Source organism: Streptomyces aureocirculatus (assembly GCF_000720475.1).
Classification (GTDB): Bacteria; Actinomycetota; Actinomycetes; order Streptomycetales; family Streptomycetaceae; genus Streptomyces; species Streptomyces aureocirculatus.
Genome location: NZ_JOAP01000031.1, coordinates 1 through 55,391 on the forward strand (window position 1 = coordinate 1; position 55,391 = coordinate 55,391).

At 72.2% G+C, this 55,391-nt stretch carries 54 protein-coding genes (1 of these 54 running past the window's edge); 27 read left to right on the forward strand and 27 right to left on the reverse strand.

The annotated features are described in order from the left end of the window. A partial coding sequence (locus tag IG78_RS46315; RefSeq protein WP_157855876.1) for a tetratricopeptide repeat protein occupies positions 1 to 259 on the reverse strand: 259 nt, incomplete at its 3' end. 201 nt (positions 260 to 460) lie between these two features. Here IG78_RS46315 and IG78_RS0126490 point away from each other — a divergent pair. Continuing rightward, complete coding sequence (locus IG78_RS0126490; protein ID WP_030567503.1) at positions 461 to 2,251, forward strand: thiamine pyrophosphate-requiring protein; 1,791 nt, start codon at positions 461 to 463, stop codon at positions 2,249 to 2,251. A 2-nt stretch (positions 2,252 to 2,253) separates the two neighbouring features. Here IG78_RS0126490 and IG78_RS0126495 read toward each other — a convergent pair whose 3' ends face one another. The 5 genes from IG78_RS0126495 to IG78_RS0126515 form a co-directional block, all read right to left on the reverse strand. After that, entirely contained in the window at positions 2,254 to 2,823 is a 570-nt protein-coding gene (locus tag IG78_RS0126495) for a PucR family transcriptional regulator (protein WP_030567505.1), read from the reverse strand. Between the two features lie 84 nt (positions 2,824 to 2,907). Continuing rightward, entirely contained in the window at positions 2,908 to 3,921 is a 1,014-nt protein-coding gene (locus IG78_RS0126500; protein WP_030567507.1) for a dipeptidase, read from the reverse strand. A 258-nt stretch (positions 3,922 to 4,179) separates the two neighbouring features. Further along, complete coding sequence (locus IG78_RS0126505; RefSeq protein ID WP_051852966.1) at positions 4,180 to 5,007, reverse strand: cytochrome c oxidase assembly protein; 828 nt, start codon at positions 5,005 to 5,007, stop codon at positions 4,180 to 4,182. Beyond that, positions 5,004 to 5,408: a DUF2243 domain-containing protein gene (locus IG78_RS0126510; RefSeq protein WP_249926141.1), complete on the reverse strand. Its 405-nt coding sequence runs from the start codon at positions 5,406 to 5,408 to the stop codon at positions 5,004 to 5,006. Before IG78_RS0126510 ends, IG78_RS0126505 begins: the two co-directional genes overlap by 4 nt. A gap of 277 nt (positions 5,409 to 5,685) precedes the next feature. Beyond that, entirely contained in the window at positions 5,686 to 5,919 is a 234-nt protein-coding gene (locus IG78_RS0126515; protein ID WP_030567512.1) for a hypothetical protein, read from the reverse strand. 225 nt (positions 5,920 to 6,144) lie between these two features. Here IG78_RS0126515 and IG78_RS0126520 point away from each other — a divergent pair, with 225 nt between their 5' ends. Then, positions 6,145 to 6,786 carry a GNAT family N-acetyltransferase gene (locus tag IG78_RS0126520; RefSeq protein ID WP_078964851.1) on the forward strand — a complete coding sequence of 214 codons (642 nt, stop codon included), beginning with the start codon at positions 6,145 to 6,147 and terminating at the stop codon, positions 6,784 to 6,786. 38 nt (positions 6,787 to 6,824) lie between these two features. Here IG78_RS0126520 and IG78_RS0126525 read toward each other — a convergent pair whose 3' ends face one another. Both IG78_RS0126525 and IG78_RS0126530 read right to left on the reverse strand, forming a co-directional pair. Beyond that, a complete protein-coding gene (locus tag IG78_RS0126525; RefSeq protein ID WP_030567516.1) occupies positions 6,825 to 8,237 on the reverse strand; it encodes a condensation domain-containing protein in 1,413 nt (470 codons plus the stop codon). 190 nt (positions 8,238 to 8,427) lie between these two features. After that, positions 8,428 to 8,958, reverse strand: a complete 531-nt coding sequence (locus IG78_RS0126530; protein WP_030567520.1) for a DoxX family protein — start codon at positions 8,956 to 8,958, stop codon at positions 8,428 to 8,430. A 255-nt stretch (positions 8,959 to 9,213) separates the two neighbouring features. Here IG78_RS0126530 and IG78_RS0126535 point away from each other — a divergent pair, with 255 nt between their 5' ends. Both IG78_RS0126535 and IG78_RS42695 read left to right on the forward strand, forming a co-directional pair. After that, complete coding sequence (locus IG78_RS0126535) at positions 9,214 to 10,101, forward strand: RNA polymerase sigma-70 factor (RefSeq protein WP_030567523.1); 888 nt, start codon at positions 9,214 to 9,216, stop codon at positions 10,099 to 10,101. Positions 10,102 to 10,115: 14 nt separating this feature from the next. After that, the gene (locus IG78_RS42695) at positions 10,116 to 10,514 is read left to right on the forward strand and encodes an SRPBCC family protein (RefSeq protein WP_318657842.1); all 399 of its coding nucleotides are present in this window, start codon (positions 10,116 to 10,118) and stop codon (positions 10,512 to 10,514) included. 118 nt (positions 10,515 to 10,632) lie between these two features. Here the strand turns inward: IG78_RS42695 and IG78_RS0126545 are convergent, their stop codons facing one another. The 3 genes from IG78_RS0126545 to IG78_RS0126555 all read right to left on the reverse strand — a co-directional run bounded on the left by IG78_RS0126545 (position 10,633) and on the right by IG78_RS0126555 (position 13,381). Further along, a complete protein-coding gene (locus IG78_RS0126545) occupies positions 10,633 to 11,214 on the reverse strand; it encodes a snapalysin family zinc-dependent metalloprotease (protein ID WP_030567525.1) in 582 nt (193 codons plus the stop codon). A gap of 88 nt (positions 11,215 to 11,302) precedes the next feature. Beyond that, complete coding sequence (locus IG78_RS0126550; RefSeq protein ID WP_030567527.1) at positions 11,303 to 12,103, reverse strand: SAM-dependent methyltransferase; 801 nt, start codon at positions 12,101 to 12,103, stop codon at positions 11,303 to 11,305. 234 nt (positions 12,104 to 12,337) lie between these two features. Continuing rightward, positions 12,338 to 13,381, reverse strand: coding sequence for a glycoside hydrolase family 19 protein (locus IG78_RS0126555; RefSeq protein WP_225881991.1), 1,044 nt, complete (start codon positions 13,379 to 13,381; stop codon positions 12,338 to 12,340). A gap of 219 nt (positions 13,382 to 13,600) precedes the next feature. Between IG78_RS0126555 and IG78_RS0126560 the strand changes: the two genes are divergently transcribed. After that, positions 13,601 to 14,092 carry a hypothetical protein gene (locus tag IG78_RS0126560; protein WP_157855877.1) on the forward strand — a complete coding sequence of 164 codons (492 nt, stop codon included), beginning with the start codon at positions 13,601 to 13,603 and terminating at the stop codon, positions 14,090 to 14,092. A gap of 115 nt (positions 14,093 to 14,207) precedes the next feature. Next, entirely contained in the window at positions 14,208 to 14,903 is a 696-nt protein-coding gene (locus IG78_RS0126565) for a ribonuclease H family protein (protein ID WP_037685165.1), read from the forward strand. Between the two features lie 83 nt (positions 14,904 to 14,986). Here IG78_RS0126565 and IG78_RS0126570 read toward each other — a convergent pair whose 3' ends face one another. Beyond that, entirely contained in the window at positions 14,987 to 16,000 is a 1,014-nt protein-coding gene (locus IG78_RS0126570; RefSeq protein ID WP_030567536.1) for a GlxA family transcriptional regulator, read from the reverse strand. Positions 16,001 to 16,098: 98 nt separating this feature from the next. Between IG78_RS0126570 and IG78_RS0126575 the strand changes: the two genes are divergently transcribed. Together IG78_RS0126575 and IG78_RS0126580 are read left to right on the forward strand one after the other, a co-directional pair. Further along, complete coding sequence (locus IG78_RS0126575) at positions 16,099 to 16,968, forward strand: dienelactone hydrolase family protein (RefSeq protein ID WP_107055006.1); 870 nt, start codon at positions 16,099 to 16,101, stop codon at positions 16,966 to 16,968. Positions 16,969 to 17,182: 214 nt separating this feature from the next. Next, positions 17,183 to 18,253 (forward strand): S1 family peptidase, encoded by a 1,071-nt coding sequence (locus tag IG78_RS0126580; protein WP_030567540.1) that lies wholly within the window; start codon positions 17,183 to 17,185, stop codon positions 18,251 to 18,253. An 86-nt stretch (positions 18,254 to 18,339) separates the two neighbouring features. On the opposite strand, the gene IG78_RS0126585 is transcribed toward IG78_RS0126580, so the two are convergent. Together IG78_RS0126585 and IG78_RS0126590 are read right to left on the reverse strand one after the other, a co-directional pair. Beyond that, a complete protein-coding gene (locus tag IG78_RS0126585; protein ID WP_030567542.1) occupies positions 18,340 to 20,067 on the reverse strand; it encodes an acyl-CoA dehydrogenase family protein in 1,728 nt (575 codons plus the stop codon). A gap of 129 nt (positions 20,068 to 20,196) precedes the next feature. Next, positions 20,197 to 20,766, reverse strand: coding sequence for a PadR family transcriptional regulator (locus tag IG78_RS0126590; protein WP_030567544.1), 570 nt, complete (start codon positions 20,764 to 20,766; stop codon positions 20,197 to 20,199). A gap of 191 nt (positions 20,767 to 20,957) precedes the next feature. Between IG78_RS0126590 and IG78_RS0126595 the strand changes: the two genes are divergently transcribed. Continuing rightward, the gene (locus tag IG78_RS0126595; protein WP_030567546.1) at positions 20,958 to 21,536 is read left to right on the forward strand and encodes a carboxymuconolactone decarboxylase family protein; all 579 of its coding nucleotides are present in this window, start codon (positions 20,958 to 20,960) and stop codon (positions 21,534 to 21,536) included. Then, the gene (locus IG78_RS0126600) at positions 21,533 to 22,387 is read left to right on the forward strand and encodes an RNA polymerase sigma-70 factor (RefSeq protein WP_030567547.1); all 855 of its coding nucleotides are present in this window, start codon (positions 21,533 to 21,535) and stop codon (positions 22,385 to 22,387) included. The genes IG78_RS0126595 and IG78_RS0126600 overlap by 4 nt, the downstream gene beginning before the upstream one ends. Positions 22,388 to 22,557: 170 nt before the next feature. Here the strand turns inward: IG78_RS0126600 and IG78_RS0126605 are convergent, their stop codons facing one another. The 4 genes from IG78_RS0126605 to IG78_RS0126620 form a co-directional block, all read right to left on the reverse strand. Continuing rightward, positions 22,558 to 23,688: a hypothetical protein gene (locus tag IG78_RS0126605; protein ID WP_225881992.1), complete on the reverse strand. Its 1,131-nt coding sequence runs from the start codon at positions 23,686 to 23,688 to the stop codon at positions 22,558 to 22,560. Between the two features lie 102 nt (positions 23,689 to 23,790). Next, on the reverse strand, positions 23,791 to 24,936 hold the full coding sequence (locus IG78_RS0126610; protein ID WP_078964853.1) for a HAMP domain-containing sensor histidine kinase: 1,146 nt from the start codon (positions 24,934 to 24,936) through the stop codon (positions 23,791 to 23,793). Then, on the reverse strand, positions 24,933 to 25,604 hold the full coding sequence (locus IG78_RS0126615) for a response regulator transcription factor (RefSeq protein WP_030567550.1): 672 nt from the start codon (positions 25,602 to 25,604) through the stop codon (positions 24,933 to 24,935). The genes IG78_RS0126610 and IG78_RS0126615 overlap by 4 nt, the downstream gene beginning before the upstream one ends. Before the next feature lie 15 nt (positions 25,605 to 25,619). Beyond that, positions 25,620 to 27,374, reverse strand: a complete 1,755-nt coding sequence (locus IG78_RS0126620) for a serine hydrolase domain-containing protein (protein ID WP_030567551.1) — start codon at positions 27,372 to 27,374, stop codon at positions 25,620 to 25,622. A 205-nt stretch (positions 27,375 to 27,579) separates the two neighbouring features. Here IG78_RS0126620 and IG78_RS0126625 point away from each other — a divergent pair, with 205 nt between their 5' ends. Beyond that, a complete protein-coding gene (locus IG78_RS0126625; protein WP_037685127.1) occupies positions 27,580 to 28,215 on the forward strand; it encodes a hypothetical protein in 636 nt (211 codons plus the stop codon). A gap of 22 nt (positions 28,216 to 28,237) precedes the next feature. On the opposite strand, the gene IG78_RS0126630 is transcribed toward IG78_RS0126625, so the two are convergent. Both IG78_RS0126630 and IG78_RS0126635 read right to left on the reverse strand, forming a co-directional pair. Beyond that, positions 28,238 to 29,863, reverse strand: coding sequence for an amidohydrolase (locus tag IG78_RS0126630; RefSeq protein WP_030567553.1), 1,626 nt, complete (start codon positions 29,861 to 29,863; stop codon positions 28,238 to 28,240). A gap of 136 nt (positions 29,864 to 29,999) precedes the next feature. Then, a complete protein-coding gene (locus IG78_RS0126635; RefSeq protein ID WP_051852968.1) occupies positions 30,000 to 30,689 on the reverse strand; it encodes a TetR/AcrR family transcriptional regulator in 690 nt (229 codons plus the stop codon). 68 nt (positions 30,690 to 30,757) lie between these two features. Here IG78_RS0126635 and IG78_RS0126640 point away from each other — a divergent pair, with 68 nt between their 5' ends. Further along, the gene (locus tag IG78_RS0126640) at positions 30,758 to 32,200 is read left to right on the forward strand and encodes a purine-cytosine permease family protein (RefSeq protein WP_030567556.1); all 1,443 of its coding nucleotides are present in this window, start codon (positions 30,758 to 30,760) and stop codon (positions 32,198 to 32,200) included. Here the strand turns inward: IG78_RS0126640 and IG78_RS0126645 are convergent. Next, positions 32,197 to 34,467, reverse strand: a complete 2,271-nt coding sequence (locus tag IG78_RS0126645) for a catalase (RefSeq protein ID WP_030567558.1) — start codon at positions 34,465 to 34,467, stop codon at positions 32,197 to 32,199. The genes IG78_RS0126640 and IG78_RS0126645 overlap by 4 nt on opposite strands. Before the next feature lie 240 nt (positions 34,468 to 34,707). Between IG78_RS0126645 and IG78_RS46320 the strand changes: the two genes are divergently transcribed. The 6 genes from IG78_RS46320 (at position 34,708) to IG78_RS0126675 (ending at position 41,641) form a co-directional block, all read left to right on the forward strand. Beyond that, positions 34,708 to 34,917, forward strand: coding sequence for a hypothetical protein (locus tag IG78_RS46320; RefSeq protein WP_078964854.1), 210 nt, complete (start codon positions 34,708 to 34,710; stop codon positions 34,915 to 34,917). Between the two features lie 144 nt (positions 34,918 to 35,061). Beyond that, positions 35,062 to 35,415 (forward strand): DUF6479 family protein, encoded by a 354-nt coding sequence (locus IG78_RS42700; protein WP_037685167.1) that lies wholly within the window; start codon positions 35,062 to 35,064, stop codon positions 35,413 to 35,415. 102 nt (positions 35,416 to 35,517) lie between these two features. Then, positions 35,518 to 35,931, forward strand: a complete 414-nt coding sequence (locus IG78_RS0126655) for an SRPBCC family protein (RefSeq protein WP_030567568.1) — start codon at positions 35,518 to 35,520, stop codon at positions 35,929 to 35,931. Positions 35,932 to 36,198: 267 nt separating this feature from the next. After that, positions 36,199 to 36,510, forward strand: coding sequence for a CU044_2847 family protein (locus IG78_RS0126660; RefSeq protein WP_030567570.1), 312 nt, complete (start codon positions 36,199 to 36,201; stop codon positions 36,508 to 36,510). Beyond that, positions 36,507 to 37,403 carry a S1 family peptidase gene (locus IG78_RS0126665; protein WP_030567572.1) on the forward strand — a complete coding sequence of 299 codons (897 nt, stop codon included), beginning with the start codon at positions 36,507 to 36,509 and terminating at the stop codon, positions 37,401 to 37,403. The genes IG78_RS0126660 and IG78_RS0126665 overlap by 4 nt, the downstream gene beginning before the upstream one ends. Next, positions 37,400 to 41,641 (forward strand): CHAT domain-containing protein, encoded by a 4,242-nt coding sequence (locus IG78_RS0126675; protein WP_051852970.1) that lies wholly within the window; start codon positions 37,400 to 37,402, stop codon positions 41,639 to 41,641. Before IG78_RS0126665 ends, IG78_RS0126675 begins: the two co-directional genes overlap by 4 nt. Positions 41,642 to 41,653: 12 nt before the next feature. Here the strand turns inward: IG78_RS0126675 and IG78_RS0126680 are convergent, their stop codons facing one another. Then, positions 41,654 to 42,388 (reverse strand): SDR family oxidoreductase, encoded by a 735-nt coding sequence (locus tag IG78_RS0126680; protein ID WP_030567576.1) that lies wholly within the window; start codon positions 42,386 to 42,388, stop codon positions 41,654 to 41,656. Between the two features lie 164 nt (positions 42,389 to 42,552). Further along, the gene (locus IG78_RS0126685) at positions 42,553 to 42,969 is read right to left on the reverse strand and encodes a hypothetical protein (RefSeq protein WP_030567578.1); all 417 of its coding nucleotides are present in this window, start codon (positions 42,967 to 42,969) and stop codon (positions 42,553 to 42,555) included. Positions 42,970 to 43,153: 184 nt separating this feature from the next. Between IG78_RS0126685 and IG78_RS51640 the strand changes: the two genes are divergently transcribed. After that, positions 43,154 to 44,185, forward strand: a complete 1,032-nt coding sequence (locus IG78_RS51640; protein WP_030567580.1) for a helix-turn-helix transcriptional regulator — start codon at positions 43,154 to 43,156, stop codon at positions 44,183 to 44,185. Here IG78_RS51640 and IG78_RS42710 read toward each other — a convergent pair. Next, on the reverse strand, positions 44,128 to 44,580 hold the full coding sequence (locus tag IG78_RS42710; protein WP_063760802.1) for an ANTAR domain-containing protein: 453 nt from the start codon (positions 44,578 to 44,580) through the stop codon (positions 44,128 to 44,130). The genes IG78_RS51640 and IG78_RS42710 overlap by 58 nt on opposite strands. Positions 44,581 to 44,901: 321 nt before the next feature. Here IG78_RS42710 and IG78_RS0126700 point away from each other — a divergent pair, with 321 nt between their 5' ends. After that, positions 44,902 to 45,375 (forward strand): GNAT family N-acetyltransferase, encoded by a 474-nt coding sequence (locus IG78_RS0126700; protein WP_030567582.1) that lies wholly within the window; start codon positions 44,902 to 44,904, stop codon positions 45,373 to 45,375. A gap of 563 nt (positions 45,376 to 45,938) precedes the next feature. On the opposite strand, the gene IG78_RS0126705 is transcribed toward IG78_RS0126700, so the two are convergent. From IG78_RS0126705 to IG78_RS0126720, 3 genes are all read right to left on the reverse strand, one after another. Then, complete coding sequence (locus tag IG78_RS0126705) at positions 45,939 to 46,667, reverse strand: GAF and ANTAR domain-containing protein (RefSeq protein WP_030567583.1); 729 nt, start codon at positions 46,665 to 46,667, stop codon at positions 45,939 to 45,941. 4 nt (positions 46,668 to 46,671) lie between these two features. After that, positions 46,672 to 46,959 (reverse strand): ANTAR domain-containing protein, encoded by a 288-nt coding sequence (locus IG78_RS42715; protein ID WP_030567584.1) that lies wholly within the window; start codon positions 46,957 to 46,959, stop codon positions 46,672 to 46,674. 260 nt (positions 46,960 to 47,219) lie between these two features. Continuing rightward, positions 47,220 to 48,257 (reverse strand): YihY/virulence factor BrkB family protein, encoded by a 1,038-nt coding sequence (locus IG78_RS0126720; RefSeq protein ID WP_078964867.1) that lies wholly within the window; start codon positions 48,255 to 48,257, stop codon positions 47,220 to 47,222. A 166-nt stretch (positions 48,258 to 48,423) separates the two neighbouring features. Here IG78_RS0126720 and IG78_RS0126725 point away from each other — a divergent pair, with 166 nt between their 5' ends. The 7 genes in view from IG78_RS0126725 to IG78_RS0126755 are tightly spaced (at most 51 nt apart) and all read left to right on the forward strand, a layout consistent with a single transcriptional unit that may run on beyond the window. Beyond that, complete coding sequence (locus IG78_RS0126725) at positions 48,424 to 49,542, forward strand: glycosyltransferase (RefSeq protein ID WP_078964856.1); 1,119 nt, start codon at positions 48,424 to 48,426, stop codon at positions 49,540 to 49,542. Beyond that, a complete protein-coding gene (locus IG78_RS0126730; RefSeq protein ID WP_030567588.1) occupies positions 49,539 to 50,612 on the forward strand; it encodes a glycosyltransferase in 1,074 nt (357 codons plus the stop codon). Before IG78_RS0126725 ends, IG78_RS0126730 begins: the two co-directional genes overlap by 4 nt. After that, on the forward strand, positions 50,609 to 51,739 hold the full coding sequence (locus IG78_RS0126735; RefSeq protein WP_051852971.1) for a glycosyltransferase: 1,131 nt from the start codon (positions 50,609 to 50,611) through the stop codon (positions 51,737 to 51,739). The genes IG78_RS0126730 and IG78_RS0126735 overlap by 4 nt, the downstream gene beginning before the upstream one ends. Then, positions 51,724 to 52,608, forward strand: a complete 885-nt coding sequence (locus IG78_RS0126740; RefSeq protein ID WP_030567590.1) for a glycosyltransferase family 2 protein — start codon at positions 51,724 to 51,726, stop codon at positions 52,606 to 52,608. Before IG78_RS0126735 ends, IG78_RS0126740 begins: the two co-directional genes overlap by 16 nt. 51 nt (positions 52,609 to 52,659) lie before the next feature. Then, a complete protein-coding gene (locus IG78_RS0126745; RefSeq protein ID WP_037685131.1) occupies positions 52,660 to 53,169 on the forward strand; it encodes an SRPBCC family protein in 510 nt (169 codons plus the stop codon). Further along, the gene (locus tag IG78_RS0126750) at positions 53,162 to 54,781 is read left to right on the forward strand and encodes a phytoene desaturase family protein (RefSeq protein ID WP_030567592.1); all 1,620 of its coding nucleotides are present in this window, start codon (positions 53,162 to 53,164) and stop codon (positions 54,779 to 54,781) included. Before IG78_RS0126745 ends, IG78_RS0126750 begins: the two co-directional genes overlap by 8 nt. 38 nt (positions 54,782 to 54,819) lie before the next feature. Continuing rightward, on the forward strand, positions 54,820 to 55,391 hold the 5' portion of the coding sequence (locus IG78_RS0126755) for an SDR family oxidoreductase (RefSeq protein ID WP_030567594.1). The gene runs 304 nt beyond the window's last position; 572 of the gene's 876 nt are visible here — the first part of the coding sequence; it begins with the start codon at positions 54,820 to 54,822; its stop codon lies beyond the right edge, outside the window.

Here is a 55,391-nt window from a genome sequence, read left to right on the forward strand (position 1 = left end):
GTGCTGAGGTGGGGGTGGCTACTGAGGTGGGGGCGGGTGCTGAGGCCGGGGCGGGTGCGCCCATGGCCCGGGCCATCAGTGCCCGGGCCTGACCGTCCCCCGGTGCGTGCTGCAGCGCGACGGCCACCTCCGCGACCGAGGCGTCGTGCCGCCCGGCGTCAAGGAGCAGCTCGGCCAGGTGCAGACGCAGCGGCACATCGGCGGGAGCCGCCTCAACGGCCGCGCGCAGGCTTCGTATCAGGGGTGAGTCGTCGGACATGCGGCTACTTTACGTAACCCCTTCCCCAGCACTTTCGCGGGCTCCTGCTCCCCCACCTCGCCGCCGGACCCCGTACCCCGAACCCCAGGTCTCAGGTACCGGGTCCCCCAAAAGGAGCCCTTGGACGCCGCGAGCACGGGTACTCGTGCGACCGGGCGCCCTGACCGACGGCCCCGCGTACGACCCGAAGGAGCTCAGCACATGTCGATGAAGGTCTCCGACCACGTCCTTGAACGTCTGCGCGCATGGGAGGTGGAGTACGTCTTCGCCTACCCCGGCGACGGCATCAACGGACTGCTCGCCGCGTGGGGCCGAGCCGACAACGAACCGCGGTTCATCCAGTCCCGGCACGAGGAGATGTCCGCCTTCGAAGCGGTGGGCTACGCCAAGTTCTCCGGCAGGGTCGGCGTGTGCGCGGCCACATCCGGCCCGGGGGCCATCCATCTGCTGAACGGTCTGTACGACGCCAAGCTCGACCACGTACCGGTCGTCGCGATCGTCGGGCAGACCGCCCGCAGCGCCATGGGCGGCTCCTACCAGCAGGAAGTCGACCTGGTGAGCCTGTACAAGGACGTCGCGTCCGACTTCTGCGAGATGGTCACGGTTCCCGAGCAACTGCCGAACGTGCTCGACCGGGCCATGCGCACCGCCATGGCCCGCCGGACGGTGACGGCCGTGATCATCCCCGGCGATGTGCAGGAACTCGACTACTCCGCCCCCGAGCACGCGTTCAAGATGGTCCCGTCCAGCCTGGGCATGGCCCGGTACGCGCCGGTGCCCGCCGACCCCGACATCGAGCGCGCCGCCGACCTCCTCAACGCCGGTGAGAAGGTGGCCGTCCTCATCGGGCAGGGGGCGCGCGGTGCCCGCCAGGAAGTCATGGAGGTCGCGGAGCTGCTCGGCGCGGGCGTGGCCAAGGCACTGCTCGGCAAGGACGTGCTCGACGACGACCTGCCCTATGTCACCGGCTCCATCGGCCTCCTCGGCACCCGGCCGTCGTACGAGCTGATGCGGGACTGCGACACCCTTCTGGTGGTCGGGTCCAGTTTTCCGTACACCCAGTTCCTGCCCGAGTTCGGCCAGGCGCGCGCGGTGCAGATCGACATCGATCCGCACATGGTGGGGCTGCGCTACCCCTTCGAGATCAACCTGGTCGGTGACGCGCGCGAGACGCTGCGCCGGCTGCTGCCGCAGTTGCGTCCGGCCAAGAACGACAACTGGCGCAGGACGATCGAGAAGAACACGGCCCACTGGTGGCAGGTCATGGAGCGGCGTGCCGCCGTGGACGCCGACCCGGTCAACCCCGAGCATGTCGTCCATGCCCTGAACGACCTGCTCCCCGACGATGTGATCCTGGCCGCGGACTCCGGTTCTGCCGCCAACTGGTACGCGCGTCATCTGCGGCTGCGCGGTGCGATGCGCGGCTCGCTCTCCGGCACGCTCGCCACCATGGGGCCGGGTGTGCCGTATGTGATCGGTGCCAAGTTCGCGCACGGCGACCGTCCGGCGATCGCACTCGTCGGTGACGGGGCCATGCAGATGAACGGCATGGCCGAGCTGATCACGGTGGCCAAGTACTGGAAGGAGTGGGCCGATCCGCGTCTGGTGGTGGCGGTCCTCAACAACCAGGACCTCAACCAGGTCACCTGGGAGATGCGCGCGATGTCCGGTGCCCCGCAGTTCCTGCCCTCGCAGTCCCTGCCGGACGTGGCCTACGCGGAGTTCGCGCGCTCGCTCGGCCTGGACGGGATGCGGGTGGAGACGCCGGAGGCCGTCCGGGGTGCCTGGGAGGCGGCGCTGACCGCCGACCGGCCCTTCGTCCTCGACTTCCGCACCGACCCGGCCGTGCCGCCCATCCCCCCGCACGCCTCACTCGACCAGATCGAGGCCGCGGCGGCCGCCGTCCTCAAGGGCGACAGCGACCGCGCGGCCATGGTGCGCCAGGGCATCAAGGCCAAGGTCCAGGAGTTCCTTCCGGGGCACGGTCGGTGAGCTCACCAGTTGAGCTGTTCGCCGAGCCGCAACCGCAGCCACAGCACCAGGCGCTCGTCCGGCTCCGCGAAGTCGAAGCCGAAGATCTCCTCTGCGCGGGAGAGGCGGTACCGGATCGTGTTGGGGTGCACGGAAAGGCGGTGGGACGCGGCCACCACGTCGCCGTTCGCGTCCAGGTAGGCGAGGAGGGTGGGCGCGTAGGTGGTGCCGTGCTTGAGGTCGTGGGCGCGGACCGCGGGCCCGATCTCGCGGGGCAGCACGTCGTGCGTGGCCAGGATGCGGGCGAGCGCGCAGAGGGTCGCGCTCGCCCACACCTCGTCGATCGTGGCCACCTGGCACGGTCCGGGGTCGCCCTGCCGGTCGGCGAGGGTACGCAGCACGAGGTCCGCGTCGGCGCGTGAGCCCGCGATCGAGCGCAGTCCCTGGACGGGCGAGCCGAGCCCGGCCCGGACCGGCACCCGCAGGGCGCCGTGCGCCCGCCGGGCGATGTCGGCGACGAGTTCGCGGTGGGTGTTCGGCGCGGACCCGCCGTGGTCCGCTCGCGCGGGCGGGGGTACGGCGTCGTGCGACACGGGTGGTCCTCCGTGGAGTGTCGGGTGGGGCTGAGGGGCCGGTGTGACGGACACGGCTGATGTGTGTCAGGGCCTGACTGGCCGTCAGCCCGTGTGCCGCCCCATGTGCAGGCTCATGAGCCGTCGCGTGTTTCCGCCGAGTACCTTCAGGATGTCCTCCTCCGGCAGGCCCCGGCGTACCAACGACTCGGTGACCAGGGGCATGTCGGCCGGGCCCGCCAGGCCGGGGAAGTCGAACAGGGGGTCCTCGTCGTCGACGTTCTCGCAGCAGGGCGGGGTGATGTCCGCCACCACCTCGCGGAGGAAGTCCGCCCCGATGCCTACGTGGTCGACCCCGGCCACGGAGATGACATGGGCGATGTGGTCGACGACCAGGTCGACGCTCACCTTCGCCTCGTCGTCGGTGAGGAAGTCCGGGACGAAGTTCACGCACACCACTCCGCCGGTGGCGGCCACCCCGCGGATCTGGTCGTCGGTGAGGTTGCGGTGGTGGTCCCGCAGGGCGCGGGCACAGGAGTAGGTGGCGAGCAGCGGGCGGGTGGCGAGCTCCAGGACGTGGCTGACGCCGCCGGCCCCCAGGCGGGAGATGTCGAAGAGCATGCCAAGGCGCTCCATCTCCCGCAGCGCCCGCACGCCGGGGGCGGTGAGGCGGCTGCCGGTGGCGTCCTCCCTGCCGGCGTCCGCGAGCGGGGTGCGTCCCCAGTGGGCGATCGAGGCGATCCGTACGCCAAGGCGGAACAGGGTGGAGAACAGCTCGACGGACGCGTCGACGCCCGGTGCGCTCTCCAGGGCCAGTACGAGGGCCTTGTCGATGTCGGCGCCGTCGAGGCACAGGGCGACGTGTTCGGCGTTGGCCTCGGCGAGGACGTGAGCGCACTCGATCATGCGGAGGGTCTGCCTGGGGGCTCCCTCGGGGCGGTACTGGTCGTCGATGAACACCGGCAGGACCTGGATGTCGATGCCGCCCTCGCGCAGTTGTGGCAGCCACCGGTCCCGGAAGAAGCTCCCCCAGCGCTCCGGGGGGCGGGCGGCGACGGCCATGAGGAGGTCGTTGTGGGCATCGGTGACGACGGCACGGTGGTGCAGGTCCAAAGACACAACGAAGCCTTTCGCGTCGGAGGGAGCGGAGGGAGCGGAGGGATCAGAGGGAGCGGAGGGATCAGAGGAGGGGATGTGGCCAGGTCGCCGTCCGCGTGATGTGTCGCCGTGATGCCCGGACAGGTGCGGGCGCGGGGCCGGACGCGGAACGGCGACCAGCGGGATGCGGGTGTACTCGTGCCGGGGGCGCGAGGAACTCAGTCGCAGCGTATGCACGGCGAACCCCGGAATCTTGGTCCCAGGGAACGAACCGGCAGGTCACTCCTTGGCCGTCTGGACAACACCACGACGCGGCAGGGCGAGCCCCCGGCCCGCGGCCAGGCGGTTCCCCGCGACGTACCACCGCACGGCCAGGGTGAGGGCGAGGCCGACCTCCACGAGGTCACCGCCGTAGTACATGAGTTGGGCGCCGGTGCGCAGGTCGGCCGTGGTGAAGGCGGTGCCGGGCGGCGGGGTGGCGTACAGGCTCTTGGCGAGTACGGCGTGGGCGGCGCCCGCGGCGAGCAGCGTCGCCCCTCGCAGGGCCGTTCCCCATCTGCGGCGCACGGGATCGAGCTGACAGACAGCGAAGGTGAACAGCAGACCGGCGGCCAGGGTGTGCGCCTGCACCAACGCGTGCACCACGGGTTCGTCGGCCGCGGCGAACAGCGGTGTGCGGTACAGCGCCCACAGACCACCGACGTCGAGGAGCGCCGCGAGCGGGGGGAACATCAGCCACTGCGCGGGCCGTGCGTGCAGCACAGCGAGCAGGGCCCTCCGCGCTCGGCACGGCGGCAGGGCCCGCAGCGCCAGGGTCAGGGGACGGGCGAGGACCAGCAGGAGGGGCGCGGCCATGGCGACGGTCAGATGCTGTGCGCTGTGCGCCGTGAACGGCTCGCCCGGCAGGGAGCCGACCACGGCCCACAGGACCGCCGCGCTCCCGGCGGTGAAGGACACGTCCCGTGGCCAGGGCCAGCGGTCGCCCCGGTGCCGCAACCGGGCCGCGGCCAGCAGATAGGCGGCGGCCACCAGAAGTACGGCCACGGCGACGACCGGGCCCACCACGCCCGCGCCGAACGGTGCGGGGTGGACGTGCGCCGGTGTCACGGAGTCCGCCGCGGCCGCCCCCGGGTACGCCGGTACGCCCGGACGGCCAGGGCGGAGCCGGTCGCGAGCAGGACGGCTCCCGCCGCGTTCCATGCCAGGTCGTAAGGGGTGACGTCCACGCCGTAGCGGATCTGGTGCAGGCGAAGCAGCTTGTGGTCCACGATGCCGTCGAAGAGCTGGAAGATGCCGAGGCCGAAGAAGAACCCGGCCCACGCGTGCGCGGTGGACAGGGCTCGGCGGCGGCGCAGGTCCGCGTAGAGGAAGAAGCCCGCGACGAGACCGAGCAGCTCGGCGGTGTGCAGCAGACCGTCGGAGAGCAGGCTCACCTCGGTGGTGGAACGGTCGTAGAAGTGGTGCCAGCTCAGGATCTGATGGAAGACGATCTCGTCGACCGCTGCCATGGCGGCCGCGCCGATCAGAGCGCACACCAGCAGCGACCTGCGCGTCTGCGGTTGCGGCCGCAGTGGTTCACCGAGGTCGCGCGGCTTGCCCGGCCGTGCGGGCCGCGCTGGCCCTGCGGGTCGGCTCATGGTGGATGTGCCCTCCTGCGGGCGCTGTCGCGGTTGCTGCCGGGGGCCTCTCACGACGCCGACGCGTCGGTGCCACCGTCGGCGTCGTGAGGGCCCCGGCTGTTGGGCGTCAGTCGTCCAGTCGTTGGCCGTTCAGTCGTTCAGTCGTTCAGCCGTTCAGCCGGGCACGCAGCAGCTTCTTGCCCAGGTCGGCGCCCTTGCGGCTGTCGGCTTGCGCCTTGCGGAAAAGCTCGACGAGCTCGGTGTCCTTCTCGCGCTCCGCGTCCTGGATGTAGCTCTCCAGTCGCAGCACGTTGCTGAGGCACGACTCGACGTACCAGACCAGGTTGTAGTCCTTGTCCTGCGTGCCGGTGACGTCACCGGTTTCGGCACGGCCTGCCATGACGATGTCCTCTCTGTCGTGGTTCTCGTTGAGGGCGTGCCCCGTTTCCACTGAGGGCGTGGCCCGAGTACCCGAAGCGTCCCGAGGCACTCACGCGCGGCCCGCACAATCCCCCGGGGCCCGCGGGTCGGGCACGTCGGACGTCCGTGCCCCCTGCATTGACCGCGAGTTGGGCGGATAGTGTGGCCGTGCGTGACACGTGAGGCTTCATGGAGGGACGCACGTATGGCGTACGAGGACTGCGGCACCGCCGCGCCGACCGACGGCTCCGTGGGGGGCGCCCCCGGGGTGGGCGCGCCCCTGCCCGCGCCCTGGCAGCACCACCGGCTCCGGCACCCCGGTCCCGCCGACCATCTGCCGGTCCTCGCGGTCCTGGACTCCTGGTGGGGCGGCCTCGGCGGCGAGGACGGGGCCCGGCAGCGGGCTCTTCTGTTGCCGCGCCTGATGTTCCAGCACTTCGGTGACAGCAGCTTCCTCGTGACGTCGGACGACGGAGACGGAAACGGAGACAGCGACAGCGACAGCGACAGCGACAGCCCGAACGAGCGGATCATCGCCTTCCTGATCGGTTTCCTGTCCCAGTCGAGGCCGGACGAGAGCTACATCCACTTCGTCGGCATCGATCCCGCCGAGCGCGGCAGGGGGCTCGGCGCGGTGCTGTACGAGCGCTTCTTCGCCTACAGCAGGGCGCACGGCCGCTCGGTGGTGCGGGCGATCACGTCGCCGCAGAACACTGGCTCATACGCATTTCACACCCGGATGGGATTCGTCACCGAACCGGGCCCGAAGGAACTGGACGGCAAGCCGGTCCAGCCCGACTACGACGGGCCGGGCCTGGACCGGCTGAGCTTCCGCAGGGACCTCTGAGCCGACGGCGCCTCGGACGGGCCTCGGACGGACGGACCTCAGACGGACGACTGGGCCGGAACTCTGGCGGCTCCGGCACGCGCCACCGACACGATGGTCTCCCGAAGCTGTTCGACGTACAGCCGCATGTTCTTGTACGCGACGTCGTTGTCCGGGTAGCGGCTCCCGAGCTGCAGGCCCGTGTGCAGCCTGTTGACCCATACGCACACCTGATCGCCGTACGAAACCCTGATCAGGCCGTACGCCTTCAGGTCGTCCCAGCTTTCGGATCCCACGATGCCGCGGGTGTCGACGTAGGAGACGATCGAGCACGGGTCCGGTGAGGTCGGGCGGAAGTCCGCGCCGAGCAGGCGCAGGACGCGTTCGATGGGCATGCGGGCCAGTGGCCTGTTGGCCCGCAGCGCGGCGCGCACCATCTCCAGGACGCTCTGGAAGTCGGGTGACTGCGCCGTGGGGATCTCGATCGGCGCGCCGCCGACATACCACCCCACGGAGTCCTGCCACTGCGATTTCGCCCGGGTGTGGAACGGCACGACCGTGCGGTAGACGGGCTGCCCGCCGATCTCGTGGACGATGAGGCTCGTCGCGGCCAGGATGCCGGTCATACTGCCGCCGTAGGGACGGCAGTAGGCCTCGAACGCGGCGGCGTCCTCGGCGTCCACGAGCCGTTCCTGCATCATCTTCTGCGGCGGAAGCTTTCCGCCGGGTTCCAGGCCGAGGTCGACGGGGAACGGCGGTAGCCTGCCGTCGCACCGCCGGATGAACTCCCGCCAGCGGGTGATGGTCGCGTGTGTGTCGTCCATCTGGTCGGCGCTCTCCCGTTCGATCTCGCAGAAGTCGATGTAACTGCTGATCGGGGCCCGCTCGACGACTCGGCCCTCGATGCCCGCCGCGTACAGCTCGTGGATCTCCGCGGGGATGCGCAGGATCGAGTACGAGTCGACGTTGCTGTGGTCGAAGGCCATGTACACGCTCGTGCAGTCGTCCCGGACGACCGCGGCGTAGATGAAGTTCGGCCAGGTCAACGCGTCCGCCGCGGCATCGAAGCGGTCCTGGAGGTACTGCACGAGCGTCCCCGCGTCGGCGAAGTCGCCGATCACCTCGCGCCGCAGGGACACCGCGTCGGCTTCGAGTGTGAACCGGCGGATGTCATCCCCTGCCCAGCGGAAGCCGCTGCGCAGCGTCTCGTGGCGCAAGGTCCAGCTCCGCAGGGCCCCTTGCAGCACGTCGAGGTCGACGACGCCGGGGACGTCGAACCCGGTTCCGAGCCACGTGGGCACGAACTGGCCGCCCTCGCGCACGGACCGGGCGGTCCTGATGTGCGACTCCTGCAAATACGCGGGTGGTCGGGAGTCGTCGGGCAGATCGGCCGCGGCCTCCACGGTCGCCGGGTGGAGTGTCCACTCGACGAGCAGGCCGGGCCGCACCTCGCAACGCTGGATGTCGGTCATGTGCACAGCGACGTCTCCGTTCGTCTTCCGGGGGCTCCCCTGATCAGCTCAACGAGCCGGGGCAGGGGCGAGCAACGCCACATGTGCACGGCAGGCACCTACTGGTGGATCACTGCTTCCACGCCAGTGGCCCGGCGCGACATTCGCGCCGGGCCACATGCCATCAGGTGATGGGGTTCAGGCGGTGGGGTTAGGCGGTGGGGAGGTGGTCGCGCACCGACGCGGCCGTCGTGCGGACCGCGGCGGCGGAATCGTGCGCCCGGTGGCGGGTGGCGCGGCTGGCGTCGCGGGCGGCGTGGCGGGTGCGGTAGGCCAGGGACGGCTTGCCGTGCGTGTCGGCCGCCGCGATGAGCAGGCCGCCGAGGAGGGAGAGGTTCTTCATGAAGTGGATGCGCTGCGCGGCGCGCTTCTCCTCGTCCTCCTCCTTCCACCACGCGTGCCCGGCCAGCGTGGTGGGCACGAGGGAGCCCGCGAGGGCAAGCGCCGACAGGCGCGGAAAGCGGCCGATGGACAGCAGCAGTCCGGCCCCCACCTGCACCATCGCGTTGATCCGCACCAGCTCAGCGGGATCCTCGGGCAACCCGGGCACCCGTTTGGCCAGCGGCACCGCGACGGACTCGGCGGCGGGCGCGACGTGCTCCGGTGCCCGCAGGTGGTTGACGCCGCTGGTGACGAATACGGAGGCCAGCATCGGCCGGGCGAGTTTCCTGAGAATCGGCATACGGGCCGTGTTCCCCCTGCTCTCCGCCGAAACACGGCTCCGTAGGCCACACGGACGCCTGGCCGGGAGCGGGCCACCCCACCGGCTCATCGCCCGCCCCACCGGTTGATCGCCGCCCGCTCCCTTCCGGCCCGCGATCGCGCACGGAATATCGCGTGTGAATCGAATCACAGCCCGGATCTGTCACGGTTCTCCGGCGTGCGGTGTCTCGATGGGCAGCCGCAGGGCCGAAAGGCCGAGGAGAGGAGGCAAGCGATGGCTGAGGACGCCTTCACCGAGCACCGTCCGCTGCTGTTCACCATCGCTTACGAGATGCTGGGCAGCGCCACGGACGCCGAGGACGTGCTGCAGGAGAGCTATCTGCGGTGGAGCGCCGTCGACCGCGCCACGGTCGAACATCCGCGCGCCTATCTGGTCCGCGTCGTGACCCGGCAGGCCCTCAACCACCTGCGCGCGGTCCGTGCACGGCGCGAGGAGTACGTCGGAAGCTGGCTCCCCGAGCCGATCCGCACCGCGCCCGAGATGAGCGACGACGCGATCCTGGCCGAGTCGGTGTCGATGGCCATGATGCTGGTCCTTGAGACGCTCGCCCCGGCCGAGCGCGCGGTGTTCGTACTGCACGACGTGTTCGGCTACACCCACGGCGAGATCGCCTCCTCGATCGGCAGGACGGAAGTCACCGTCCGGCAGATCGCCCACCGCGCACGCCGGCACGTGCATGCGCGGCGCCGCCGCTTCGACCCCGACTCCGACGCCACCCAGGAGATCATCCAGCGGTTCCTGCGCGCGGCGGCGACCGGTGAGATCCAGGCGCTCATGGACCTGCTCGCGCCCGACGTCGTACAGATCTCCGACGGCGGCGGCAAAGTGGCCGCCGCCCGCCGTCCGGTCACCGGCCGCGACGACGTCGCACGGTTCGCCGTGCGCGTGGCCGGCGCCACCTTCACCCCCACCACGCACGTCGAGCCCGCCACGTACAACGGCATGCCGGCGGCCCGCTTCGTCACCGGCGGCGACCTCGACTGGCTGCTCGCGTTCGAGATCCACGACGGACGCATCACCGGCCTCTACGGCGTGCGCAACCCGGACAAGCTGCGTCGTGCCGACGCGGTGCGTCCACTCGACCGAGTCCGCGGGACTTGAGGAGGCCTCCAGCCATGCAGACCACGACCGTCGAACGCGTCATCGACGCCCCGATCGACGACGTCTTCACCTGGCTCACCACGACCACGAACTACACGCGCTCGCCGCTGGTGCTGCGCTGCCGTCTGGCCCGGCGCGGCGAGACCGCGCCCTACGGCGTCGGTGCCGTACGCCTCCACACCTGGTGGACGGGCTGGTTCCGGGAGCGCGTCACGCGGTACGAAGCTCCGTACGTCACCGAGTACGTCGTCGAGCGCAGTCTGCCGCCGTCCCGGCACGAATTCGGCCGTATGACGTTCGGCGAGGCCGACGGCGGCACCCGGGTGACGTGGACGACCCGGGCCGAGGTGCGGGCCCCGCTGATCGGTCCCTTCCTCACCCGGCGGCTGGCGGGGCCGTTGATCACCTCGTAGCTTCGGCAGCATTCTCGACGCCGCCGACGCGGCCCTCGCGCGCCGTCCTGCGGGCGGGCACGTGGGTGCCTGACCGCGCGTCACGGTCAGGCACCGTCGCACAGTGGTGGCTCGGGCGCTAGCGCGCGTCCACCAGCACGCGGCCGTCGGCGGGCGTGCGGGACGCGGCGCCACCTGTGTAGGCGCGCTCGACCCGGGCCTGCTCAGCCGCGTTCGGCACCGCGTTCTTGCAGCTCGTGCCGGCGCTCGAGCCCGACATCAACTGGGAGCACGGTCCCGGCTTGGTGTCCGGCAGGCCCAGGTTGTGGCCGATCTCGTGGGCGGCGATACGGGTCTTGTCGTGGCCCTGGGTGACCGCCTGACTGCCGAGCTCGACACGGGCCTGGCCGCCCGGGCGGACCGGGCCGAGCGTGGCCTGCGGCCAGCCGCTGGTGGCCACGATCTGGATCTCGGCGCGGGTACCGGGCGCGGCCTCGACGAGTTTGACGTTGTCGACGTTGTTGTTCCACGAGGCGACACCGGCCGCGATCGCGGACTCCCAGCCGGCGGCCCGGCTGTCGTCGTAGCGGAGTGTCACGGCCACGGAGGTCTTCTTCTCCACCGCCGACTGCGGCGCGGACACGGCGTTCGCCGCGGGTGCCGCGGTCAGGGCGACCGCTATGGCGGTGCTGGCTATTCCCAGCCGTATGTAGTGCACCATTGCTGTCCCTTCACTTGTGGGGGGCCTCGGCTCCGTCCGGAGCCGAGAGTGCGGGGAGGGGATGGGGCCTTCGGGGCGGACGGCGGTGTCAGGGCTTGCGCGCCACCGCCCCGTACATGGCGATGTCCCGGTCGGTGACCTGGCGCTGGGCCGCGCCGGGCCGCCACTTGTGGACCTGGGTGACGCCGGGCTCGACGAGTTCCAGGCCGTCGAAGAACGAGGTGGTGGTCGGCAGGTCGCGCAGCGCCATCGGCATGTTCTGCCGCGCGTACTCCCGCGCCACCTGCCCGACCTCCTCGGGGGCGAAGTCCGCGGTGCCAATGGTCATCGCGAGATAGCTGCCCGCGGGGAGGGGGTCGAGGAGGCGCTGGACGAGACGTCGGTCGTCGGGCGGCAGGATGAAGTGCAGAACGCCGATGATCATCAGGCCCACCGGCTCGCCCACGTCGAGGAGCGCCTCGAATTCGGGGCTGTTCAGGATGGCGTCGGGGTCGTGCATGTCGGCGTCCACATAGGCGGTCGCGCCCTGGGGTGTGCTCTGCAACAGAGCGCGGGCGTGGGTGAGGACGATGGGATCGTTGTCCACGTACACCACGCGCGACTCCGGTGCCACCTCCTGCACCACCTCGTGCAGGTTGGGGGCGGTGGGCAGACCGGTGCCGATGTCGAGGAACTGCCGGATACCCTTCTCCTGGGCGAGGAAGCGCCCGGCACGGTGCATGAACCGCCGGTTCTCCAGCATGTGCACGGGGAGCGAGGTCCAATGCCTGCACATGGCGTCGCCCGCCTCGACGTCGACGAGATAGTGGTCCTTGCCGCCCAGGATGTAGTCGTACACCCGCGCGGAGTGTGCCTTCGTGGTGTCGATCCGGTCCAGGGGGCTGGTCATTGCGTCGCTCCATTCCTCGCCGCCGACGGCTCACCGACCGCCGCCTCGTCGGCGGACGTGCCGGGCGGTGCGGTCGTGCCAGACGGTACAGCGATGGACCAGTGCTCGAACAGCCGCCCTACGGACATGAGTTGTCGGGGGCGCGCCGGTCACCGGGGGCGCAGGCCGCGGCAGCAAGGCCGGGACCGGGGTCTCCCCCGGGCCCGGCCGCCCCCCGTCGCCTTGTGCTGGACGTCAGCAGCCGAGCTTGTCGCCCGGCGTGGTGCCGAGGATCCTCACGAACTCCTTGAAGCGGTCGATCCGGCTCTGTACCTGCGCCGGGTTGCCGCCGTTGCACTCCAGGGTGCCGTTGATGCTGCGGATCGACTCGCCGAAGCCATGGCCGTCGACGATCGCCTGATGGCCCGTCACGGTGCCCGGGCCCTTCTGGGTGTTCCAGTACCAGAGGCCGGTCTGCCAGGCCACGGCCGGGTCCCGCTCCACCAGCCAGGGGTTGTTCAGCAGGTCGATGCCGAGCGCGTCACCCGCGGCCTTGTAGTTGAAGTTCCAGCTCAACTGGATCGGACCGCGGCCGTAGTAGGCGGCGTTCCCGGCCGGGCAGCCGTACGGCTGGTTCTTGTCGCAGTAGTGCGGGTAGTTGGCCTGGTTCTGTTCCACGACGTGGACGAGTCCGCCCGTCTCGTGGCTGACGTTGGCGAGGAAGGCGGCGGCCTCGCGCTTGCGCACCTCCTCGGTGCCGGTCTTGGTGAAGCCCGGGTAGGCCTTCAGCGCGGTGACCAGACCCTGGTAGGTGTAGAAAGGCTTCCTGTTCGGGAACATCTGCTCGAACTGTGCTTCGCTCACCACGAAGCCGGAGGGGTCGGGGTTGCCGCCCCCGGTGCCGCACTCGCCCTTGTCGACCCAGACGCCCCACTGCCCGGTGGAGCCGGGCGTCTCGCCCTTCGTCCACCACTTGGCCTGCCAGTTGTGGTTGCCGTGCGACACGGTGGCGTCCTTGGTGTAGACGGCACCGGAGTTCCAGGCCGTCGCGCAGGCCGGCGCCGCGGCTTGGGGAGCGCCGGCGGTCGCGGCACCGGCGGGCGCCGCGGGAACGGCGGCGAAGAGCAGCGCGGCGACTCCCGCGAGCGCGGCTGAGGAGAACAACGGCCGCAGGCGTCTGACGCCTCGGCGGATGCGCTGTGCACCAGGGCGCGTCGCCTCCGCGGCGGGAGGCGTGGACGCGTGGTGGACGTCGTGGCGTGGGGAGTACATCGGACGGGCGTGCTTGCGCTCGTTCAATCTCTTCACTCCTCGATGCGGCGGCGAGCCACGTGGGGCGAGTTGGATTGCGCGCAGTCAACCGTCTTGGTCTATACCAGTCAAGGGTGTAGACCAGTTTGCTGATTCTGCGTTCAACAGCCGCGCCGCGCACGCAAACTGAGAGGTCGCCCTGAGCAGGCGCACCACCCCGGCGACCCCGGACGCCGGTGCCCGCACGACGTGACGTACTGTCCCCCGATGTCCCGCATAGCCAGATTGTTCCGACGCATAGCCACTCTGTCCGAGTACCAGGCGGCAAAGCTGGCCTGGCTCATCGTGCCCGCCGGTGCCGCCTGCGCCTTCGCGGGTGACCCGCTGTGGCGCTGGGCGGCCGGGCTCGGACCGGGGGCGGGCTATGCGTTCGGGGCTCTCTGCGGCAGCGGGATCCTCTGCTTCTGGACCCTGGCCGCGTCGGCGCTGAAGCAGCGGCAGCCGGTGCGCCTGATCGCCGCGTCCGCCCTCGGCTGCGTCTCCTTCCTCGCCCTGGCCTGCCTCGTTCCCGGGCGCAACGGCCGGCTCTTCGGCTCCATCGGTCTGCCGCGCGGCCACCGCATGTGGGTCGAGGAAAACCCTGCCGTGTGGGGGGCCATCGGGGGCGGTCTGCTCGTGGGCGCGCTCGCCCTCTGGTGCGTCGCTCCCCGGCGGGCCACGGGTCGACGGCGCGCCGGTTCCGCGAACGCGGAGGGGTAGCGGACGCCGCCGGAGCGGCCGCCCTCTGCTCCTGGCGTGCCGCCGGAGCGGGTGCCCCCACCTCGTGGCATACCGCCGGAGCGACCGCCTCCGGTCACCTGGCATGATCGGGGACATGACGAAGCAGTTGATCGCGGCATGTGACGGAGCGTCCAAGGGCAACCCCGGCCCGGCGGCCTGGGCCTGGGTCCTTGCCGACACCGACGGCGTGCCCGTGCGCTGGGAAGCCGGACCGCTCGGCGTGGCCACGAACAACGTCGCCGAGCTCACCGCGCTCCACCAGCTCCTCGATGCCGTCGAACCCGGCGTGCCGGTCCAGGTGCGCATGGACTCGCAGTACGCGATGAAGGCGGTCACCGAATGGCTGCCCGGGTGGAAGCGGAAGGGCTGGAAGACGGCTGCCGGCAAGCCCGTGGCCAACCGGGAGCTCGTCGAGGCGATCGACGAGCGGCTCCAGGGCCGCAGCGTCGAATTCGTCTACGTCCCCGCCCACCAGGTCGACGGCGACCCCCTGAACGCGATCGCGGACCACGCCGCGAGCCAGGCCGCGCAGTCCCAGGAGCCGGACGGCACGGCCCACGGTGCGGGCGACGTCCCCGAAGTGCCCGCCCCGACAGCGCCCCGGTCCGGCGCTCCGCGGCAGAGCCGCCCCGCCCCCCGTTCCGGCCAGGGTCGCGCCCGGTCCGGTTCCCGGACGATCTCCGCGAAGTTCAACGGCACGTGCGGCGGTTGCGGCCGCACCTACGCGTCCGGTGCCAAGATCGCGAAGAACGCCCAGGGCTGGGGCCATCCGGAGTGCGCGAGCGCGTAGTCGGCGGCGCTGCCCGTGTGCGTCGACGTGCGTCGACGTGCGTCGACGTGCGTCGACGCCCTCATCGGCTGAGCCCGGCGCGGTCAGCCACGCCGGTCGTGCGGAGGGTGGGATCGCCGGTCCTCGGCAGGGCGGAATGCCGCGCGGTACTCGCGCGGGCGTCGGCCGGTGTGTCTGGCGAAGATGCCGCTGAACGTGCCGGCATCGCGGTACCCGACGTCCGCGGCGATGCTCGCCACGGTCCTGTCGGTCGTCTCCAGCAGAAGCCTGGCCCGCCGCACCCGCGCGCCCTGCAGATAGGCGAGCGGTGTCTCGCCCGCCTCGTCCCCGAAGCGGCGGAGCATGGTTCTCGTACTCACCCGGAACGTCCGGGCGAGGGCGGCCAGGTCGTAGCGGGCCCCGAGGTTCTGGTCGAGCCACCGCTTGACGCCGAGTGAGAACCCCCTGCCCACCGCGGGCAGGAGCCGCATGTCGACATAGGGTGCCTGGGTGGAGCGCGCGTCGTCCACGAGCGCGATGCGCGCGGTGCTGCGGGCGACGTCGGGGCCGTCGTGCTCGCGGACGAGGCGCAGGGCGAAGTCGTACATCGCGCTGAACGCCGCCGTGGTCGTCACGCCGCCGTCGGTCACGACCAGCCTCTCGGCGCGCACGCGGACATCGGCGTACCGGCGGGCGAACCGGTCCGCGAACAGCCAGGACGTCGTGGCCTCCCGCCCCCCGAGCAGCCCGGCCTCGGCCACGAGGAAGGCCCCCACGCAGATCGACACGACGGCTGTACCTGCGGCGGCCTGCGACCGGATCACCGCACGTTCCGGCGCGAGGCCCGCGAGTGTCGCGTCCAGGTCCAGGGCGGGGGAGAGCTCGAAGCCCGGCACGATCAGCACATCCGCGGGACGGACCGCACGGACGTCGACGCGCGAACCACCGGACGCGGCCACCCGCCGACGGGGCGAGACGACCGACACCTCGTACGACGGCTGCGGGGAGCCCTGCGCCGCGGTCACGTGCGTGGCCATGGTGAGGAGGTCGGGCACACCGAACACCTCCGACGCGAAGCAGCCGGGATAGGCAAGGACACTGACGCGCAGCGGACTCATACGGCTCCCCCGCCCTGTGGAAGGCTGGCGATATTACCGCCCTACATGGCGATGCCGCCTCTCAGCGAGAGCACGGCCGGGACGTCATCCTCTTGGTCATGACCACCACACGAGACCTGCGGGGCAATCCCCTGAATGACCGGGGCGACCGGGACGACCGGGACGACCCCTTGGACGACTTCGTACGGAGGGTCGTCGACGTCGACGGCGTCACCAAGACCGTGTACGTCGCCGGGTCGGGTCCCGCCGTCGTCCTCATGCCCGAGATGCCGGGGATCAGCCCCGACGTCGCGCGGTTCGGGCGCTGGCTGCGCGACGCGGGGCTCTCCGTCTATCTGCCGTCCCTCTTCGGCGTCGACGGCGCGTATCCGAGCGCCGAGGCAGGTGAGCGGGTCGTCCGGCGAGCCTGTGTGAGCGCCGAGTTCCGGGCCTTCGCCGGGGGTGGCACGAGCCCCGTCGTCTCCTGGCTGCGCGGCCTCGCCCGCCTGGCGCACTCCGAGTGCGGCGGGCCCGGCGTCGGCGCCGTCGGGCTCTGCTTCACCGGCAACTTCGCCCTGACCATGGCGCTTGAGCCCGCCGTCATCGCTCCCGTGGTCAACCATCCGTCCCTCCCCCTCGACGACCCCGCCGGTCTGGAGATCGGCGCCGAGGACGCCGCGGCCGTGGCCGGACGCGTCGAGCGCGACGGTCTCAAGGTGCTCGCCTACCGCTTCGAGAACGACGCCTGGTGCACAGGGCAGCGGTTCGCGGCCTACCGGGCGCTGCTCGGCGACGCCTTCGACGGCCGCGTCCTGTCGGCCGAGACGGCGAACACCGACCCGCCGCCCTTCTTCCGCGACGTCGTCGGCTGCGCCCACAGCGTGGTCACGGCCCATCTCGTCGACCGGGACGGCCATCCCACCGTGCGGGCCCGTGACGAGATCATCGCCTTCCTGACCGGGCGGCTGGGAGCGCAGGCGCCGGGGTGAGCCTCCCGAGCACCGGCGAGCTCCTCGCCGCCCTCCGGTCCGTCCCACCTCCTCAACGAGCGGCCCCTAGGGGCGGTTCCCGACCCGAAGATCCCGCGAGAGGAGGTCCGGACCCTTGCGCGATTGTCGCGAGCATGCCACGTTCCTTGCTCGGTACGTCCCACACGTACCGCGGTACGTCCCACGTCACGTCACCGTCAAAGGAGCCCCCCACATGAGACGCACCTTCTGTGCGCGTCTGGGCCTTTCCGCCCTGCTCGTCACCGGATCCCTCGCCCTGGGCACCGTCCCCGCCGGCGCGCAGGGCGAACCGGCGCCCGCCCCCTCCGCCGCTGACGCCCCCCATGCCATCAACGCCATCAACGCGCAGGTCGAGCGGCAGTTGGGCGACGACAGCGCAGGCACCTACCTCGACCGCAGGACCGGAAAGCTGGTCGTCACCGTCACCAGCGAAGCCGCCGCCGAGCGCGTCCGCGCCGCCGGTGCGACGCCCGAGCGGGTGTCGCGCAGCGCCGCCCGGCTCGCCGCCGCCATGGACACGCTGGAGTCCCGCGCGAAGATCACCGGCACCTCCTGGGGCGTCGACCCGCGCACCAACCAGATAGCCGTGCAGGCCGACCAGTCGGTGTCGGCCCGTGACCTCGCCCGGCTGCACCGCGTCGCCGACTCCCTCGACGGCGCGGTACGCGTGAGCCGGGTGCCCGGCACCTTCAAGCGCGAGGTGGCGGGCGGCGACGCCATCTACGGCGGCGGCTCACGCTGCTCGGCCGCCTTCAACGTCTCCAAGGGCTCCACCCGGTACTTCGTGACGGCCGGGCACTGCACCAACCTCAGCGCCAACTGGTCCGCCACGTCCGGCGGTGCGGCCGTCGGCGTGCGCGAGGGCACCAGCTTCCCCACCAACGACTACGGCATCGTCCGTTACACCAACGGCTCGTCGCCCGCGGGTAACGTCAACCTCTACAACGGCAGCTACCAGGAGATCTCCTCCGCCGCCAACGCCGTCGTCGGTCAGGCGATCAAGAAGAGCGGATCCACCACCAGGGTGACGAGCGGCTCGGTGACCGCCGTCAACGTCACGGTCAACTACGGTGACGGACCCGTCCACGGCATGGTCCGCACCACCGCCTGCTCCGCGGGCGGCGACAGCGGCGGCGCCCACTTCGCGGGCACGGTCGCCCTCGGCATCCACTCCGGCAGCTCCGGCTGCACGGGCACCAACGGCTCCGCGATCCACCAGCCGGTGCGCGAGGCCCTGACCGCGTACGGCGTGAACGTGTACTGACCCACCGGCCGGTCGGCCGCCGTGCCGTCAGGGCACGGCGGCCGACCGGTTGGACTTCGGGGCGGGGCCCCGGGGGTCCTGACGTCCTACGGGGCCATCTCGTACGCTCCGGACAGTGCCTCCACGCGCTCCCAGACACGTGCCGAGCGAGCCTCGTCGACCACCGGGCGGCGGACCGCTCCCAGGGCCCAGCTCTGCTGGTCCGCGGTGGCGGAGTCCTTGCCGTGCAGCTCGACGGCGTGCGCGGAGAAGTCCCGTACGAGGACGGCGAAGAGCTCGTCGAGCACGTCCGCGTCGAGGTCCGTCAGACGGGCCTGCTCCAGGATGAGCTGGCCGTGCACGACAAGGGCGAAGAGCTGGCCGACGGCGAGGAGCAGGTCGAGGTCGCGGCTCTGCTTCTCGTCGGGGGCGGCCGTGGTGACCAATGCGCACAGCGCGTCGGCCTGTTCGCGGAAGCGCGCCACGTTGGGGACCTCGGCGTACGCGTCGAAGGCGGTGCGCCAGTCGTGGAAGCGGATGGCGCCGAGCCCGCGGGCCGGTCCCTGTTGGAAGAGGAAGTCGTCGTCGGCCGCGTCGAGGCGGGTGGGCACCGGCGCGTACTCGGCCGGGTTCAGGAGGTGGTTGCCCATGAACTTCAGGATCAGGGCGAGGTTGACGTGGACCGTGCCCTCCAGCTTGGGCAGGCCGCGGATCTCGGTGGCGGCCTGGGCGAAGTAGGTGTCCTTCTCGAAGCCCTTGGCCGCGATGACGTCCCACATCAGGTCGATGACCTTCTCGCCCTCCGTGGTCACCTTCATCTTCGTCATCGGGTTGAAGAGGAGGTAGCGGCGGTCGTCGGGCCCTGCCGAGCGGAAGTAGTCCACGGCGCGGTCGCTGAACAGCTTCATCCCGACGAGCCGCACATAGGCGTCGGTCAGCTCCCGGCGCACGTGCGGGAACGCGGTGACGGGGCGGCCGTAGAGGATGCGATTGTGGGCGTGGGTGACGGCCTCGTACATCGCGTGCTCGCAGATGCCGATCGAGGCGGTGCACAGGTTGAACTTGCCGACGTTGACGGTGTTGAGGGCGGCGTCGAACGCGGCACGCCCGGTGTGCAGGACGTCGTCGGGCCCCACCGGGTAGTTCTCCAGGCGGAACTCACTGACGTACTTCGACGAGTCGACGACGTTCTTGACCAGGTGGTACGCCTCGTGGCGGCTGTCGGCGGCGAAGAAGACATAGCCGTCGGGGCCCTCGATGTCGGTGCGGCGGCCGAAGACGGAGACGAGCCCGGCGGCGTTGCCGTTGCCGATGTAGTACTTGGAGCCGCTGGCCCGGAAGCTGCCGTCACCGGCAGGTTCCAGGAGCATGTCGGTGGAGTAGATGTCGGCGCCGTGGGTCTTCTCGGAGAGGCCGAAGGCGAACACCTCGCCCTGTGAGAGGAGTTCGGCGGCGCGGGCGCGGGCGGTGGCGTTGTCGCTCTGCCACACCGGGCCGAGACCGAGGATCGTGACCTGCCAGGCGTACCAGTAGTCGAGCCCGTAGAAGCCGAAGATCTCGTTGAGGGCGGCGATGCGGGCGGTGTCCCAGCGCTTGTCCTCGCCACCTTCGCCGCGGGCCTCCGCGGACGGGGTGAGGAAGGTCGCGAACAGTCCCTCCTCGGCGGAGAACGCGAGGAAGTCCGCGAGCCAGGCGCGCGAACGGTAGTCCTCGATCAGCTTGCGCTTGCCGCGTGCCTCGAACCAGTCCACGGTCGCGCGCAGCAGCCTGCGGGTCTCGGGGTCGAAGTGCGTCGGGTCATAGGTGGTGGGGTTGAAAAGCAGTGGGTCGGCCATGGCGATTCGCCTTTCCGGCTCGGGGTCGGGAGGAAGGAAGGGTGCTCGGGGACGGGAGGGAAGAAGGGAGGGGGGAGGGAAGGGAGGGAGGTAAGGGAGGGGGGAAGGCGGGGAGAGAAGGGGGGCCGCTCACGGCCTTCGTCGGCGCTCAGGACCGAGTCGCTGGAGGGTGGCGATCACGTCGTCGAGCCAGGCGAGCGTCATGCGTTCGTACGCGATGCCGCCGCGCAGCACGACGTGCTGAAGCTCCTGCCCGGCCTCCAGGGGCGCGGGAGCCTCGGGCCCCGTGAAGTCGCGCAGCTCACCGGCCAGGTAGTGCGCGAGCCGGTCGGCGTGCGCCTCGCGGTGCCGCTCGACTTCCTGGATCAGCGCGGCCGGATCGTCGAAGGCCGCCCCGCGGATCTTCACGGCGAGCTCGTGCCGGACGCTCTCGGGCTCGATCGGCTCGTGCAGCCACCGGGACAGCGCGGTCCTGCCGAGGGGGCCGACGGAGTACTCCTTCTTGTCGGGCCGGTCCTGCTGCACCACCGTGCGGGCACCTATCAAGCCGTCGCTCTCCATACGCTTGAGAACGCGGTAGATCTGCTGGTGGGTGGCGGCCCAGAAGTAGCCGATGGACCGGTCGAACCGCCGGGCCAGCTCGTAGCCGGAGCCCGGCCGCTCCAGCAGGGAGACGAGAATCGCGTGCTCAAGCGCCATACCCGAATCCTTCTATGCAACGAGTTGCATAGACAAGCGGCACCGCGCAGGTGAGACGCGGCTCACCTGGGAGACCCCCGCGCTTGCTCGCCGCCGGTGTCACACGCACGGGTCCTGCGGTGTCTCTATGGTGAACGGGCGGGACAACCGGCCGGTCGGACCAGCGAGACAAGTACAGGGAGAACAACACCATGACGCTCCGCGTCCCGAAGGCCGAGCTTCCCACCGAGCTCCGCGACAGCATGATCGAGCAGCTCGGCTCGGTGCCCGAGCCCGTCGAGGTACTGTGGCACCACCCCGAACTCGCCAAGGCCAATCAGGAGTTCTCGGCCCAGGTGGGCTCGTGGGACGCGGTGCCCGCGGACCTCAAGACGTTCGCGCACATGGCGGTCGCCTCCTACGTGGGCTGTAGCTGGTGCCTCGACATCAACTACTTCCAGGCACTGAACCAGAACCTCGACATGACCAAGGCGAGCCAGGTGCCCCGCTGGCGGCAGTCGGACGTGTTCACGCCGCTGGAGCGTGACGTGCTGGAGTACGCCGAGGCCATGACGAGCACCCCGCCGACCGTCACCGACGAGCTGCACGCCGGGCTCCTGGACCGGCTCGGCCCGAAGGCCATGGTCGAACTCACCGTGTACATCGGCTTCGCCAATTTCGCGGCCCGGTGCAACACGGCGATGGGAATCACCTCGCAGGGCTACTCCGAGGCCTGCGGGATTCCGCTGGCGCCCCGCCCCGACAGCGCCGTCCCGGCACCGACGGCATGACCCACGACGACCCCTTCGTCGCCCACCGCAGCCTGCTGTTCACGGTCGCCTACGAGATGCTCGGCTCCGCGGCCGACGCGGAGGACGTGCTGCAGGAGTCCTGGCTGCGGTGGGCCGCCGCCGACCGTGCCGAGGTGCGGGACCCGCGGGCCTACCTGGTCCGTACCGTCACCCGGCAGGCGCTCAACCAACTGCGGACGCTGTCGCGCAGCCGCGAGGAGTACGTCGGCGAGTGGCTGCCCGAGCCGCTGCTGACCGCCCCTGATGTCGCCGAGGACGTCGAACTCGCGGAGAGCGTCTCGATCGCGATGCTGACCGTCCTGGAGACGCTCGGGCCGACGGAACGCGCCGTGTTCGTGCTCCGCGAGGTCTTCGAGGTGCCGTACGGCGAGATCGCAGAGGCGGTCGGCAAGTCCGCGGCCGCGGTGCGGCAGATCGCGCGGCGGGCACGCGAGCACGTGGCGGCACGGCAGCCGCGGGTGCGGGTGAGCCGGTCGGAGCAGCAGGCCGTGGTGGAGCGGTTCCTGGCCGCGTTGCGCACCGGGGAGCTGCAGGAACTCCTCGACGTCATGGCGCCGGACGTCGTCATGATCGCTGACGGTGGCGGGATCGCGGCGGCGGCCGCGGCACCGGTCCACGGCGCGGCGAGCGTGGCGCACCTGCTCGCCCGTCCGGGCCGGGTGGTCTCGGTCGTCTGGCTCAACGGCGCGCCCGCGGGCCGCGTCGAGCTCGAAGGACGGCTGGCCACGGTGAGCCTGGTGGTGGAGAACGGAAAGGTCACCCGGATTCACGCGGTGGCGAATCCGCACAAGCTGACACGCCTCGCGGAACCGGCGGAACTCGTCCGGTAGGCGGAACGCCCGGTCATGGCTCGTCCGCCCCGGCCGGGTGTCGGACCGATGTGCCTCGCCTGCGCGGTTGTGCGGAGGCGAGGCACATCACGTGCGTCATGCGGGGGGGGACGCGACCTGCCGGTCAACGCCGGGGCGGTGGTCCTCAGTTGTTCATGCTCTTGTTGCCGTCAGCCGCTGGGGGCCGGGGCGATCTTCGCGAGGCGGCGCCGCACATCCTCGCGGGCGCCGTTCTTGCCGGCGACCTGAGAACGCAGGGCCGCGAGGTCCGCGCCCAGGTCGTGCACCGTGCGCGGGTCGGTGACGTGGTGCCAGCAGTGGTGGGCGCGGTCGACCGCCGCTGTCACGTCGGGGTGTTCGGGGCTCTGGCCGGATGTCAGGCGCAGGACGGCGGACCGCATCCACAGTTGGCTGGCGCGAGCCGAGTCCTCGGCCTGCCGGGCCAGTTCGGCCTGCACCTCGATCCAGTGGACGGCCTGCGGCGACGCCGGGCCGTGGGCGCGCAGCGCTTCCTGTTCGTGGGCCGCGGCCAGACCGGCCGCCTCGGTGTGCCGTCCCGCGGTCGCCGCGGCGAACACCTCGGTGTGCGGGTCACGCCCGGGGGGCGCCTGAGCCGGGGCCGCAGGGCCCGGCACGTACCCCGCGGTGTCGAGCGCCCGCGCGGGACCGAGGACCAGGGCGGCACTCGTGTCCACCTGCCGCAACGCCTCCTGGTGGAGCCGCTCGGGGGCGAGCCGCAGACCGCTGCGCAGGATCTGCGCCAGGGCGAGCGTGTAGGCAGGTTGTACGGTACGGCGCGGTTTCGGCGGGGCGGCGACGAGCCCGTACGTGCGCGCGCCCCGGCCCGGGTCCAGGGGTGTGGTGTGCAGGTGCTGCCAGGTCTCGGCGTCGGCCACCAGGTCCGCGTACACGGTGGTCGTGCCCGGGCGGCGCTGCTGGAGTTCGTGTACGAACCAGGCCCAGGGCAGGGCGGTGTAGCGCACTGTCGCCGGAGTGGTCCTGGCGAGGGCGAGGTGGATGTGGTGCTGGCGGCGGTCTGTCTGCAACTGCCCGGAGAGGACGACGGTGAGCGGTCCTGGGGAGGCCGCCACGCCTCTGACGCGGGTCAGTACCGTCTGCGGGTCCACGGGGTCGGCGAGTTCGACCAGGCTCGCCGCCGCGGTGCCTGTCCAGGTGCTCGGCGCCACGGCAGCCAGCACGTTGGTCACGTTGCCCGTGTCCACCAGGCAGCCCTTGCCCGCGGGTGCGGCCGTCACCAGCAGCACGGTTCCCGGCGCCGTGTCCTCCCGTGTGATCTCCACAGCAGCACCGTAGCCGCTGATCACGGCTTTGCGGGAGTCGGATGCTTTTGCTGACGCCTCGCTCCGCGCTGCCGGCGTCCGCGCGTGCCCCGCAACGGCGGTTCAGCGGCGTACCGTGAAGCGGAAGACGCAGCCGTCGCCGGTGGGGCCGGGAGAGGTCAGGGTGAGGGTGCCGCCGTGGGCCGCGGCGACCTGGCGGGCGATGGCCAGGCCGAGGCCGGTGCCGGGGGCCTCGGAGCGCCCGCGCCAGAAGCGTTGGAAGACGCGGGCCTGATCGTCGGCGGGGATGCCGGGGCCGTGATCGGTCACCACGACCGCCACTTCGGACCCGGTGGTCTCCACGCGGACATGCACCGCGGTGCCCCCCGGTGCGTAACGGACGGCGTTGTCGACGAGGTTGCCGATCGCCCGGCGCACGGTGGGCTCGTCGACCGGGCAGACGGCGGCCTGCGGCCCGGACAGCGAAAGCCGGGTCCCCTTCGCCGCCGCGTGCACGTCGGTGTCCTCGACCACGGCGCCGGCGACAGCCATCAGGTCGACCGGTCGCCGGTCGAGCGTACGGGCCCTCCCGCGGGCGTCGACAAGGAGTTCGTCCATGACCGCTTGGAGCCGCACGGCCGCCGACCGGGAGCGTTCCAGGCCCTGGCGGTAGACGGCGAGGGTGGGCTCGGGGTGCGCGAGGAGCACCTCGGCGTTGGTCACCAGGACGGCCAGGGGTATGCGCAGTTCGTGGCTGGTCTCCTCGACGAGGCGTCGCTGGGTCTCGGCGGCCTGCTCAAGGCGGTCGAGCATTCCGTCGAAGCTCGCCGCGAGGGTGATCACCTCGGTCGGGCCGTGCCGCAGGGCGATGCGGCGGCCGAGGTCGGCGCCCTGGATGTCGTCGGCGACCGCCCGCACCCGGTCGATCGGGCGCACCGCCCGGCCCGCCCACCACCAGGCGAGCCCGCCCGCGACGGGGCCGAGCGCGACGACGGTCCAGATCGCGGCGGCGGACCGGTGGGTGGTGGTGTCCGTGACGGTGTCCGTGGTGGCGTGCGCCACGGCCGCTGCGCCCGTCGGCTCGTCCCTCGTCGTCTCGGTGTCGGTGGCGAGCACCACGCCGAACAGCAGCAGTGCCGGGGTGTAGCTGGCGAGAAACCCGAGCAGGGCGAGGCGCACGCGCAGGGAACCCCATGGCAGGGCGGTCCACGGCCGCGTACCCCATGGCAGTGCACCCCGAAGGGGCAGTGCGCCGCGAAGGCGCCTCATGGCCGCTCCTTGAGCTGGTAGCCGACATTGGTGATCGTCACGATGAGGGGCGGCTCGCCGAGTTTCCTGCGGAGCCGGCTGAGGATGACCCGTACCGACGCGGTGAAGGGGTTGGCGTGCGCGTCCCAGACGTGTTCGAGCAGGTCCTCGGCGGAGAGGACGTCGCCCGGATGGTGCATGAAGTACCGGAGAAGCGAGAACTCGCGTGCGGTGAGCCGGAGTTCGGTGTCGGCACGCCGGGCCGTGTGCGCCGCGAGGTCGAGCGTGAGCTCACCGACGTGCAGCGTCGAGCCGTGCTCCTCGCCGCGTCGGCCGAGCGCGCGCACCCTGGCCACGAGTTCGGCGAAGTGGAACGGTTTGACCAGGTAGTCGTCGGCTCCGGCGTCGAGCCCGGCGACCCGGTCCGCCACGGCGTCGCGCGCGGTGAGCACCAGGGACCGGCGCGGCCGGCGCAACTCCGGTTCCCGCGCGAGACGGCGGATGAGTTCCAGGCCGTCGCCGTCGGGCAGCCCCAGGTCGAAGCAGGCGACGTCGTACGTGGTCGTCCGGAGGAGTTCCTCTGCGTGGGCGCAGGTGGTGGCGAGGTCGACGGCGTACGACTCGTTGCGCAGGCCGAGCGCGACGACATCGGCGAGATCGGGGTCGTCCTCGATCAGCAGGATCCGCATGTTCCCAGTCAACCCTCAGTCGGCGCGGGCCGCGACGGTCGTTCCGCGCGGACCCGCGACGCTCATGCGTCCTGCGCGGAACGTGACGGTCACCTCGGGGCCTGTGCCCGCCGGGTCGTCCGGGCGGTACCGGTCCCGGCCCGCGGGGACGAGGGTCAGTGAGAGTGGCTTGGTGGGGACTTCGGCCGCGGCGATGCCGCCGACCGCGTCGAGCGAGTACCAGCCGGTGATCGGCCCGGTCCGGGTCGTGAGGGTGACATAGGTGCGGACGTCTCCGCCGTGGAACAGGGTGGCGCCCAGTTCGACACCGCGAAGGGGGCCGAAGTCCCGTTCGAGTGCGGCGCGTTCCCTGCGGCCCTCGCGGCTCTTCCCGTCGAGCAGGTCCCTCACGCGCCGCTCGTTCGCCCGGAAGTCGGCGGCCGTGGCACCGGCACTGCCGCCCGGCTTCTTCCCCGTACCCGCCTTCGGCTTCGGCTTCGGCTTCGGCTTCGGCGGGAAGAGTGTGGTGAGGGCGTCCGCGCCGGTGGCGGAGACCGTGATCCCGCCCCCTGCGGACTTCACGTCGAACGAACCGCCGGAGCGCAGCGTGTACTTCCCGACGGCGGCGGCCGCCCCCGGGGCAGGGGCCGTGGGCGTCCTGGGGGTGGGGAGCGGTTTGCCTGCGATCAGCGCGGGGCCCACCTTCTTCAGAAGAGCCTCGGCGGACATCTTGGGCTTGTTGGAGGTGATCGCGATCGCCCGCTGTTCCCGGGGAATCCACAGGACGACGGCGTCGTGCCCCACCTGGCCGCCGCCTCCGGAGCTCGCGAGGAACGGCTTGCCGTGGACGGACGCGTCGAAGGCGACCCAGCCGGGTGTCTCCGCGCGGCCTTCCCCCAGGTCGTGCCCCGGCTTGCTGATGGCCTGCACCGACTCGGCCGTGACCAGCTCGGCGGTGAACAGCGCCCGGGTCCAGGCCGCCAGGTCACCGGCGGTCATCGCCAGGCTGCCGTTGCCCTCCAGCGCCCAGTGCGGGCCTGTGAAGTCGCCCCGTTCGCCGGTGCGCCCGCCCTCCAGGTACCCGGTGGCCCGGGGCCCGGCCGGGGCCGGCTTCCCTTCCCAGAAGCCTCCCGTGACTCGTCCGCCCGGCAGCCGCAGCATCTTCGACGCCGTGTACTCGCGGTACGTCGTACCTGACACCTTCTCGATGATCAGCGCGAGCAGGGTGTAGCCGGCGTTGGAGTACGCGTACCCACCGCCCGGCCGGAACGCCACCTCCAGTTGGCTGATCGCCTTCAGGGCCGCATCGCGGTCCAGGGGTTCGTGGTCCTCGCCGTGCGATCCCTTCAGGCCGCCGGTGTGCAACAGGAGCTGCCGCACCGTGACTTCGGCCACCGGCCCTGTCAGCCGCCCCGGCAGCAGGTCGCCCGCCCGGTCGTCGAGCCGCAGCCTGCCGTCGTCGACGAGGTTGAAGACGGTCGCGGCGGTGACGGCCTTGGTGACCGATCCGATGCTGAACACGGTGTCCGTCGTGTTCGGTGTCCCGGCGGCGTCGTCGGCCGAACCGTACGCCGCCAGGCAGTCGGCCCTCCCCGCGGTCGTCACCGCGATCGAGCCGCTGAACCCGGCCCGCTCCCACCGCTCGAACGCCGAGTCCATCCGGGGGTCACACGTGGCCCGCGCGCTGCCGCCGTCCGCATCCGGTGCCGGTGCGTCAGCGCCTCCGGTACAGGCGGCCAGCACACCCACCGCCGCCGTCGCGGTCGCCACCGCCAGGTACTTGTTGGTCATGTGCGGCACCGTACGAAGGGGGGTGCGAACCGGATGTGAACGAGCGTCAGTCCTCCGGGCCCGCCTCGGCGTCGCGCAGCAACTCGGCCGCGCGCGCCCCGCCTCCCACCCGTTCTACATTGCTGTAGATTCTAGTGCTCCAGGCGGCGTCCAGCGCGTCTCGGGCGCCTGACCACGGTGACTACTGCGACCAACGGAGACGGGTGTGACCACGCGACTGCGTCCGGAGGACCGGGCCGACTTCGAGTGGGTGCTGACGCTGGCCCTGGACGTCACGGACATCCGTACCGCCCTGGACCGGGGCCCGGTCGCCTCCTGCGCGGCCGCCCTGCGCGCCCGGGCCCTGTCCGACGCCGACGCGATAGCCGCCCCGGCAGCCGACGAGTACCGGGCCTATCTGCGGGCACGCGCCGCCGTGGTGCCCGTGTCCGGGCCACCGGTACCGTCCCCCGGGGTCCCGAGGACCGGCCCGGTGGCCGAGTCGCGCCTCCTCGCTCTCGGGGTCCTCGCTCCGGTCCTCTCCGCCGTCGCGGCCACGGTCTTCCTGCTGTTCGGGTACGGGATCCGGCTCGCCACACCCGAGAGCGGCGTCGCGTCGACCCTCGTCACCGCCGGGTGGACCAGCGCCCTGGTGACGGCGGTCAGCACCGGCGTCGGCCTCGGCGCGCTGCTGGCCACAGCGGTACGCTCGCGCACCTCCCACAGGACCGCCCACCGGCTCACCGTGCACAACCCGGAAGCCGAACGGGCCCGCGCCGCCTGGCACCAGGCACTCCTTGACCGCGGCCTCCTGCCCTACCTGCGCGGACAGCTCACGGTCGGCCCGCCCTCCGCCGACTGACTCTTTCCGTCGGCCGCCCGCCTCACAGACGCGTGTCCCGGTGGACGGGTTCGCCGTCGACGACGGTGAGCAGGACCGGGAGGTCCGGGAGTTCCGTGGCCGCGGTGGTGAGCGGGTTGTCGCCGAAGGCGGTCAGGTCGGCGCGGTGGCCGACTGCGATGCGGCCTGCCTCGTGTTCCTCGCCTGCCGCGTACGCGGCGTTGACGGTCATGCCCTGGAGGGCTTCCAGGGCGGTGAGCGCCTGCTCCGGGCCGTGCGGCGGGCGGGTGAGGTCACGGCTCGGCCGGCGGTGGCGGGCTCCCGCCATGACGCCGAGCGGTGGGTGGGGGGCGATGGGCCAGTCGGAGCCGAGGACGACGACGGCACCGGAGTCGTGCAGGTCGCGGCAGCGCCACGCGCGGGAGGCACGCTCCTCGCCGAGGCGGCGTGACCAGTTGTCGGTGTGGTCGGCCCGGGTGAAGTCGCAGCAGTGGGTCGGCTGCATGGAGGCGACGACGCCCAACTCGGCGAAGCGGCGCAGGGTGTCGTCAGGGACGGTCTCGATGTGCTCGACCCGGTGCCGCACCGGCCGGCTGTCCTCGGCCTTGGCCTTCTGGACGGCGTCGAGGACGTGGCGTACGGCCGCGTCCCCGATGGCGTGGGTGGCGGAGGGCACCCCGGCGCGGTGGAGTTCACCGATGACGCGGGTGTACTCCTCGGGGTCGGGCCAGAAGGCGTGCCGGGACTCGCCGTGGCAGTCCGGGTGTTCGAGCCATGCGGTGCCGTTGTCGATGGTGCCGTCCATGAAGATCTTCACGCCGCGGGTCTGCCACAGCCTGCCGCCCGCGCCCTGTTGTGCGATGAGCGCGCGCACACCGTCCATGCCGGTGCCGGGCTGGCACCAGGGGGCCACCCGCAGCCGCAGTGGCAGCCGCCCGGCCTCGTCGAGCTCTTCGTAGAAGGCGAGGCTGTCGCCGTTCGCGTCCATGACGTGGCCGCCGGTGAGGCCCGCGGCGGCCATGGCACGCAGCGCGGCGGCGAGGCGTTCGCGGCGCTCCGCGCGGGTGGGCTGCGGGGCGACACGCTCCACGAGCGCACAGGCGGCGTCTTCCAGGAGCAGGCCGGTGGGGCGGCCTGCGGCGTCGCACACCACCTCCGCGGTGGCCTGGTCGAAGGTGCGCGGTCCTGCGACACCGGCCAGTTCGAGGGCACGGCGGCTCGCCAGCATGGAGTGCGCGTCGAAGAGCAGCAGCAGGGCGGGCACGCCGTCGAGGACGGCGTCGAAGGGGGCGGTCTCGACGGGCCCTCCGGCGAAGACGTTGGGGTCGAGGCCCCACCCCCGCAGCCAGGCTCCGGGAGCGAGGTCGCGCACCGCGCGGGCGAGTGCCGACCGCGCCTGCTCCACGTCGGTGCAGCCCGTCAGGTCGAGACCGTGTGTCAGGTCGGCGCCGGACACGGGGTGGATGTGACCGTCGACCAGGCCCGGGGTCACCACCGCGCCGCCCAGGTCGAGGACCGTGGTCGAAGTGTCCGCGAGCGCACGGATCTCTCCGTCGTCGCCGAGAGAGGTGATGCGTCCGTCGGCCGCCGCGAGGGCGGTGTGGGGCAGCAGCTCGCCGGTGACCGGGTCGAGCAGACGGGCCGAGAGGAGGACGAGGGAGGTGCGCACGGGGGCTCCTTTGGGCAACTCGGTGCGGGGTGGGTGCCGAGGTGGGCCGGTCCGACGGGCGGGGCGGAGTCGGGGCCCGGGGCGGTGGGTTCAGTCGTTGCTCACCGCTTTGGTCAAAGCGCGTGGGGGGTGGACTTCAGCCGGTGCGCCCGGACGGCGACCGCCCGCCCGGGGCGTCAGCCCGGACAGGGGCCGGAACGGCGTCCAACGTACCGACGGGAAGCCCCAGTTCGCGTTCCGCCGTGGCGATGGGCAGCCGCCGCACCACAGGCAGGTCCTCTCCGCCGTCGGCGCCGTTGACGAGCATGCCGAGTCCGTCGAGGACGACGAGGATCTGTACGGCCGTCACCAACGGGTCGCCGGTGCGGAACTCACCGGCGTCGACGCCGTCGCGAATGAGCGCTTCGAGGCGGTCGCGCCAGGCGTTCTCCTGGACGCCGACGCGTTCACGCAGGGCGGGGCGGTAGCGGCTGAGGTGCCGCGCGTTGAGCCAGAGGCGGCTGATGTCGTCGTACGCCTCCCCCGACGCGCGCGCGAAGAACCGTGCCAGATGCCGGGTGGGCGTGGCGCCGCACCGGTCGGCCGGGAGGAGTTCGTCGAGTTCCGAGCCGACGGCGGCGCCATAGGCCTCGGCCACCAGGTCGTCAGCGGCGGGGAAGTAGTGACTGATCAGCCCCGGGCGGACGCCGAGCTCGTCGGCGACGCGTCGCAGGGTGATGCACTCAAGCCCCTCGGTCAGTGCGACAGAAGCGGCAGCGGCAACGATTTCCGCACGTCTGGCGGCCGGAGATTTACGGATTCGCTTGTTCGGAACGCTTGACGGCATGGAATCGATGCTATTGAGTGTGCGACCAATAAGCAAGCAGGTGGCTGACCAGCATCCGGAGGGGCCCTATGGCGTCCACGATTCCCGATCCGCACCAGGGCACCTGCACCGACCGCCAGGGAGCGCCGCCCGCCGACCGGGCGGGGCGCGTCGAGACCCACGGCATCGACCACATCCCCGAGCGGGAACGACACGGCCACCCGCGGCAGTTGTTCGCCGTCTGGGCGGCGGCGAACGTCAACTACCTCAACCTCGTGGTCGGCGGCACCCTCGTCCTCATGGGCCTGACCCTGGCGCAGGCCTTCGCGGTGATCGTGGCGGGCAACCTGTTCTGGATCCTCACGGGCCTTCTCGCCATACCCGGCCCCGCGGCGGGCGCACCCAGCGAAGTGGTCACCCGCGCGATCTACGGAATCCGCGGCAACCGCGTGCACAACGCGGTCATCGGCTGGATGATCTCCGTCTGCTACTTCGCCCTGAACCTGGCCGCCGCCGCGACCGCCGCCTTCTCCCTCGTCGAGAAGGCCGGCCTCACCGCGAGCACCGGCGTCAAGGTCGTCGTCGTACTGGTCATCGCCGCGCTCACCCTCACCATCGGCGTCTACGGCCACGGCATGATCATGAAGTTGTATCTGCCGATCACTCTGACTCTCACCGCCGTGTTCGCCGTCGTCGCGGTCGGCGTGTTGCGGCACACCGACTTCGCGTACACACCCTCAGCGACGCCGACCGGCGCCGAGCTGTGGGCGGTGCTCCTCGCCGGAGTCACCCTCATGGGTGCCGGGCCGCTCTCGTACACCACCAGCGCGGACTTCGCCCGCTATCTGCCGCACACCGCGTCCCCGCGGGCGGTCATGGGCTGGACGGCGCTCGGCGGTTTCGTGCCGAGCGTCGTCGTGGGCGCACTGGGGGCCTGCGCCGCGACCGCGGTCGACATGACGGACCCGCAGTCGGGGCTCCAGGAGATCCTGCCGGGCTGGTTCGGCCCGGTCTTCCTGTTCGCCCTGGTCCTCGGCACCGTCGCTCTCAACGCCCTGACCGCCTACAGCGCGGGGCTCGCCCTCCAAGCCGTCGGGATCCGCGTCCGCCGCTCCCTGAGCGTGCTCGCCGACGGCACCGCCGCCGTCTCCCTGACCCTGTACGGGCTCCTCGTCTCCGACTTCCTCGACACCGTGAGCAACGTCCTCCAACTCACCGTCGTCCTGCTCGGCCCCGCCACGGCCGTGTACGCCACGGACATCCTGCTGCGCCACAACCGCTACGACGGGCCCGCCCTGGTGGACGAGACTCCCGGCGGCCCCTGCTGGTACACCGCCGGTGTCAACATGGCGGGCGCACTCGCCCTCACCGGCGGCGTCACCGTCTCCGCTCTGTGCGTGGACACCCTCTACACCGGGCCGATCGCCCACGCCCTGGGCGGCACGGACCTCGCCCTGCCCGCCGGCATCGTCGTCTCCTCGGGCCTCTACGCCCTTCTGACGCGCGCGGCGGGCGGGCTTCGGCGGCTCTAGGACAGCGGCGCGAACCGCTCCCACACCCGGTGCTCCCCCAGCATCCCGGTGACCTGGTCCAGGGCCTCGGACGCGGCGGCGGTGACCACCACGCCGGGGTCGTCCACGGGCACACCGGCGGCGGCGAGGGCCGCTTCGGCGTCGGCCCAGCCGCCGATCGCCTTGCCGTGCCGGTAGGCCTCACCGATCATCAGGAGCACCCGCGGGTCCACCACACCCGTCGCGTCCGGCTCCCCGGCCTTGGCGTCCCTGGCCCCGTACGCGTCACTGCCCGGGCCCGGCGCGCCCGCCAGGAGCACGGCGTCGAACTCGACCGAGCGGGCGGTCGCGTAACTCCGCTGTACGGTGACCGGGTCGCCGCCCTGGTCGAGCTTGCCGCCGGTGGGGGCGACCACGAGCGGCACGAGGCCCGCCGCCGACAGGGCGTCACGAGCGGCCCGCACGCCGTCCAGGTCGCCGGTACCGTCGGTGACGATGGCGACCACACGGCCTTCCGCCGGCCAGACCCGGCCCAGTTGGGAGAGCGCGGGACTGGTACCGACGGGCTCGATGGCCACCGTGGGTTCCGGAGCGGGCAGGCCGAGGCCGGCGGCGACCGGGCGGCACAGCTCCGGGTCGATGTTGGCCAGGACCTGCAGACCCCGTTCCTTGATGGCCTGCTCGTAGCACTTGCCCAGCTCGAAGGTGTAGGCCGCGATGATGTGCTCACGCTCCACCGCGCTCATGCTCTGCCAGAAGAGCCGCGGCTGGCTGAAGTGGTCGTCGAAGGACTCGGGGGCCTTGCGGACCTTCGTGGCCTCGGGCACCGTCACCGGGGTCTCGATGTACGCACCCGTGTCCGCGCCGGCGAGGAACGGGCAGCCGCCGTCGAGGGAGTTGGGGCGGTAGGGGGCGACGCCCGAGTGCACGGCCGTCTGGTGCATGCCGTCGCGCAGCATGTCGTTCACCGGCGAGTGCGGGCGGTTGATCGGGATCTGGCCGAAGTTGGGGCCGCCGAGCCGGCTGATCTGGGTGTCCAGGTAGGAGAAGAGGCGTCCGGCGAGGAGCGGGTCGTCGGTGACGTCGATCCCGGGGACGAGATGGCCGGGGTGGAACGCGACCTGCTCGGTCTCGGCGAAGTAGTTGGTCGGGTTGGCGTTCAGCGTCATCAGCCCGATGGGCTGCACCGGGGCCAGTTCCTCCGGGACGATGTTGGTCGGGTCGAGCAGGTCGATGCCCTCGAAGGTCTGCTCGGGGTTGTCGGGGAACGTCTGGATGCCCAGCTCCCACTGCGGGTAGGCACCCGACTCGATGGCGTCGGCCAGGTCACGCCGGTGGAAGTCGGGGTCGATGCCGTTGACGAGCTGCGCCTCCTCCCACACCAGCGAGTGGACGCCGAGCTTCGGCTTCCAGTGGAACTTCACCAGGGTGGTGGCTCCCTCGGCGTTCACCAGGCGGAAGGTGTGGACGCCGAAGCCCTCCATCATGCGGTACGAGCGGGGGATGCCCCGGTCGGACATGTTCCACAGGGTGTGGTGGGTGGCCTCGGTGTGCAGCGTGACGAAGTCCCAGAAGGTGTCGTGGGCGCTCTGCGCCTGCGGGATCTCCCGGTCCGGGTGCGGCTTCCCGGCGTGGATGATGTCCGGGAACTTGATCGCGTCCTGGATGAAGAAGACGGGGATGTTGTTGCCCACCAGGTCGAAGGTGCCTTCGCCGGTGTAGAACTTCGTCGCGAAGCCGCGGGTGTCACGCACCGTGTCGGACGATCCGCGCGAACCGAGGACCGTGGAGAAGCGGACGAAGACCGGGGTCTCCACGTCCTTGCCGAGAAAGGCCGCCTTGGTCACCGAGGCGGCGGTGCCATAGCCCTGGAAGATGCCGTGGGCGGCCGCGCCCCGGGCGTGGACGACGCGCTCCGGGATCCGTTCGTGGTCGAAGTGAGTGATCTTCTCCCGCAGGTGGTGGTCCTGGAGCAGCACGGGACCCCGCGGCCCGGCCTTCAGGGAGTGGTCCGTCTCGTAGAGCCGGTTGCCCTGGGCGGTCGTCAGGCGTTCCTCGCTCTGCGCCCGGACGTGCTCGTCGGCGCCGGTGGGGCGGCCCGTGGGGCTCACCGGCGCGGGGGCACGCTGGTCGGGCTTCGGCGGCAGGGGTTCCCTGGGCTCGACCGGTTCGGCGAAGGGCGCCGGTTCCGGTCCGGGCCTGCCGGGGATGCCGGGCGGCACCTGCCTCCCGGTCAAGGCGTCCGTGGCCTTCTGCGCCACCTTCTCGATCGGGTTCTTCTCGCTCATCACTTTCCCAACGGTCGAGTGTGTCCCGGGCCGCAGCCCCGCCTCTGCGTCGCATGAGTACCCGAACATCTGTCGGTAAACCTGCGGAACACCTGGTGGGAGTAAAAGCTGCCCCAGGACGACCAGGACGATCGCTCACGGTGCGGTGCCGCCCGTTTACCCGGACAGTGGAAGGGCACGCGTCCGGCATCCCGCCGGGCGAGGCGGGTGTCATGTGCACGCACGAGGAAAGGAGCGGCCATGTCGAATCCACAGCAGCCTGAGCTGCGGCGCAGCGGAAAGGGCGGGGCCACCCCGCAGGAGAGCGGGAACACCAAGGCTTCGCAGTTGCGGACGCCGAAGGGCAAGAGCGATGCGGCGCACGGCACCGACCGCGGTGCCAAGGGTGGCGGAAAGGGCGGTGGAAAGGGTGGCGGAACGCCCCCTGAGCAGGCCCCCGAGCACCCGTGAACGCGGCTGCGCCGCTCCAGTCGTACAAAGCACACAGACGCTGAAGCTGAAAGGTTCCGAATTCCCGTCGGCGGAATATCTGCATGAGCTCGGGAGGCGTACATGACTGGCTATTTTTCGACCGGGGGCGGGTACACCAGCCATATGAACAGCATGGAAATCGCAGCCTCGCACGGCGCGCATCTGCTGATGTGGATTGCCGGTCTCGCCGTGGTCGGCGTTCTTCTCGGTGCTTTCTTCTGGGGGCGCCGTGCGCAGGCTCGGGAAACCCGTAAGCCGCGACCGGAGGACCAGCCCCATATGCCGGAGGGCGGCCCCGTACGGGAAGAGCGGGAATACCGCGACCCGGACGAAATGCCGCACGACGGCCACCGGCTCCTGCCGCACGAGATCCACGGCGGGTACGGCAGTTCCAGCACGCACCCCAGCCCCTCGCAGGACCCCGACGACCATAAGAAGGGGCGCGGCAGCAGCTTCGGCGGCGGCGGTCTCGGATAACCGTCCGACGCCACCCAAGGAAGGCCGCCCGGCAACGCCACGAAGGCCGGTCGCCCAGTAAAGCCACCGCAGGACGGTCGCCCAGCAAAGGACGGGAGCCCGATGACCGAGTACGAACGTTCGCGCACCATGCCCGCGCAGCCCGAGCAGGTCTTCGACCAGGCCGCCAACGTCGACCAACTGGAGACCTGGCTGCCGGAGGCCCTGCACGTGCGGCCCGGAGAACCGCCCGCGGTCACCGTGCACGAGGACCGCACCGACGAGGACATGTCCGCCGTGCTGCGGGCGCGGCGCGAGCAGATGCGGCTCGAATGGGGCACCCGCGACCAGGGCAGCTACACCGGCTGGCTCCAGGTCGCGGGGATGGACGGCGGCGTCAGCGAGGTGACCGTGCACCTGTCGTTCTTCGACGACAGCCACGACCCGGGCGAGAAGGCCGTGAACGACGCCCTGGACACCAGTCTCCAGCGCCTTGAGGAGCAAGTGCGACTGCGTGTCGACAACGCGGCCGGCTGAGCACCGGGGCAGGTGCCGCACACCGGTCCCGGGTGCCGGGAAGACGGTCCTGCGCGCACGGGCACACCTTCCCGGCAGGCCCGACCGGCGTTCCGGCGTGCCCGACCGGCATTGTCGAAGTCGTCACGCGCACGCCCGCCCGTCGATACGCTGCCCGGTGAGACAGTGCGCCGTCAACGACCGCCTTGCGCAGCGGACTCGTGGTGCGCAGCGGATGTTGTGGTGCGTCGGTGGCGCACGCAGGGCACGGGGGAAGCGGGACGAACCATGGTCCAGGTCAGAGTCGAAACCGTCGCCCTCGACGCCGTCGGCACCCGGCAGATCGCCTCCAGGTCCCGTGCGACGGCACTGCTCGACGGCCGCGCCGCCGAGCTGGAGGAGGCCATCGTGCAGGCGTCGGCCATCGCCCAGGACTCCCTGGCCCAGGTGCCCGAGCGGAGCGGCTGGCAGGTGTCCGGCATGCAGGTCACCTTCGGTCTGACCCTGGCCGCCGAGGCCGGAGTCATCCTCTCCAAAGCCTCCGCGGAGGCCTCCTTCGAGGTCACCCTCACCGTGGAGCGGACAGCGGACGCCCCGTGACCTGCTGCGGACCGTACTGGGTCGACCTGCACCGGGCCGGACAGCGGCTCGGCGGCGGTTTCCTGCTGACCAACTGGCTCGTGCTCACGGCCCTGCACTGTCTGCGCGGCCTGGTGCAGGTCGACGACCACGTCGACGTCGTCCTCGCCGACGGCCGCCGACTCGACGCCCACGTCAGCAGACTCGACCCGGAAGCGGACCTGGCGCTCATCGGCATCACGCCCCCGCAGCGCGCCACCCCCCGGATCCCGAACTCGGGGCCCGCCCGGATCGGCGGCCGCTGGCGCGGACCGTACCGCCCCGCCGCCAACGAAGTGGAACTCAGCGGGCGCATCGACACCCGGGCGGCCTCCTACCTGTCCGAGGGCGGCGGCACCATCGAGGCGCTGCAGTTGTCCGCCGACCAGTTCCTCGGTGACTACTCGGGCTACTCGGGCGGCCCTGTGGAGGACACCACGTCCTGCGACAACCACACCCCCGAGCACACCGCGGACAAGCAGCACCCCGTGGTGGTCGGCATCCTCCTGGAGCAGGCGCCGGACCGGATCGCAGCCGACCGCGCGGCCAACGTCCTGTTCGCGGCCACCATCGCGGAGGCGATGCGCCGGTTCAACCACCTGGGCGTCGCCCACCTCGTCGACGTGCTCCGCCCGCCCGCGGAGGCGCGGACCGCCACCGAGGACACCGAGCCGCCACCGGCCCCGCGGGGCGCCACCGCCGTAGTGGCCGGAGCACCGCCCAACCCGATGGTCGCCGCGGCCGACGCGTTGCTGGAGGAAATCGACGCGGAGGCCGCCCGAGGCATCATGAACGCGGCCCAGACCGCGGACCTCCGGTTCCAGGTCTGGCGGCACAAGATCAGTGCCACGTTCGGCGAGGACGGTGCGCCATGACCGGGCAACGCCGCACCACTCGGCGGAGCAGGGTCGGGCGGCTCTGGCGAACCGCCCTGTCCCTGGCGCGGGCGTCGGTGGACGGCGCCCCCGAGGCGCAGGCCGGGCTCCTCGCCGCCGTGTCCCTGCTGCGCCGCTCCCCCGCCGTCCTGCGCCGGGGCACCGCCGCCCGTGACCTCGCGGCCCTGACCTCGCACCTCGACGCGCTCGGCCTGCACGCGACCGTGCAGGTGCTCCTCGACGAGCTGGCCGCGGGAGTCCTCAGCGGCACCTTGGAGGTGAGCGACGACGCCGCGTCCCGCAATCAGTTGGCCGTGACCTTCGCCGGGCGTGGGCGGCTCACGGCGGCGGCACACCTCCTCGCGCGACCGTCGTCGCCGCCCGGCAGCGCCGAGGACACCGCGCTGCGGGCGCGCGCCCTGGCCAACACGGCCGCCGTCGCCCTGCGGCTCGGCGACTTCGCGGAGGCGACGCGCCACGCACGCGAGGCACTCGACGCGCTCCCCGCGGACACCGCCCCCGGGAGCCGCATCGACGTACGGCTGCTCGCTTTGGCCGTCCGCACGGCGGCGGTCCGCGCGGTGGCGGTCCGCGCGGTGGGCGAGGACGCGACGGCCGACGCCCTGCTCCCGGACCTCGACGCCGCCGTGCGCGAGGTGGTGCGCCAGCGCGGCAGCGACCACCCCTCGTCCCTCTCGGCCCTGGTGACACTGGCCTCCGCCGAGTCCGCGTCGGCCGGCGCCGCGGGTGATCGCGAGCGCCAGGAACGGGCCACGGACGTCCTTGCCATCGCGGCACAGAAGGCCTCGGCCCTCATGGGCCCCGAACACCCGCAGGCGGTCTCCGCGACGCTGGCACACGCGACCGCCGAGTACGAGACCGCGGCGGGCTCCGGATCCCCGCAACGCCTGGGCAACGCCGAGGCGTTGATGGTGGCGGCCGCCGAGCGGGCGGGAGCGCTGCTGCGGGAGACCGGCGGAGCCGTGCCGCGCCCGGGCCCCGCCGGCGGGCGTTCCGGCGCTCGCGAAGCCACCACCCCCGCACGGCACGGTTCCACGGCGGCCCCGCACGGCGCGAGCGAGCCCACCGAAGCCGAACTCGCCCTGACCCGCGACCAAGTGCGCGAAGCAGTCGGCCTGCTCCCCTCCCACGCCCCGAGAACACCTGTACTCCTGGGCCTCCTCGGTGAGCTGAGCCTCGCCGACCACATCCACGGCGAGGGCGCGCCGAACGACCTCCGCGAGGCCGCCACCGCCTTCGACGAGGCGTTCCGCGCCCCCGCGGACTCCACATCCTGGCACCGCTGGCGCATCCTCCACGGCTACGCGCAGGTACTGCGGTACGAGACGCGGGGCCGGGCCGAGATCACCCCGGCCATCGACGCTCTCCGTCTCGGCCATGCCCTCGACGTCCAAAGCGCTCTCCGTCTCCGCAACGCCCACGACTTCCGCGACGCCCTCGACGCCCTCGGCTCCCTCGACGAAGCCGTGAAGCTGCTCACCACCGGCCTCGCGAAGCTGCCCCCGGGCCGCGACGACCTGCGCACGCTCGCAGTCCTGCTCCTCGCCCACTGTTCACTGCGGCGGTACGAGACGTGCCGCGCGCACCCGGGCCGGTACCCCGCGCTCCGTCTTCCGGCACTGCTCGACGAGACCGTGGCCCGCCACGTCACGGCGACGGCCGTCGTGCCGCCCCGTACACCGGAAGCGACCGCCCTCGTGGAGACGCTCGCCCGGCTCCATCTGGAGCGCCTGCTGCTCGGCGCGGCGACGGGCTCCTCCACGGACCCCGCGACGGACCCCGCGTACTCCGACAGCGTCTCGTCGGAGACCACATGGGAATCCCTCGCGGCCAGAACGTACGGGCAGGCGCTGGTCTGGCGGGAAACACGCGACGAGGACCGTGCCGCCGCGGTCGAGGCCACGCTCCGCACGGTCCTGGCCGCCCCAGACGCCCTGGACCGGCTCCCGCGCGGCGCCCTGCGTGCCTTCGCGTGGCTTCTCCACCACCGCGGCAGTGAGCGCTCGGACACCACGGCGCTCAGTCTGGCTCTCACCCTTCTGCGGCACGCCGGGCGTGCCTCGGCGGAGGCGCGGGCCGATGCCGTGAGCCGCTCGTGGCTCGACGGCCTCAGCCGGTTGGCCCCCGGCCCGCCGCCCCCCGACCACCTGTCCACCGACCGGCGCCGTCAGCTCTCGCAACGCGTCACATGGGGTCCCGGCCCCGAGCCCCCCGCCCCCGAAGAGTTCCCCGACTGGTTCGCCCTGGCCGCCGATTCCGTCGAGCTCACGGCGTTCGAGACCGACCGTGCCGCCGACAGCTCCTGGCAGGTGCCCGGTCACGCACGGCTCGCCGCGGCTCATGAAGCCGTGCTGGAAGCCCGCTGGTGCATGCGCCGCGGCGACCTGGCGACGACGGACCACTACCTCGCCGAGGCGGCCGGCATCCACGCGACATTCGACTCCGACCATCCGGCGCGCCTCGAGACATGGATGCTCCTGAGCCGCACCCACCTCCTGCGTGACTCCCTCGCCCGCCACAGGGGCGATTCCCCCGGGGCACATCCGGTCCCACCGCCGACCCCGGCCCAGATCCGCCACGAAGCCGCGCGTCTGTCCGGCGACCGGCGCACCCGGCTGCTCGGTGAGGCCGGGGTCAGTCTCCTGCTCAGCGGCGGCGAGACCCGGCGCTCCGAGGCCACGAGCCTGCTGCGGGAGGCGTACGAGGTCCTCGACGCCGACCACCAGGGATTCCTGCGCTACTCCTACTACCTGGGGGCCGCCGAGTGTTTCCACGTCGCGCCGGGCTCCGGGCGGCACACCCGCGAGGCACAACTGGCCAGCGGTATCCAGGTCCTGGAGCGTGCGGCCACGGTCGCCGAGGGCACGGACCGGCACGGCTGGGGCAACATCGCCTTCGCGCTGGCCCGCGCCTACCGTGCGCGTGACGCGGCCTTGCGCGAAGACCGGTCGTCGAGCCTGCGCACGGGGCTCCGCGCGGCCCGGGCCATGGCGGCCGCCGCACCGGCGGCCGGTGCAGGACCCGGCCGCGAGGCCGGGGACCATCTGACCGCCGGGCACCCCGCGTCGGCCGCCCGCGAAGTCGCCACCTGGTGTTACGAGGACGGCGCACTCGACACGCTCGTCCACGCCCTGGAGCTGTGGCGCGCCACCTCGCTGCCCGGGGCGCCGCCGGGCACACCACCGCAGTTGGCGGAGATCGGCCGGGCCCTGACCGCGTCGGGCAGGGACGCGCTGGTGTATCTGGTACCGGCGTCGGACTCCGCTGCCGGTCTCGCCCTCGTCGTCACCGACTCCGCCCGTACGTACGCGATTCCGCTGCCCGACCTCATCGACGACACGGGCCCAGTGCCCGCGTACCTGCGCGACCCGTCGTCGCTCCCCGATCTGTGCGCCTGGGCGGCGCGGGCCGCGATGAGCCCGCTCCTCACCACACTGGCCGACGCCCGCGCCGGGGGCCTGCCGCGGCTCGTCCTCGTGCCGCTCGGCCGTCTCGGCGCCGTACCCTGGCACGCCGCGTGCCGACACGACACGCGCGACGGCGGCGAACGGCGCCAGTATGCTCTGGAGCACGCGGAGTTCACGTACGCGGTGTCCGCGCGAGCGCTGTGCGACGAGGTGCGCGGCGGCCGCGTACCGAGGAGGCGCGTGCCGCTCGACGCGGCTCCGGCGGTGGCGTACGGACCGCAGGACGCGCTGCGCCGGCTGCGTGCCGTTCCACCGGCCGACGGCGGTGTCCTGACGCTGGCCGGGCCCGCGCACTACCGCGACGGCAGGGGCGGCCCGGAGCTCACGCTGCCCGGGGGCCCGCTGCGCCTCGCGTCCGTCGCCGAGGCGTTGCGGCGGCGGCGACTTGGCGAGCCCGCCACCGTCCTGGTCACCGACTGCCAGGGCGACGGCCTGGTCCGCGACGACGAGGCGGCGCTGCGCCTGTCCGCCGCACTGCAATGGGCGGGAGCGTGTACGGTGGTCGCCCCCCTGTGGCCGGTGCGCGACAGCGCGACCTCCGCGCTCCTGTCCCTGACCCATCACTTCCTGCGCACCGGGGGCACCACACCCGCCACGGCCCTGCGGACCGCCCAGATGTGGATGCTGGACTCCCACCGCCGGCTGCCGTCCGACCTGCGCCCGGGAGTGGCGGACGCGGTGCGGCACCTGCCCCCGGGCCGTCCCGTCGATCCGGTCGACTGGGCCGCGTACGTCTGCTTCGGGACCTGACCGCCGAGTCGATCAGCCCTGCGCGGTGGGGCGTACCACGATGTCGCCCACGTCGACGTTGGCGGGCTGTTCGACGGCGAAGGCGATGGCGCGGGCGATGGCGTCCGGCGGGATCGCGATCTCGCCCATCCGGTCCTGGGTCTGGGCCCTGATCTCCGGGGCCATGGAGTTCGCGAACTCGGAGCGGGTGACGCCGGGCGAGACGACCGTCACGCGCAGGCTGTCGCCGGCTTCCTGGCGCAGGCCTTCGGAGAGCGTACGCACGGCGTTCTTGGTGGCGGCGTACACCGCCTGGTTCGGCACGATGCGCAGTCCCGCGGTGGAGACGGTGTTGACGAAGTGTCCGAAGCCCTGGCGCCGGAAGACGGGGAGGGCGGCGGCGATCCCGTACAGGACGCCCTTGAAGTTGACGTCGATCATCTCCTCCCAGTCCTCGACGCGCAGGTCGTCGAGCGGGGAGATCGGTCCGACGCCGGCGTTGTTCACCAGGACGTCGAGCCTGCCGAACCGTTCGCAGGCCAGATCGACGAGACCGGCCAGGTCGGCGCGGCGCTTGACGTCCGTGCGGACGAAGGCCGCCCGGCCGCCGGACTCCTCGATGCGGGCGGCGAGGGCCGCGAGACGCTCGGGGCGGCGGGCCCCGAGGACGACCTTGGCCCCGCGCTCGGCGAGCAGCAGTGCGGTGGCTTCACCGATCCCGCTGCTCGCGCCGGTGATGGCCACTACTTTGCCGTCGATTTCCGACACGGTGTTCCTCGTTCCCCTGCGTGACGCGTGGCCGAGGCTTCACGTTGCCCGACGGCGCCGTCCTCTTGGATGCGGCGACTGTACGAGTTGGAGTCCGCTCGAAGGCAAGTGCGGCTGCTGCGCTGTTCCGGGGCCGCCCCGCAGGTGCGGGGCCACCCCGCGGTCTACTTGCCGATCGGTGAGATCGCGATGCAGCCGGCGATGACGTTCTCGCCGGAGGCCTCCTTGATGACCTTGCCCTTGTAGACCACCTTGCAGGTGAGGTCGGCGCCGGTCGGGTCCATCGAGATCGGGACGACGGTGGGCGGCATGATGCCGCGCAGCGTCACCGTCTTCTTCCACGGCAGCTTCGGGTCGGCCTCCTTCTCCAGCTTCGGCTTGGTCGCGGAACCCTCACCGGCGGAGAACTCGATCTCGTCGACATTCTTGCCGGAGACCTCGTAGGTCACCTCGTACTTCTCGTTGACGGCCTTGTCGACCGCGTCGACGGCCTTCTCCTCGGCCTCGGAGCAGGCGCCGAGGGTCAGCGCGAGTCCGGCGGCAGCGAGGGTGCACACGGCGGTGCGGATGCGTCTGTTCATGGCGGCAGACAACAGTAAAGGTCACGTAAAGTCAATTTGCCGCGTGCCATCGCCGCAGTTCAGGGGGTCCACAAGAGCGTGTAGACAAGAGCGTGTGTCGGCGGGGCTGTTGAATTTTTTTCGCTGTCACGGCACCCGGCGAATCCGTTAGTGCCCGTGGCCGCTCCTTGCCATACTTCTTTTCATGGCGATCGGGGTGGAGCGGGCCGTCAGCGGGATCAGAGGGGCGGGCGGCGGGGCCGCCGACGTACAGGAGTTGGGGCACGAGCTCTCCCGCGCGCTGAGCGGACTGGTGCCGCACGACGGCTACATGCTCGCCGGGCTCGACCCCCTCAGCCAGGTCAGTTGCTTCCTGAGCGGCGAACACACGTACAGCTACCCGTCGTTGCGCCATGTCCTGCTCGGCGAATTCGAGGTGAGCGACCGCCACCCGTTCACGGATCTGTGGCACGGCGCCTCTCAGGTGGGTGTCCTCGGCTCCGGCGTACGGGAGGAGCGGAACAGCCTGCGCCTGAACGAGGTCATGGCACCGCAGGGCTTCGGCAGTGAGTTGCGCATCGCACTGGTCGCCGGCGGGCTGATGTGGGGGACGCTGGCGCTGCTCCGCGAGCGCGGCCGGGCGTGCTTCACCGCCGCGGAGGCCGTGCACGCGCAGTGCCTGGTGGCGCCGCTCGCCCATGCCCTGCGGCGGTTCGTCGCCCGGCGGCCCCCTCGTCCGCTGCGCTCCGCCCGGCCGCCCGCCGTCATCGTCGTCGACGGTGCCGACCGCATCCGCTCCGCGACCCCGGGCAGCGCCTACTGGCTCCGCGCCTGCCTGCCCGGCTTCCTCGGCACGGACGACATCCTGCCCATCACGTACTGGCACAGCACGTTCATGGCCCGCAGCCTCAAAGGTCCCGTGGTGAACCGCGTGCCGCATCCGGACGGCTGGATCGAGACACGGGCACAGCCCCTCGCCGGCGCGGCAGCGGGCGAGTTGGCCATCACCATCCAGCCCGCCACCACCCGCACCCTGCTGCCCGCGCTCACCGCCTGGTACGGCGTCACGCCCCGCGAGGCCGCCGTCCTGCACGAAGCCGTGGAAGGTCTCCCCGGCAAGCAGATCGCCCGCCGCCTCGATGTGTCCCCGCACACGGTCAACGACCACCTCAAGGCCCTCTACCGCAAGTTCGGCGTCTCGGCCCGCGAGGAACTCCTGGCCGCCCTCGCCCACTGACGGCTCCGGCTCCTCGTCGTCGCGGCAGGAGCGGGGCGAGCCCGTGCATGTGCGGGCGGCGCGGCGGGGACGACCTCGCATGTCCTGCCGCGCAGGTGGAGCTGCCGCTGCAGTTCCTTGCTCAGGGCGGGCGGCAGTCGGCGCGTGTGCGCCCAGTCGACTACCTGGTCCGCCACGGTCCGCAGTTTCGTGTTCGTACGCATGGACATGCCGCGCAGCACGTCGAAGGCTTCGGACGGCGTCAACTGCCCCACCGCGATGACGACCCCCATGGCCCGGTCGATCGCCGCGTGCGAGGCGACCGCGTGTCTGAGCTGCGCGATTTCTTTTCTCAGAGCCTCGCCCTCGGCCGCGGTGCCCGCGCGGCGGGGTCGAGTGTCGGCGGGGCAGGACACGACAGGCCTCCGATCAGTGACGGCGGAACCCTTCCTTCCTCCGTCAGGCTCGCTTTCCACCGCGACCGGCGCAACCCCGCCCAGGGCCCGGGCGCAGGGGATTCAGGCACTCGGCGTAGGGGGTCCGGCGGGGCCCGGCCGAGGAGGGACCGGTGGAATCCGAATGAGCCACTTGCCTCCCGCGTCGGCAGACCTCAGCATCGAGCCATGTCCAAGCGGAGTGATCTGTCGGTGGTCGGGCGGGACGAGGCTTCGGATCGACCGGTGAGCGACGCCACGGCCGCCGAAGGCGTCCGCGTCCCCGGGGTCCGTGTCACGGCTATGCGCCCCGAGCACGCCGACGCCGTGCTCGCGATCTACCGGCACGGCATCGACGGGCAGAACGCCACGTTCGAGACCGCCGTCCCGACCTGGGAGGCCTTCGACTCGACAAAGCTGCCGGAGCATCGCCTCGTCGCCCTCGACGACGACGGGCGGGTCCTCGGCTGGGCCGCGGTGGCACGGGTCTCCGACCGGTGCGCGTACGCGGGCGTCGTCGAGCACTCCGTGTACGTCCACCCCGGCGCCCGCGGCCGCCACGTCGGCCTCGCCCTGCTCACCGCACTGATCACGGCCACCGAGGAGGCGGGAATCTGGACCGTCCAGTCCGGCGTCTTCCCGGAGAACACCGCCAGCCTGTCCCTGCACCGACGGGCCGGGTTCCGGGTCATCGGCACCCGGCGGCGCGTCGGCCGCCACCACGGCCGCTGGCGGGACGTCATCCTGCTGGAACGCCGCAGCCCGGTCATCGACTGACCGCCGCGGTCGTGACGTCGGCCGGACGGCACGACCGGCCGTGGGCTGGGTGTACGACCGCCCCGCTCACAGGCGCGCGACAGGTCCGGCGCGCGCTCGTCCCCGTCGGACTTCTGAGTGCGGTCGCCGCCGTGAGAACCCGGGAACCGGCGGCGACCGCCGATGCCGGGGCGGGACCTCCCCTTTCGCCGCTCCGGCGTGGTCCGCCCTTCCTGGCGAGCCAGGGATGCGCGGGAGTACCCCCTGGCACATCGGACCGGGAAGGGCGGGGGCCGGAGCCGCGTGTGTCCGCTGCGGCGCGAGTCTCCGACCGGCCTGGTGTGAGTGCTGTGACTCGCGATCTCAAGGTCCAGGAGATCCGGCCAAGACAGTGCTGCCTGGTCTGTGACGGAGCGTAGACCGATTGGTCACGCGGCGACAAGCCTTGGGCCAAGCCGACAAAGTCTTGGGCCAAGCCGACAAGTCTTGGGCCAAGCCGACAAGTCCGGTGCCGAGCGTGACCCCGTCGGCGGCCGCGGCGGCGCTGACGCGCTGCCATGCGGTGGCGCGGTGGTCGCTGTTCATCACGGGTGCTGGATGGCGGCGGTGTCGAACGAGCCGTCGATGAGCTGCTGACACAGTCCGGTCAGGACGAGGTGGCGGGCGCGGGCGTGCCGGCGCAGGGCGTCGAACGCCCTGCCGGGGTCGGTCTGCCAGCGTTCGGCGAGGATGCCCTTGGCCTGCTCGATGACGATGCGGCTGGACAGGGCGGCCTGGAGCTGGGCGCGTTCGACATTGCCGTGCACGATGGTGCGGTGCTGCAGGATGGCGATGGTCGCCACGTCGGCGAGCGCCTGCGTCACCCGTGCGTCGGTGTCACTGAGCTTCTGGTCCCGGGTGTCGAAGAGGTTCAGCGCACCCACGATCTGGCGGCGCAGACGCATGGGCAGGGCGTGCGTGGTGGCGAAGCCCGCCTTGCGCGCGCGCTCGGCGAACCGCGGGAACGCCGCGGTCTGCACGGGGGACCCGAGGCTGATGTTGAGCCGTGCGCAGCCACTGCGGTGGCACTCCACGCAGGGGCCCTGGTCGGTCTGGACGGCGAAGAGTTCCAGAAGTCGCGTCTGCTCGTCGGAGGCCGCGACCAACTGCAGGTCACCGTTGGGGGCGGCGAGCATGACACCCACGGCCGACACGTCGAGCAGAGCGTCGCAGCGCTCGCACAACTGATGCAGAAATTCGATCAGGTCGAAGTCTTCGACCAGCGTGTCCACGGAGTCCACCATGGCTGCCAGCAGTTGTTCCTCACGCGTCATGCCCTTAAGTCCCTTCGCCGGCAGCCGTGTCCGGCTCGTCTTCATCATGCCGAAAGCTCCGTCGCCGGGACACCACGTCCTCGGCGACATCCACCACGGAGCAGCCGTGGCGGAAGGCGTGGGCCCGCAGCCGCAGGAGCGCCTGTGCCAGGGACACTCCGGCCTGCGCACTGACCACGCCGGCGGCCTGGTGGACGGCCGCCCGGTAGAAGAAGGAGCCGTCGTCGCCCGCGGGGAACGTGTCCCGCTGCGGACTGCCCTCCATGAGGGCGGCGGTCAGCGCGTTGGCCACCAGTCGGCGTCGGTCAACGTGCCCTCCGTGAGGTCGACGGGCACCCGTGCGAGGTCCGGCTCCAGGACGGGCACACAGGTCACGGCCACCTCCGGTCCCGGCCCCTCGCCCAGGGTGAACTGCGGGTCCTCGAGCCGCGCGCTGGGTCCGGCGGAGCACCACCGGCAACTCGACCGCACAGCCGCGCCGGTGCGCGCCGATCAGGGCCCGCCGCCCGCGGCGGGCCGTGTGCCGTGCGGGCACCGCTGTGTTCGCAGCCCTCAACCGGCTTGTTCCTGGGGCCAGGTGCGGGTGTCGCGCGGCTCCACATAAGGCTCCTCCCCCTCGGGCAGGCCGCCCTCGATGGAGCGTTCACGGGCCAGCTCGGCGTCGAACTCCAGGCCGAGCAGGATCGACAGGTTCGACACCCACAGCCAGATCAGGAAGACGATGGCACCTGCCAGGGCGCCGTACGTCTTGTTGTACGAGCCGAAGTTCGCCACGTACAGCGCGAACCCGGCCGACGCGGCCAGCCACAGCAGCACCGCGAGGACACTCCCCGGACTCACCCAGCGAAAGCCCCGCCCGCGGACGTTCGGGGCGGCCCAGAACAGCAGGGCGATCATCAGGACGACCAGGAGCACGAGCACCGGCCACTTGGCGACGGCCCACACGGTCAGCGCCGCGTCCCCCACGCCCAGCACATCGCCCGCCCGTTTCGCCACCGGGCCGGTGAACACCACGATCACCGCGCTGGCCGCCACGAGCAGCATCAGCACGACGGTCAGTCCGAGCCGCAGCGGGGTCAGCTTCCACACGGGCCGCCCCTCGCGGAGGTCGTACACGGCGTTGGCGCTGCGGGTGAACGCGGCGACGTACCCCGATGCCGACCACAGCGCCCCGACAAGGCCGACAATGGCGAGCACTCCGCCGGTGGTGCTGTTGCGCTGGAGCTGTGCCACCGCGTCCTTGATGATGTCGCGCACCGCGCCGGGGGCCAGTTGCTGGAGGTTGTCCACGATGGAGCGGGTCGCCTCCTGCCCGGCCACCCCGAGGAGCGAGACCAGGACGAGGAGGGCGGGGAAGAGGGACAGCACCCCGTAGTACGTCAACGCCGCCGCCCGGTCGGGGAGCTCGTCCTCCAGGAACTCCTTGCCGGTGCGCCGCAGCACCTGCCCCCAGGCGCGAGCGGGCACGTGCGTGGGCCCCTTCGGCGCGTTCCGTTCCACCTCGGCGTCCGGGCCGACGGCCGGGTCCGGCTCTCCGTGGGACGTCTCCGGCTCTTTGTAAGCGTCTTCCTGCTTGTCTGTGCCTGCCATGTCCAGCGAGTAGCCCGCTTGGGCGTACCCAACCCCTCGGATCTCCGCCATGCGAGTTCACGATTAGGAACACATACTCGGGGTGATACGGAAGGGACCAGGGAGGCGCCGTCAGGCCAGGAGCGGCGCCCGTAGCCACTCGCAGCGATACCGGAGCACCACGGCCATGGACGATCCGACGACCCTGTCAGCACCGCTCCCTCGGACCGCGCCCGCATCCGCCGTTCCACTGCGGGTCGCGTCCGTGCCCGCCGGACACGTCTACGTACGGCACTGCGCCGACGAGCAGCACGCGGACGGCGTCGTCCGGCTCGCGGATCCCCGCCCGAACGGGGCGCCGAGCACCTCCCAGCGGTGGTGGCCGCCGGTCATGCTCGACCCCAACTGGGTGCACGCGCACCACGCGGACTTCGACGTGTTCCATCTGCACTTCGGCTTCGACGCCCAGTCGCCCGACGAACTGTCGTCGCTGGTTGCCGCCCTGCGGCAGCACGGCAAACCGCTCGTCCACACCGTGCACGACCTCCGTAACCCTCACCAGCGCGACCCCCGGCCGCACGCGGCCGCCCTTGACGTCCTGATACCGGCGGCCGACCACCTCATCACGCTCACTCCGGGTGCCGCCCGGGAGATACAGCGGCGCTGGAACCGCAAGGCCACGGTCCTGCCCCACCCCCACGTCGTCGACCTTCCCCACCTCTCCCGCCCCCGCCCGGAGCGCACGGCCTTCCGCGTCGGCGTGCACGCCAAGAGCCTGCGGCCCAACATGTCCCTGCTGCCGGTGGTGCGCACCCTCGCCAAGACCACCGCGGAGCTCCCGGACGCGGAGCTGCACGTGAACATCCACCACGAGGTGGGCGACCCGCAAGCGCACGCCTACGCCCCGGACGTCCTCACCGAGCTGCGGTCCCTCGCCGACAGCGGCGCGCTGCGGCTGCACGTGCACGACTACTTCGACGACGACGAGCTCTGGGACTACCTCACCGGGCTCGACCTGTCCGTCCTGCCGTACACCTTCGGCACGCACTCCGGCTGGCTGGAGGCGTGCCACGACCTCGGCACCGCCGTCGCGGCACCGACCTGCGGCTTCTACGCCGAACAGCGCCCGTGCCTGTCCTACGGCCACACCGAACAGGACGGCCTCGACGAGGCGTCCCTGGCTTCGGCCGTGCGCGATGCGTACCGCACCCGCCCGCGCTGGCGCGCCTCCGCGGCCGAGCGCACCGCCGAACGCGCCCGCGTGGCCGCGGCGCACCGGTCGGTCTACCGCGGGCTCCTCGCGTGACCGCGCACCTGCGCATCGCGCTCATCGCCTCCGCGCGCTTCCCGGTCAGGGAGCCGTTCACCGGCGGGCTCGAGGCGCACACCTGGTCGCTCGCCCGTGCGCTGCGGGCGCGGGGCCATCACGTGGAGCTCTTCGCGGCCCCGGGTTCCGATCCCGCCCTGGACGTCGTGGAGCTGCCGGTGCACCGGACGTCGCTGAGCGAGGCCGCCCGGTCGGACGTCAGCATGCCGCTGGACGCGGTCTGGATGCAGGAGCACCACGCGTACCTGCGGCTCATGCTCGACCTGTCGGGCGACGGCGGAGACCGCTTCGACGTGGTCCACAACAACAGCCTGCACTACTTGCCGATCGCCATGGCCCCGGCCGTCCGCGCGCCGGTCGTGACGACGCTCCACACGCCTCCCACCCCCTGGCTGGAGTCGGCCATCCAGACCGGCGAGCGCTGCCCCGTGACGTTCACCGCCGTCAGTGAGCACACGGCGTCCGCCTGGCGTCCCCTCGTCCCCGCCGCCCGGGTGATCCACAACGGTGTGGACACCGATCGGTGGCCCGCCGGTCCTGGCGGCCGGCACCTGGTGTGGTTCGGCCGCATCGTGGCGGAGAAGGGGCCGCACCTGGCGATCGAGGCGGCCCGCAAGGCGGGCCGGCCGCTGCGCCTCGCCGGTCCCGTCGGCGATGAGCGCTACTTCGCGGAGCGCGTGGCCCCGCTGCTCGGCGGGGACATCACCTATGTCGGTCACCTCGGTTGCCGGGACCTCGCCGCGCTCGTCGGCAGCGCGGCAGCCGCCCTGGTCACCCCCTGCTGGGACGAGCCGTACGGCCTCGTGGTGGCGGAGGCACTGTCGTGCGGCACACCGGTGTGCGGCCTGGACCGCGGTGCCCTCAGCGAGATACTCACCCCGGAGTGCGGCGCTCTCGCCCCGCGGGACGACGTCGGCGCGCTCGCCGAGCTCATCGGCCCGGTCACGCGCCTGGACCGCCGCGCCGTCCGGGAACGGGCCGAACGCTTCTGCTCCCTGGACGCCATGGCCGACAGCTACGCCTCCCTGCACCGGGAGGTGGCCGCGTGATCGGCTACTACGTGCACCACCAGGGGCGCGGACATCTGCACCGGGCCGTGTGCGTGGCCCGCCACCTCCGCGTTCCCGTCGTGGGCTTCTCCTCCCTGCCCAGGCCCGCCGGCTGGAGGGGCACATGGATCCAACTGCCGCTCGACGCGGACGAGGGCACGGGCGGGCCGCAGGACGTGCGGGCCGCGCGCGCGGGCGGGCCGCAGGACATGCGTGATCCGACCGCGGGCGGCGCACTGCACTGGGCGCCCCGGCACCACGCGGGCCTGCGCGACCGCATGGACGCGATCACGAGCTGGATCGCCCGGGCCCGGCCCCGCCTGTTCGTCAGCGACGTCTCCGTCGAAGTGGCGCTCCTCGCCCGTCTCACGGGCACCCCCGTGGTCGTCGCCGCGATGCGTGGCGACCGCTTCGACCGCGCCCACCGCCTGGGGTACGACATCGCCGACGCGCTGCTCGCGCCCTGGCCTGCGGCGGTTCCCGAACCGGACTGGCCACGGCACTGGCGGGCCAAGACCGTGCACACCGGCGCCTTCTCGCGCTACGACGACCGGCCCCGCGTTCCCCCGGGCGACCCCGCTCCCGGCCCGCGGAAGGTCGTCGTCCTGCTGGGCGCGGGCGGCACCGACGTCGACGCCGCCGCACTCCGCGAGGCCGAAGCGAGCACCACCAACTGGACCTGGACGTTCCTGGGCGGCCCGCACGGGCGGTGGGCCGACGACCCGTGGCCGCTGCTGTGCGGCGCCGACGCCGTCATCACGCACGCCGGGCAGAACGCCGTCGCCGAGTGCGCCGCGGCCCGCACACCCGCCGTCGTCGTGCCGCAGGACCGGCCCCACGGCGAACAGCGGGCGACCGCACAGGCACTGGCGGCCGCGGACCTCGCCACCGTACGGATGTCCTGGCCCGCTCCGCAGGAGTGGCAGGGCCTCCTCGACCGGACGGCGCGCCGCCCCGGCAGCCGCTGGGCCATGTGGGCCCCGGGCGACGGCGCACAGCGAGCCGCCAGGCTCCTGGAGCACCTGTCCGCGCCACCCCCGTGCACGACCCGGCGGGACACCCCGCGGACTGCGGGGCCCCCGTGCGGATCGCAGTGGACCGAGGGGGCCCCGTGCGGATCGCAGTGATCACTCTGGTCGCGGGCCGCCACCGCCACCTGCGACTCCAGCAGGACGGACTGGCGGGCAACACGCGGCGGCCGGACCACTACGTGGTGGTGACCATGGCCGACCCGGCCGCGCGGACCGTACTCGACGGAAGGCGGCCCACCGCCGAGACCGTGCCCGTCCCGGTGGCCGCCACCGGCGCTCTGCCCCTGGCGGCGGCCCGCAACGCGGGAGCGGCCAGGGCCCTTGCCGCCGGGGCCGACCTGCTGGTGTTCCTCGACGTCGACTGCGTCCCCGGCCCGGACCTGCTCGCCCGCTACGCCCGGACGGCGGCCGACGGCACCCTGCTGTGCGGCACGGTCGCCTATCTGCCGCCCCCACCGCGGGGCGGCTACCGGCTGAGCGCCCTTCCGGCCCTCGCGCCGCCCCACCCCGGCCGGCCCGTCCCCGGCGACTCGGAGGTCCTGCGGGACGGGGACCACGACCTCTTCTGGTCCCTCTCCTTCGCCCTGACCGCGCCCACCTGGCGCGCCGTCGGCGGCTTCTGCGAGGACTACACCGGGTACGGCGGCGAGGACACCGACTTCGCCCGCACCGCGGCCGCCCGCGGCGTCGGCCTGTGGTGGGTCGGCGGTGCGCCCGCCTACCACCAGCACCACCCGGTGAGCAGGCCGCCGGTCGAGCACCTCGACGACATCCTGCGCAACGGCTCGGTCTTCAAGAGGCGCTGGGGCATCTGGCCGATGAGGGGGTGGCTCGAGGACTTCGCCCGGCTCGGCCTGGTCGCGCACGACCCTCGTACCGACACCTGGTGGAAGATCCGGGACGGCGCCGAACCGGCCCCCGCCGGACGCGGGCCGGGCCGGGCGGGGGTTGGTCCGGTGCCGTAGGGGCACTCGGCGGAATGTCCGAAAACGCAAGGGGCGACACGGGAGGTAGTCGTGGCTGTTCGTCACCGACTGATCAAACGGCGGCCGGACGACGTCTGGGCCGTCCTCGCCGACGGCAACAAGTACGCCGAGTGGGTCGTGGGAACCTCCGAGTCCCACCCGGTGGAGGGCCGCTGGCCGCAGCGGGACGCGGTCATCGCCTACGAGATCCGCCTGGGGCCGGTGCGGTTGTCCAACAAGACGGTCGTGCGCCGCTGCGAGGAGGGCTCCGCCCTGGAGCTGGAGGCGCATGCCGGACCGCTCGGCACGGCACGCATCGCCGTCGAGCTGCGTCCCTGGGGCGAGCACTGCCTGGTGATCCTGGACGAGCACCCGCTGCAGGGCGCCGGTGGGCGGCTGCACAACGTGGGGTTCGAGGCGCTGATCCAATTGCGGCACCGCGCCATGCTCGGCCGCCTCGCCCGGCTCTGCGAACACGGCGGGCGGAGCGGGCAGCCCGCCGACGGCCTGGCCGGGTCCGCGACCTCGCCGAACGGCGGAAGGGGCGCCGCCCATGCCTGACGCCGTGGTCATCGGGGCCGGCCCCAACGGACTCGTCGCCGCCAACCTCCTGGCCGACGCCGGGTGGAGCGTGCAGGTCCTGGAGGCACAGCCCGAGCCGGGGGGCGCGGTGCGCCACGACCACGGTGTCGACCCCGACTTCGTGAGCGACCTCTTCAGCTCCTTCTATCCGCTGGCGGCCGCCTCGCCGGTGCTCGCCGGTCTGCGCCTGGAGGACCACGGCCTCCGCTGGGCCCAAGCCCCTGCCGTGCTCGCCCACCCGCGCACCGACGGAAGCTGCGCCGTGCTCGACCGGCACGTCGACGGGACCGCCGCGTCCCTCGACGCCTTCGCGGCGGGCGACGGCGCCGCGTGGTCCCAACTGCACGGCGTGTGGGACGAGCTGCGGCCCGCGCTCATCGACGCTCTGTTCACCCCCTTTCCGCCCGTGCGGGCCGGAGCGCGGCTCGCCCTGCGGCTGCGGGCGGGCGGCGGCCTCCGCCTGGCGCGTTCCCTGGTGCTTCCCGTGCGCCGCCTGGGCGAGGAGGAGTTCCGGGGTGAGGGCGGGCGGCTGCTCCTCGCGGGCAACGCCCTGCACGCCGACCTCGCGCCCGAGGCGGCAGGCAGCGGCGGCTTCGGCTGGCTCATGTCGATGCTCGGACAGACCTACGGCTTTCCGGTGCCGATCGGCGGGTCCGGCGCCCTGAGCCGGGCACTTGTCGGGCGGCTGCACTCCCGCGGCGGAAGCGTGCACTGCGGGCAGCGCGTGGACCGGATCGTCGTACGGGGCGGGCGGGCCGTCGGCGTGCGCACGACGGCGGGCGACACGGTGACCGCGAACCGGGCCGTGCTCGCGGACGTGTCCGTACCCGCCCTGTACGGCGAACTCGTCGAAGCGGAGCATCTGCCCCGCCAACTCCTGGACGACCTGCGCCGCTTCCAGTGGGACTTCGCCACCTTCAAGGTCGACTGGGCGCTGGACGGCCCCGTGCCGTGGGAGGCCGAGCAGGCGTCCCGCGCCGGAACCGTCCACCTGGCCGACGGCATGGACGAGCTGACGCGCTTCGCCGCCCAGATCGCCATGGGCCTGGTCCCCGACCGCCCCTTCCTGCTGTTCGGCCAGATGAGCACCGCCGACCCGTCCCGCTCCCCCCTCGGCACCGAATCCGCCTGGGCCTACACCCACGTACCCCAGGAGGTCCGCGCGGACGCCGCCGACGAAGGCGTCACCGGCACGTGGGACGCCAAGGAACAGGAGCTGATGGCCGACCGGGTCGAGCGTCAGGTCGAACGTTTCGCACCGGGGTTCCGCTCCCTGATACGTGCCCGGCGCGTCCTTGCGCCGCCCACCCTGCAGTCCATGGACGCCAACCTCGTCGGCGGCGCCATCAACGGCGGTACGACGGCCCTCCACCAGCAGCTCTTCTTCCGCCCCCTGCCGGGCACCGGGCGCCCCGAGACCGCCGTGGCGGGCCTGTACCTGGCCTCGTCGGGGGCCCACCCCGGGGGCGGCGTGCACGGCGCCCCCGGCGCCAACGCCGCACGCGCCGCGCTGCGCCGTCACCGGCTCCCGGGCATGACCCGTACGCAGCGCCTGCTCGCCCGCCGCGACCGCACGGGACGCAAACAGTGAGGAGGACTGCCGAACGAGCAAGAAGCCGGAGGCCGCTCATGGGCACCGGACCGCTCAGGAACCGGACGGTCGTGGTGACCGGCGCCGCCCGCGGGATCGGCGCGGCCCTCGCGCACGAACTGGCGCGGCGGGGCGCCGCGGTCGCGCTGCTCGGCCACGAGAAGCGAGCCCTGGAGGCCATCGCCGCGGCGCTGCCGACCGCCACCCTGGTCCGCGAGGTCGACGTCACCGACCTCGCCGCGCTCGACGCCGCGGCCCACGACGTCCGCACGCGTCTGGCGCCCCCGTCCGCGGTCATCGCCAACGCCGGTGTCGCGCAGGGCGGGCCCTTCCTCGCGTCGGACCCGGACGACTGGCGGCGCGTGCTCGACGTGAACATCGTCGGCAGCGCCCACACCGCCCGCGTCTTCCTGCCGGACCTGCTCGCCACCTCGGGCTACTTCCTACAGGTCGCGTCGCTCGCGGCGATCGGGGCGGCCCCGCTGCTCAGTGCCTACTGCGTCTCCAAGGCGGGAGTGGAGGCGCTGGCGCACACCCTGCAGGCCGAGACGGCGCACCGCGGTGTCGCCGTGGGCATCGCCTACCTCAACTGGGTGGACACCGGCATGCT

Excerpts from the sequence above, each read along its gene's own strand:
- IG78_RS0126565 (WP_037685165.1), top strand. The coding sequence starts at position 14,208 with ATGACGAAGCAGTTGATCGCGGCATGTGACGGAGCGTCCAAGGGCAAC.
- IG78_RS0126720 (WP_078964867.1), bottom strand. The coding sequence starts at position 48,257 with ATGGCAGGCACAGACAAGCAGGAAGACGCTTACAAAGAGCCGGAGACG.
- IG78_RS0126675 (WP_051852970.1), top strand. The coding sequence starts at position 37,400 with ATGACCGGGCAACGCCGCACCACTCGGCGGAGCAGGGTCGGGCGGCTC.
- IG78_RS0126535 (WP_030567523.1), top strand. The coding sequence starts at position 9,214 with ATGGCTGAGGACGCCTTCACCGAGCACCGTCCGCTGCTGTTCACCATC.
- IG78_RS0126525 (WP_030567516.1), bottom strand. The coding sequence starts at position 8,237 with ATGACCGACATCCAGCGTTGCGAGGTGCGGCCCGGCCTGCTCGTCGAG.
- IG78_RS0126620 (WP_030567551.1), bottom strand. The coding sequence starts at position 27,374 with ATGACCAACAAGTACCTGGCGGTGGCGACCGCGACGGCGGCGGTGGGT.
- IG78_RS51640 (WP_030567580.1), top strand. The coding sequence starts at position 43,154 with ATGGCGATCGGGGTGGAGCGGGCCGTCAGCGGGATCAGAGGGGCGGGC.
- IG78_RS0126660 (WP_030567570.1), top strand. The coding sequence starts at position 36,199 with ATGGTCCAGGTCAGAGTCGAAACCGTCGCCCTCGACGCCGTCGGCACC.
- IG78_RS0126685 (WP_030567578.1), bottom strand. The coding sequence starts at position 42,969 with ATGAACAGACGCATCCGCACCGCCGTGTGCACCCTCGCTGCCGCCGGA.
- IG78_RS0126585 (WP_030567542.1), bottom strand. The coding sequence starts at position 20,067 with ATGGCCGACCCACTGCTTTTCAACCCCACCACCTATGACCCGACGCAC.
- IG78_RS0126595 (WP_030567546.1), top strand. The coding sequence starts at position 20,958 with ATGACGCTCCGCGTCCCGAAGGCCGAGCTTCCCACCGAGCTCCGCGAC.
- IG78_RS0126700 (WP_030567582.1), top strand. The coding sequence starts at position 44,902 with ATGCGCCCCGAGCACGCCGACGCCGTGCTCGCGATCTACCGGCACGGC.
- IG78_RS0126570 (WP_030567536.1), bottom strand. The coding sequence starts at position 16,000 with ATGAGTCCGCTGCGCGTCAGTGTCCTTGCCTATCCCGGCTGCTTCGCG.
- IG78_RS0126510 (WP_249926141.1), bottom strand. The coding sequence starts at position 5,408 with ATGGCAGCGGTCGACGAGATCGTCTTCCATCAGATCCTGAGCTGGCAC.
- IG78_RS0126580 (WP_030567540.1), top strand. The coding sequence starts at position 17,183 with ATGAGACGCACCTTCTGTGCGCGTCTGGGCCTTTCCGCCCTGCTCGTC.
- IG78_RS0126655 (WP_030567568.1), top strand. The coding sequence starts at position 35,518 with ATGACCGAGTACGAACGTTCGCGCACCATGCCCGCGCAGCCCGAGCAG.
- IG78_RS0126490 (WP_030567503.1), top strand. The coding sequence starts at position 461 with ATGTCGATGAAGGTCTCCGACCACGTCCTTGAACGTCTGCGCGCATGG.
- IG78_RS0126635 (WP_051852968.1), bottom strand. The coding sequence starts at position 30,689 with ATGCCGTCAAGCGTTCCGAACAAGCGAATCCGTAAATCTCCGGCCGCC.
- IG78_RS0126705 (WP_030567583.1), bottom strand. The coding sequence starts at position 46,667 with ATGACGCGTGAGGAACAACTGCTGGCAGCCATGGTGGACTCCGTGGAC.
- IG78_RS46320 (WP_078964854.1), top strand. The coding sequence starts at position 34,708 with ATGTCGAATCCACAGCAGCCTGAGCTGCGGCGCAGCGGAAAGGGCGGG.
- IG78_RS0126575 (WP_107055006.1), top strand. The coding sequence starts at position 16,099 with ATGACCACCACACGAGACCTGCGGGGCAATCCCCTGAATGACCGGGGC.
- IG78_RS0126750 (WP_030567592.1), top strand. The coding sequence starts at position 53,162 with ATGCCTGACGCCGTGGTCATCGGGGCCGGCCCCAACGGACTCGTCGCC.
- IG78_RS0126515 (WP_030567512.1), bottom strand. The coding sequence starts at position 5,919 with ATGGCAGGCCGTGCCGAAACCGGTGACGTCACCGGCACGCAGGACAAG.
- IG78_RS42695 (WP_318657842.1), top strand. The coding sequence starts at position 10,116 with ATGCAGACCACGACCGTCGAACGCGTCATCGACGCCCCGATCGACGAC.
- IG78_RS0126640 (WP_030567556.1), top strand. The coding sequence starts at position 30,758 with ATGGCGTCCACGATTCCCGATCCGCACCAGGGCACCTGCACCGACCGC.
- IG78_RS0126590 (WP_030567544.1), bottom strand. The coding sequence starts at position 20,766 with ATGGCGCTTGAGCACGCGATTCTCGTCTCCCTGCTGGAGCGGCCGGGC.
- IG78_RS0126615 (WP_030567550.1), bottom strand. The coding sequence starts at position 25,604 with ATGCGGATCCTGCTGATCGAGGACGACCCCGATCTCGCCGATGTCGTC.
- IG78_RS0126600 (WP_030567547.1), top strand. The coding sequence starts at position 21,533 with ATGACCCACGACGACCCCTTCGTCGCCCACCGCAGCCTGCTGTTCACG.
- IG78_RS0126645 (WP_030567558.1), bottom strand. The coding sequence starts at position 34,467 with ATGAGCGAGAAGAACCCGATCGAGAAGGTGGCGCAGAAGGCCACGGAC.
- IG78_RS0126560 (WP_157855877.1), top strand. The coding sequence starts at position 13,601 with ATGTCCCGCATAGCCAGATTGTTCCGACGCATAGCCACTCTGTCCGAG.
- IG78_RS0126545 (WP_030567525.1), bottom strand. The coding sequence starts at position 11,214 with ATGGTGCACTACATACGGCTGGGAATAGCCAGCACCGCCATAGCGGTC.
- IG78_RS0126725 (WP_078964856.1), top strand. The coding sequence starts at position 48,424 with ATGGACGATCCGACGACCCTGTCAGCACCGCTCCCTCGGACCGCGCCC.
- IG78_RS42700 (WP_037685167.1), top strand. The coding sequence starts at position 35,062 with ATGAACAGCATGGAAATCGCAGCCTCGCACGGCGCGCATCTGCTGATG.
- IG78_RS0126610 (WP_078964853.1), bottom strand. The coding sequence starts at position 24,936 with ATGAGGCGCCTTCGCGGCGCACTGCCCCTTCGGGGTGCACTGCCATGG.
- IG78_RS0126550 (WP_030567527.1), bottom strand. The coding sequence starts at position 12,103 with ATGACCAGCCCCCTGGACCGGATCGACACCACGAAGGCACACTCCGCG.
- IG78_RS0126520 (WP_078964851.1), top strand. The coding sequence starts at position 6,145 with ATGGCGTACGAGGACTGCGGCACCGCCGCGCCGACCGACGGCTCCGTG.
- IG78_RS0126530 (WP_030567520.1), bottom strand. The coding sequence starts at position 8,958 with ATGCCGATTCTCAGGAAACTCGCCCGGCCGATGCTGGCCTCCGTATTC.